The organism is Mesorhizobium sp. XAP4 (genome assembly GCF_029269325.1).
GTDB classification, from domain to species: Bacteria; Pseudomonadota; Alphaproteobacteria; order Rhizobiales; family Rhizobiaceae; genus Mesorhizobium; species Mesorhizobium ciceri.
In genome coordinates this window covers 1-56,050 of record NZ_JARIXW010000001.1, presented here as the reverse complement: position 1 = coordinate 56,050, position 56,050 = coordinate 1, and the positions used below count along the sequence as shown (strand labels likewise).

Genomic DNA, 56,050 nt, shown 5'->3' with positions numbered 1-56,050 from the left:
GACGCCGAAATTGCCAAGACCAAGCAGGTCGTGCAGGACATGCGCTCCAAGATCGAGCAGTCCGGCACCATGCTTGATACGCTCGCCACATCGGACAAGAAGATCGGCGACGCCAATTTCGACCTCGAGAACGCCCGCATCGAGGATGTGCTGAAGCAGCAAAAGGTGATGGAAGGCAACATTGCCGACCTGATCATCGGCCTGGAGGACGCCACCAACGTCTTCGGCTCCGAGTTCGAGAGCATGAAGAACTACACCGGCTGGGAAAAATTCATCGGTATCTTCTCCAGCCAGAGCAAGCAGCGCATGCGCACCGACCGCGTCCGCAACATGTCGCTGGCGGGCAACCTGCAGGAACTGCTGGTCAAATCCGACACCATCGTCGGCATATTGAAGGCGCAGAAAGAGGTCCTCGACCAGCGCTACAAGACCTCGGAAACCAGCCTGTCGCAGGTGATCGAGCGCCGCAAGACCACCATGACCAACCTCGAAGCCGTGCAGAAGCGCATCGAGGAGCTCAACCCGATGCTGCTCGACATCGAAAACAAGATCGCCGCTTCGACCAGCCAGAAGGACCGCACGCAGCTCGAAGGCGAACGCTCCAAGCTGGCGACGGAATACAACGAAAAGCAGGCCAAGGAGCAGGAGCTGCTGGCCGAGAGCCAGACGCTCGAGCGCTACACCTCGATGTTCCAGACCTTCGTCGATTCGCTCAACAACCAGATCGCCGCGCAATCGACGCTGATCAACAAGCTGACCATCGATACCGAGCAGCGCATCGTGCTCTACAAGGCGCTGGAAGATTCGCTGAAGACCGCCGCCCAGCAGGACGTCGCCCACAAGATCAACACGCTGGGCAGCCAGGTCGACAACACCGCCGAGGAAACCATGGCCGGCATCGGTGCTGCTTCGCAAAAACACATCGGCGACCTACTCGAGATGCACGAGAAGAACATGGTCGCCACCGCCGACATCCAGCGCCGCAAGAAGCTGGCCGACGATGCCTTTGCCCGCCGCTTCGACGAGGTGCTGAAGAAGCACAATTCGGCAAACTACGTGCAGTCTTAGGGGTGACAGGACTGCCCGCGAGCGCACAGGCATGACCCCCGAAAACGAAGCGGCGGCACGATATTTCTCCGCCATCACGGCCGCGCTGAGCGGCCTTGAAGTGTTCATGCGCGACGATCGCTCGCCGCTTTACCGGCACGGCATCGTCGCCAAGATCGTCGCCGAATACATCGCCCGGCTCGACAAGTCGTTTTCCTGCTGGCGCAACCGGCTGGGCTTCATGGACACGTTCCGCATTTCGCGGGCCGAAAGCGGATTCCCGGTGTTCCAGAACCTGCTCGAACTGGAAAACGACCGCCGCCAGGCCGACGCGCGGCTTGCCAACATCCCGCTCGCCGGCGAATTGCGCGAGGAAATGGCCGACTTCATCCTGCGCCACAAGGAATTCCCCGAGGCGCTGCAGAAGTCGATGGCCGAGCGGCTCTATCTCGAGGACGTGAAAAGCGAGAACACCTTCGGTCCCTTCACGCTGGCGCAAACCGCCAAGGTCTCGGTCAATCCGAAGACGGGACGGCCCTATTATCTCGTCCATTGGGCGACGTTCGACGGCAGCGCCAACCTGCCTCTGGTCTACATGGTGACGGTGGAGGATTCTTCCGACGCGATGATCCGCCAGCTTGTCGACAGGAACGGCAAACTCAACGAGACGGTCGACATTCCGCTGCCGGTCGACGGCCTGCTCAATCCCGAGCTTGCCCATCGTTTCGACGATTTCACCGAGAAGAACTCCGCCTATACGCTGTCGCCGGCGACCATCGCGGTCAACCTCGACAAGGATTTCGAACCGCTGCACCCCAAGCAGCTGCGCCGCGTCGTGCTCGGCCCGTTCTATTCGGTGGGGATTACCGACAACAATTCGACGGTGACCGAGGTTCTGGCCAAGGTGCGCAAGCCGGAAAATGCCTGGCTTTTGACCTGGACGATCCAGGAGGTCTATTCCAAGAGCGAGAAACCCGGCCGCAAGGGCCTGTTTTCGAGTGAGAAGACAACGCAGGAATTCTTCATCAACACTGATGATCTGGAAGCCGCGCGTCAGGGCGTGTCGAGCTATGAAAACCATGCGCTGATTCCGCACGAGGCCTATCAGGCACTCTACGCCGCCGGCGAAGCACAGAAGATCTTTGCCGGCTACAAGGTTCATATCCTGTCCAACGGACAGGTCATCTCAGACGTCTGACCGTCACACCACGGAGCACCCTTCATGGATACCGGCCTGACCACCATCCCGGAAGCCGCCATCGAGAAGCACCGCGCCACCGCGCAGAGCTTCATCACCCGCATCGTCGTGCTTGAGGACCCGTCACGGGAGTCCGGCACCGCGCTTGCCGGCACCAACCGCCGCTTCGTCTCGACCGTCTCGGTCGGCTCGGTGCGTCGCACGCGCGAGGTCGAGCTGGCCAAGACCGTCGGCGCCGTTCATCCCGACGACCAGCTGCTGACCATCCCGCAGCACACGCTCCTGTTTCGCGCCCGGCGCGGCACGGCGATCGCGCTGGCCATATCGGACGTCTTTGCCGAAGGCTCCGACCTCGAAAGCCTGCAGGCCAGGAATACCCGCGCGCCGCTCGAAGGCGACGAAGCGGCCACCTTCAAGAAGCTTCTGTCGGCCTCGGCTTACATCTCCGCCTTCAGCCTCGCCTCCTACCTGTTCCAGCTGATCGACAGCGACGGCGAGGCACCCAACGACATCCCCGAACCGGACTTCCTGTTCGACACGCCGCAGGATGCGGTGAAGTCGATCCTCGCTGGCCTCGACAAGGCGATCTCGGGATCGTCCGATGATGCCGATTTGATGACAAGGGCACGCGCCTTCGCCCGCGTCGCCATCGACGGGCTTCTGGCCCGCAAGGGCCGCTTCGACGGCATCGGCCCGTTCGAGAACGCCCATATCCGCATCGATGCCGACAATTTCACTCTCGATGGTTTCGACGTCGCGCCGGGCAAGCGCTCAAAACCGCTGGTGATGACCTTCAAGAAGCCGGAAGAGGTCGTCGGCAACCACATCGCCAAATACCAGTCGGTCAAGCTCGCCAAGATGCTGATGGCCTATGATTTCGAGCGCGAACTCAATCCGTTCGTCGAGCTCGGCGGCTTCCTGTTCACCTTCATCGGCGACGGCGCCCCCGGCACCGGCAAGACGACGCTGATCCAGATGATCGCCGGCCTCGTCAACGGCTATTGCCAGGTCGCCGGCTATCCCTTCGCCTACGAGAATTTCGGCGTCGACCAGATCTCGTCCTACCAGGGCAAGTCGGGCCAGAACTGCCGCCAGTTCATCAACAATGTCTTGAACCCGCGCGTCATCGGCTTCGGCACCATCGACGACATCGACCAGGTGGCGGCGCGCCGCTCCGACGACCGCGCCTCGGCCGGCCAGCAGGAAATAACAGGCGTCTTGATGGACGCCTTCGCCGGCGCCGCCACCGTGGTGCGCGGCAACTGCTCATTCGGCATGTTCTCCAACTACCCCGAAAATGTCGACGACGCGCTGCGCCAGCGCGCCGGCGCCCGCTGGCTGGTCGACGGGCCGCAGAGCCGCGACGACTACATCGATATTTTTGTCCTGCTGGCGGGGAAAAACCACAAGATCCCGCTCGGCGACCACGACCTCTACGCCGCGCAGGAAATCCAGCGCGCCGTGACCGAAGCCTATGAGGAGCACGAGAAGCCGCAGGAAGATGGGCTGATGAAGGTCTACGAGCGCTACATGAAGGAGAACGGCGCGCCGAAATCGATGGCCGATATCGGCACCTATCTGCACCTGATCAAGGATGCCGAGCCCCGCTTCACCGGTCGCGCCATCAAGAATGTCACCGACGCCATCAAGATGCGCGCCATGGACATCGAGCTTCCCGACGATTGGTTCGAGAAGCCGGAAGTCTTCATGCACAAGGGCTACGACGAGAAGAAAGCGATGATCGAGGAACTGCGCGGGCCGTTCTCGATGGACATGGTCATGCAGGAGATCAACCGCTACGCCGACTCGGAGTTCCGTTATTCCGACAAGTCCGACGACTCCGCCGTGGAAAAACTGCTGCGCGACGCCCGCCTGCGCGAACGGGCTGCGCGCGAGATGGAGGAGATGAAGAAGAAGGGGCTATGGAATGCGTGAGCTGCGCCGGCCTTCCCTTCACCCCTTGTGGGAGAAGGCAAGATGAGCCCCGCCAAGAAACCCGATCTCCTGCGCGACAATGAGCTGATCTATGGCCGGCTGCTGACGGTCGACGAGCCGCATCTGATCCAGCGCTACAACAAGGCGCTCGCCGCATTCGGCTTGAAGCCGACCAAGCTGAAGACCTTCCAGATCGATCGCACCGGCTTTTCGCCCGAAGTGGCCGAGGAATGCGACGACTACGACTATCTCGATCCCAACGAGGTCAACCGCCGTTTCATCATCCTGACGCCGTCGCAGATCGACCTGCCGGTGGTGCACACCGCCTTCTCCAACACCTCGCAGCTGATGTTCGAGTTCATGTCCAAGAACCAGCGCGCCATCGATGCGCTGACGATCAAGGATGTCATCTACGGCGAGATCGAGGATTCCGTTCCCAAGGTCAACGATATCGAGGACCTGCTGTCGATCAGCCAGGTCGAGTTCAAGGTGCTGTCGGCTGAGGATGTGCTGGGCAAGGCCGCCGAGCTCGGCAAGCTCGTCGACCGGTTGAAGCAGGAGCCCGACGCCTGGCGCGACAGCGCCATGCTGAACCGCATGGTCGAGCTCGCCAAGATCTGCGGCGACATCCGCGAGAACGCGCTGGTGCCCGACCAGGTGATCTTCCGCCACAACGCCTACTGGACCAGCCATTTCGGTGGCCTTTACGTCTTCGTCGACCCGGATGTGACGACGGTGATCAGCGATCCTGCGGCGCCAGGCTTCCGCCGTTCGCGGCCGTGGCAGGTCAGCTATCTCTCCATTAACGACGCCGACAAGGTGTTCAAGTTCCTCGCCACCACCGGCCGCATCGAGTTGCCGCGCGCCTCCTGGGTCGAGGCCTCGGGCTATCTCGAGCACCGCGCCGAGATGGTGGTGCGCGCGCTGATCCGCGATGCCGAGCCGAACCGCAACTTGACCAATGTCGACAAGGTCTGGCTGCAGACCTGGATCCAGAGCCATGCCGACCTGATCACCAGGGACGGCAATTTCCCTTTCCTCAACGCCGCCAAGCGCGAGATCGCCCAGCTCGGCCACCTGAAGATCGAGGATGTCTTCCCGCAGCAGCGCTTCCTGGTGATCCGCGCCAAGCCTGACCATCCTGACGCCTGGCTGACCAACCGGCTGATCTCGGATTTCGTGCCGTCGGACTTCGTCTCGCGCTACATCTTCAACAAGGACGGCTTCTACAAGGACTATGGCGGCTTCAGCGACGCCTGGCGATCGCATGTTGTGGACGTTCTCAAAACCACATATTTGAAGGACAAGGTGGCGTTTCGCACGCGCCTCTACGGCCTGACTGACTAGAACGAAATGAACCGTTATTTCGTTCTAACTTCTTGTTTTGGCGCATAATGTTATCCAAAAAGTCTGCAACTTTTTGGCATCATGCTTGAGGGGGTGACACAGCCATGCTCGATCCGATCGTGAACTTCTTCACCCGCATTTTCCAGTGGATCGGCCGCGGTATCGGGCTTTTGATCGGCGTCATCCTGTGGCCGTTCCTGTGGGCCGGACGCTGGTACACGCAACGCGGCTGGATCCTCAAGGCGGCGGTCGGCCTTGCTCTGCTGGTGCTGATCGGCCTCTATGCCAATTTCTTCTACGCCACCCAGTGGTGGAACAATTTCAACCCGAACTATCCAGACACCTACACGTTCGAGAAGCGCAATGTCTCCGCTGGCGAACAGGTCTCCGCCGGCGCCGGCACCGACACGGCCAAGACCTGCGGCAACTCCGGCATTGCCCAGATCGCCGCCGACCTGACCGACTTCAACGTCAACCAGAATGCCTGGATCTCGTCGATGATCCTCTACAAGCTCGGCCTGTTCGGCGTCGACTGGGACAACACGCCGTGGATGGACAACAAGGCCTCCTTCCAGCGCGGCATCAACCAGGCGGTGCGGCGCACGGCGACCGAACTCGCCGACAATCTCGGCCGCGTCCGCACCACCTCGCAGATCGACAGCGATCTGCAGAATGCCCGCGGCAACCTGCAGTTCGACGAGGAGACCTGGTATTTCGGCCTGAACCCGTTCGGCCCCAAGACACCGACGCCGAGCTACTATCGCGACGCCGTGCGCATGCTGCGTTCCTTCAACGCTCGCCTTGCCACCTGCCAGGCGACATTCGACGCCCGCGCCGACAATCTGAAACAGTATATCGACCGCATCTCGTCCGACATCGGCTCGACCTCGGCGATCCTCAAGGAACGCGCCGAGAACCACAACAATGGCTGGTTCGACTTCCGCGCCGACGACCGCTACTGGTTCGCCTATGGCCAGCTCTATGGCTATTACGGCCTGATGAAGGGCGCCCAGGCCGACTTCGAGGACGTCATCAAGGAAAAGCATCTGCAGAACCTCTGGGACACGATGGACTCGCAGTTCGTTTCGGCACTGAAGATCCAGCCTTTCATCATCGCCAATGGCCGCGAGGATGGCTGGCTGTTGCCGACGCATCTGACGACGATGGGCTTCTATGTGCTCAGGGTGCGCTCCAACATGGTCGAAATCAGCAACGTTCTGACGCAGTAGCGCTGTTCCATTAGGGACCAGGCGATGGTGAATTTGCGCCGTCGCCTCTGTCGCATTCCGTGCATTGTGCGGCTGTTTTGAGACGGCGGAACGACGCGTCCTCTGGCTTCTATACGGCGCGGCAACGGAGCCAGGAAGAACCGACGACAGGTCGGTCGGTCCGCAGAAGAATTTTCTCAAGAGGAAACATAGTTGCATACAAGTTGACGCCGCGGCAGCGACAGGGTTAGAACATGCCCGCGCCCGGTTCCAATCTGCTTGCCAGTAAGACCAAACCCGTCCCCTCCACCGTCCAATCCAGAGGAAAGCCGTCATGGCCGAAGTGAAGTCCGACATCGAGATCGCGCGCGGCGCCAGGAAAAAGCAGATCCAGGAGATCGGCCAGAAGATCGGCATCCCGACCGAACACCTGCTGCCCTACGGCCACGACAAGGCCAAGATATCAGCCGAATTCATCAAATCGGTGAAGGGCAACAAGGACGGCAAGCTGATCCTCGTAACCGCCATCAACCCGACGCCGGCCGGCGAAGGCAAGACCACGACCACGGTTGGTCTCGGCGACGGCCTGAACCGCATCGGCAAGAAGGCGATCGTCTGCATCCGCGAGGCTTCGCTCGGCCCGAACTTCGGCGTCAAGGGCGGTGCCGCCGGCGGCGGCTATGCGCAGGTCGTGCCGATGGAGGACATGAACCTCCACTTCACCGGCGACTTCCACGCCATCACCACCGCGCACAACCTGCTTTCGGCGCTGATCGACAACCACATCTACTGGGGCAATGAGCTCGGCATCGACACCCGCCGGGTCGTCTGGCGCCGCGTCATGGACATGAACGACCGCGCGCTGCGCGAGATCATCTGCTCGCTCGGCGGCGTCGCCAACGGCTTCCCGCGCGAGGGCGGTTTCGACATCACCGTCGCCTCGGAAGTGATGGCGATCCTCTGCCTGTCGACCGACCTGAAGGACCTGGAAAAGCGCCTCGGCGACATCATCGTCGCCTATCGCCGCGACAAGTCAGCCGTCTATGCCCGCGACCTCAAGGCCGACGGCGCCATGGCTGTGCTGCTGAAGGACGCCATGCAGCCGAACCTGGTGCAGACGCTGGAGAACAACCCGGCCTTCGTGCATGGCGGGCCGTTCGCCAACATCGCGCATGGCTGCAACTCGGTCGTCGCCACCACGACGGCGCTCAAGCTCGCCGACTATGTCGTCACCGAAGCCGGCTTCGGCGCCGATTTGGGTGCTGAAAAGTTCTTCGACATCAAGTGCCGCAAGGCGGGCCTGAAGCCGGCAGCGGCGGTCATCGTCGCCACCGTGCGCGCCATGAAGATGAATGGCGGCGTCAAGAAGGAAGACCTCGGCAAGGAAAACGTCGAAGCGGTGAAGAAGGGCTGCGCCAATCTTGGCCGCCACATCGAGAACATCAGGCAGTTCGGCGTGCCGGCGGTGGTTGCCATCAACCATTTCTATTCCGACACCGACGCCGAGATCCAGGCGATGAAGGACTATGTCGCCTCGATGGGCGAAGAAGCGATCCTGTGCAAGCACTGGGCACACGGCTCGGCCGGGATCGAGGATCTCGCCAACAAGGTGGTGGCACTGGCCGAATCCGGCGCCTCGCAGTTCGCGCCGCTCTATCCCGATGCCATGCCGCTGTTCGAGAAGATCAACACCATCGTCCAGCGCATCTATCGCGGCTCGGAAGCGATCGCCGACAAGTCGGTGCGCGACCAGCTCAAGGCGTGGGAAGACGCCGGCTACGGCCATTTGCCGGTGTGCATGGCCAAGACCCAGTATTCCTTCTCGACCGACCCGAACCTGCGCGGCGCGCCGACCGGCCACACCGTGCCGGTGCGCGAGGTCAGGCTTTCGGCCGGTGCCGGCTTCGTCGTCATCATCTGCGGCGAGGTCATGACCATGCCGGGCCTGCCGAGGGCGCCGTCCTCGGAAAAGATCTTCCTCAATGAGGCCGGCAATATCGAAGGCCTGTTCTAAAATCCTTCAATTCAAACAGAAAGGGCGCCGCAGCGATGCGGCGCCCTTTCTGTTTGTTCGGATAGCCCTAAGCAGCGCTGCGCGACAGCGCCCGCTGGTTGGAGCCGAAGATCGTGTCGCGCTCCGGCAGCGCGCCGGTCTGCAGGCACTCCACCCATTCGGCGGTCTTGAGCACGGCGGCGAAGCGCGACTGCAGGATGATCGTGACCACGCGATGGATCTCCTCGGCCGAGGCGTAGCCGGCGCTGTTGGCGTAAGGCACCGAGCCGGTCGCATCCGACAGGAACTCGACGGCAAAGCCCATATGCACGGCGTGGATAATGGTCGACAGGTCACAATTATGCGTCATGTAGCCGACCACCGTAATCGTATCGATGGCATTGGCGCGCAGCCAGTCTTCCAGATCAGTGCCGGTGAAGGCGGAGGGCAGGTTCTTTTCGACATAATGGTCGCGCTTGCGCCTGGCGATTTCGGGATGCAGTTCGCCGCCGTGACTGCCCTTGGCAAAGATCGGCGAGGTCTCGGGCGCCATCTGCTTGACGACCACCACCTTGATACCGGCAGCAGTCGCTGCATCCATGGCGCGTGCCACATTGACGACGCTGTCGCGGAACGGCGGATGCTGGATGGCGAGATTGCCGCCGTCGTAATCGTTCTGCACATCGACGACGATCAGCGCCCGGCGCGGCGTGGTGTTGGCTGGGTCAGACATGGTGTTTCCTTTCCGGCTTGAATTCGATGGATGGAAGATAGGCGGGCTGCCAGACAGCCGAAAGTGACCCGATTGACATCATTCGAAAGAATTGGGACAATCCGCATTCAACCGCTGGAAGCACCCATGAACGACCCGATCATTGCCGTCCTCGCCTTCGACGGCATCAGCCCGTTCCATCTTTCCGTACCGTGCCTGGTCTTCGGCGAGGACAGGACGGCGCTTGGCCTGCCGCGCTTCGACTTCCGCATCTGCGCGGTCAAGGCCGGGCCGATCCATACCGAAGCCGGGCTGACAATTGCCGCGCCGCATGGGCTCGAAGGGCTCGACGGCGCCGATATCGTCATCATCCCGAGCTGGCATCATCTGAGCGAACCGGTATCGCCGCTGCTGATGGAAGCGCTGCGCCATGCGCACCAACGCGGCGCCTTGATTGTCGGCCTGTGCCTCGGCACCTTCGCCATTGCAGCGGCCGGGCTGCTTTCGGGCCGACGTGCCGCGACGCACTGGGCCTATTGCGAACAATTGCAAACACTCCATCCCGACATCGCTGTCGATGCCGCGGTGCTCTACGTCGACAATGGCGATGTCGTGACCTCGGCCGGCGTCGCCGCCGGCCTCGACTGCTGTCTCCACATCGTGCGCGCCCGCTATGGCGCGGAAGCAGCACTGCGGCTTGCTCGCCAGATCGTGCTTTCCCCGCATCGCCAGGGCGGCCAGGCGCAATTCATCGAGCATCCGGTGGCAAGAAGCGCGGACGCCGACCGCTTCACCCAGGCCCTCGACGCGGTTCGCGCGACGCTTGGCGAAGCGCATAGCCTGGACCGCGTGGCCGAGGCCGCCGGCCTGACCCGCCGCACCTTTACCCGTCGCTTTCAGAAATCGATCGGCGCCAGCTTTGGCGATTGGCTGACCAGCCAGCGGATCGAACTGGCGCAGCGTTTGCTGGAAGCGACGGAGAAATCCATGGACATGATCGCCTTCGAAGCCGGCTTCGGCAGCGCCACCTCGCTGCGCCAGCATTTTTCGGCACGGCTCAAGACATCGCCTGCGCAGTATCGGCGCGAGTTCTCCAGGCGGGTCGATCAGGAAGAGCGCATGACGTATGTCCTGTCGTCCTGACCTGTTCAGCCCCGCTTGACCGGCCGCGCCGGATTGCCGATCACCGTGGCGTTCGCCGCCACGTCGCGCGTCACCACCGCACCGGCGCCGACGATGGCGCCTTCACCGATGCTGACGCCGCCAAGGATGACGGCTGAGCCGCCGATCCAGGCATTGGCGCCGATCTCGATCGGTCGGGCGATCTCCAGTCCGGCCTGCCGCCCACTGGCCTCCTTGTGGTGCTCGGCGCAGTAGATCTGCACGTTCGGGCCGAGCAGCGTTGCCTTGCCGATGCGCACGCTCGCCGTGTCGAGGATGGTGCAGCCGGTATTGAGGAAGACGCCGTCGCCGAGAAAGATGTTGAAGCCATAGGCGCAGTGGAACGGCGCCTCGATACGGGCGCCCTCGCCGGCTCTTCCCAGCAGTGCCTTCAGACCCGGCCCGAGATTGCCGCGTTGACGAGGCGGCAGCAAGTTGTGCTCGAACACCGCATCGCGCGCTATCATCCGCAACGACTCCAGTTCGTCATCGATGCAGGTATACCATTCGCCGGCCACCATTTTCACGCGCTCGCTCTCAGCCATGATGCGGTCTCCAGTTCACGTCCTTGCAAAGCACAAGTGCAGCCAAAAGCGCCGATGCCAGTACTGGTCAAATATTGGACCTATGGTAGCCTGTGACTCAAGGCCGTCTTGGCCCGTGATCGAGGGGGATCGACCATGCTCTACATTCTCGCACTTCTGATCGGCGTCATTGCCGGTCTTCGCGCCATGACGGCGCCGGCCGCCATTGCCTGGGGCGCTTATCTCGGCTGGCTGACGGTTGCCGGCACTTGGGCGAGCTTCATGAGCCATTGGGCGGCTGTCGGCATCTTCACCATCCTGGCCATCGTCGAGCTGGTCACCGACCAGTTGCCGTCGACGCCGAGCCGTAAAGTACCCCAGCAATTCGGCGCCCGCATCGTCATGGGCGCCTTCACAGGCGCGGTGATCGGCGCGACAGGCGGCGCCACCATCGGCGGCCTGATCGCGGGGGCCATCGGCGCTGTCATCGGCACGCTGGGCGGCGCCGAAGCTCGGGGCCGGCTCGCGGCCGCCTTCGGCAAGGATCCGCCCGCCGCCTTTATCGAGGACGCGGTGGCGATCATCGGCGGCCTGCTGATCGTAGCGGCGGTGGCATGACGACGAAAATCTTCGACGCCATCATCATCGGTGCCGGACAGGCTGGCCCTCCGCTGGCCGGGCGGCTGACGGCCGCCGGCATGAGCGTCGCGCTGATCGAGCGCAAGCTGGTCGGCGGCACCTGCGTCAACACCGGCTGCATGCCGACCAAGACCATGGTCGCCAGCGCCTATGCCGCGCATCTGGCGCGCCGCGCCGCCGACTATGGCGTGACGCTCTCCGGGCCGGTCGGCGTGGATTACAAGGTGATCAAGGCGCGCAAGGACAAGGTCACAAACGACGCTCGCGGCAATCTCGAGACCTGGATTGCCGGCATGGACAAGTGCACCCTCTATCGCGGCCATGCGCGTTTCGAATCCGCCAACACGGTGCGCGTCGGCGACGATCTGCTGACCGCCGAAAAGATCTTCCTCAACACCGGCGGCCGCGCCTCGGTGCCCGACCTTCCCGGCATCCACGACATCGACTATCTGACCAACTCGTCGATGATGGATCTCGACGTGCTGCCGCGCCATCTCGTCGTCGTCGGCGGCAGCTACATCTCGCTCGAATTCGCTCAGATGTTCCGCCGCTTCGGCGCGGAAGTCACCGTCGTCGAGAAGAGCCCGCGCCTGACCGGCCGCGAGGACGAGGATGTCTCCGCCGCCATCCTGTCGATCCTCGAAAACGAAGGCATCGCGGTCCATGTCGGCGCCGACGACATTGCCTTCGCCAGACAGGGTGACGACATCGCCGTGACCTTCTCCGCCGGCAAGCCACCGGCGGTCGGCTCGCATGTGCTGCTGGCGCTGGGGCGCACGCCCAACACCGACGATCTCGGCCTGGAAAGGGCCGGCGTCGAGGTCGACAAGCGCGGTTTTGTCACCGTCGACGACCAGCTGCGCACCAGCGTGCCCGGCATCTGGGCGATGGGCGACTGCAACGGCAGGGGCGCCTTCACCCACACCTCCTACAACGACTACGAGATCGTCGCCGCCAATTTGCTCGACAACGATCCGCGGAGGGTCAGCGACCGGATCGAAGCCTATGCGCTCTACATCGACCCGCCGCTTGGCCGCTGCGGCATGACCGAGGCCGCAGTGAAGAAATCCGGCCGTCGCGCGCTGGTCGGCCAGCGGCCGATGACCCGCGTCGGCCGCGCTATCGAAAAGGGCGAGACGCAGGGTTTCATGAAAATCCTGGTCGATGCCGACACCAGGGAGATCCTCGGCTGCTCGGTGCTCGGCCCCGGCGGCGACGAGGCTATCCATTGTGTGCTCGACCTGATGTACGCCAAGGCGCCCGTCGACACGCTGGCGCGTGCCGTGCACATCCATCCCAATGTTTCGGAGTTGCTGCCCACCATTGCCCAGGAGCTGAAGCCGCTGGCGTGACAGCCCGTTGAAGACCCATTTTAAAGCTCTTCCTTTTCTGCATCGCTGCAATGCAGCAATGCAGCTTGCGCACGGTGGCGTGCTTCGCGCAGTCTGGAATTGAACCGATTCAGTCTGGACGCACCATGCCCTTGCCGATCCTTGCGCTTGCCATTGCGTCCTTCTGCATCGGCACCACCGAATTCGTCATCATGGGCTTGCTGCCTGAGGTCGCCGCCGACCTCGGCGTGTCGATCCCCGCGGCGGGCCTGCTGGTTACCGGATATGCGCTGGGCGTCGTCTTCGGCGCCCCGATCGTCGCCATGGCCACTGCGCATTTGCCGCGCAAGCCGGTGCTGGTCGGGCTGGCCGTGCTGTTCGTCGTCGGCAATCTGTTTTGCGCCATCTCGCCCAACTACTGGACGCTGATGGCCGCGCGCGTCTTCACCGCTTTCGGCCACGGCGCCTTCTTCGGCATCGGCTCGGTCGTTGCCGCCAGCCTGGTGCCGCGCAACAAGCGCGCCAGCGCTATCGCGCTGATGTTCGCCGGGCTGACGCTGTCCAACATCCTGGGTGTTCCCGCCGGAACCGCACTTGGCGAAGCGTTCGGCTGGCGCTCCACCTTCGTTGCCGTGGTCGGTATCGGCCTGATCTCGGTGGCAGCGATCGCCTGGTTGGTGCCGTCCGATGTCGCCGAGCCAAGCGGTGGCGGCCTGCGCGGCGAGCTGCGCGTGCTGGGCAAGCTGCAGGTCTGGCTGGCCATGCTGATCGCGGCGCTGACCTCCGCAAGCCTGTTCACCGTCTTCACCTACATCAAACCCTACCTCACCGAGGTATCGGGCTTGTCGACCTCGGCAGTCACGTGGGTTCTGCTGCTGTTCGGCGCGGGCATGACCATCGGCAACATCATCGGCGGCAGACTGGCCGACTGGAAACTGATGCCGACAGTGATCGGCACCCTGCTGCTGATGGCCCTGCTTTTCGTTGGATTCAGGCAGTTCGGCGCAATCGCCAGCGTTGCCATCGGCATCGTCTTCCTGTGGGGCCTGCTCATCTTCGTCGTCGTGCCGCCGTTGCAGATCCGGGTCGTCGAGGCGGCCTCCGAGGGACCGAACCTTGCCGCCACGCTGAACCAGGGCGCCTTCAATATCGGCAATGCCAGCGGCGCCTGGATAGGCGGCGTGGCCCTGTCCGCCGGTGTTTCCTATGCCAATTTGCCGCTGGTCGGCGCAGCACTCGCTCTTTTGGCGGTCACCGTCGCTGTGCTGTCGCAGGCGCTGGACCGGCGCGCGCCGGTCATCCCGCTTCCGGCTGAATAGTCTCTTGCGCCCATAGCGCGGCAGGCTGGACCAATCGACATCGGCGCCTTCAAATCGCATGTCTCTCGCTCCTGATGGAGGAAGTCATGCAGAAATCGATCGAACGCATCGCCGGCGAAAGCGAAGGGGTTTCCTACGAATTCCCGCTGTTCCGCTTCACTGGTTCCGACAAGGCTGCTCCTTCGGCCTATCTGCAGGCGGCACTCCATGCCGGCGAGTTGCCGGGTGTCGTCGCCATCGACGCGCTGATGCCGATGCTTGCCAGGGCGGAGGCCGAAGGCCGCATCAAGGGCAACCTCACCATCGTGCCCTGGGCCAACCCGATCGGCCGGGCGCAATATCATTTCGGCGAGCATCAGGGCCGCTTCCATCTCGGCACGCGCACCAATTTCAACCGCGGCTTTCCGCTGCTAACGGCGCCCGACACAGCGCTCTTGCCCGACATTACCCTTGGCAGCGTCGACCAGCGGCTGAAGACGCGGCTGGTGCAGCTGTCGCTCGGCCACGACATCATGCTCGACCTGCACTGCGATGACGAGGGCCTCGCCTATCTCTACGTCCACACCAGCCTGTGGCCTGGTATGGCCGATTGCGCCGCGGCCATGGGCGTCGACGCGGTCGTGCTGTGGAGTGAAGACACTGACGGCACCTTCGAGGGCGCCTCGATCATGCCCTATCAGAACGTCCCCGCCGATGTGGCCAAGCTCGACCGTCGCGTCGCCACCACCGTCGAATATCGCGGCATCCTCGATGTCGACGGTGCCTTGGCCGCCGCCGACGCCGACGGCCTCTACCGGCTGCTGGTGGCGCGCGGCGTGATCGCCGACAGCGCCCTGCCCGCGCCGGGTCCTTTCACCGGCTTCGTGGCGCCATTGGAAAACATCGACATGATGCCGGCGCCACGGGCCGGTGCCGTGCTCTACGACGTGAAGCCCGGCGACCGCGTCGCCAAGGGCGCGCGCCTCGCCACCATCGTCCATGCACCGGGTGAAGCCGATGGCCGCACCGAAGTGTTCGCACCGCAGGACGGCATCATCCTGACCCGCCGCTCGCGCCGCATCATCCGCGCCGGCGAAGATCTTCTGAAGCTGGTCGGCGACAGGAAGAGCACTGATGCCCGGTCGGGAACGCTGGAGGACTGACTTAGCCCGAAATAGCCAGTCGCGCTTTCGCCTCCAGCCATTCGGACATCTGCCGGTAAGGCATCGGGCCGTGACTGATGCGGGCGACACCCAGTTCCGCCAGCCGCTGGCGCGGCGGCACATGCGCCAGCGCAATGATGTTGACCGGCAACGCAATTGCCTTGCAGAGCGTCTCGATCAGGCCTTCGTCGCCAAGGCCCGGCGCAAAGAAGCCGTGCGCGCCGGCTTTTTCGAAGGCCTGTGCGCGCTCGATGGCCTGGTCGAGCAGAACGTCATCATGCGCATCCGGTTTCGCCTTGAGGAAGATGTCGGTTCGAGCGTTGATGAATGCCGGTATGCCGGAAGCCTTGACGGCCGCCGCCGCGGCTTCGATGCGCTTTGCCTGCACGGAAATGTCATGCAGGCCGCTGCCACCGACAATCTGATCCTCGAAATTGAAACCGATAGCGCCGGCCCGCAGCGCCAACGTCACCGTGCGAGCGACGATTTCCGGGTCAACGCCGTAGCCGCCCTCGAGGTCCATGGTCACCGGCAGGCCGACCGACCCGACGATGCGCTTGATGTTGTCGAGCGCCAGTTCCAGCGGGATTTTCTCGCCATCGGCGTAGCCGAACGCGGCCGCGACCGGCCAGCTTCCGGTGGCGATCGCCTTGGCACCCGCTTTCTCGATGATCTTGGCCGAACCCGGATCCCAGGCATTGTAGAGGACGACCGGGTTGCCCTTGACGTGGAGGGAATGAAACGTCCGCGCGCGCTCGATCTGCTCGGTCATGGTTATTTTCCCGTCTTCCTGCTGTTGGATGAGCACTCTAAGCAGCACTGTCGGCTCTGGCGATGTGCCATGAGCCTGAGAAGCGGCGGCCAACGAACAGACTTTCAAACCTGTTGCGCATCCTTCTTTTCGCAGCTATGGATTTCGCCATGAATATGCGTTCGATCAAGACCATTTGGTGGTGGGCCTGCTGACAGCGGCCTGTTCGAACACGTGCGCGTGAATAGAGAGGGTGGCCGCAACGGAAAGTCCGGGCGGCCATTTGTTTTTTCCAAGCCATTCCCGGGTCCGTTGCCCCAAGAAGCTGATGGAGACGGCAATGACGATGAAGGTTCTGGAAAACGGCGCGGAAAGTTTCGTGACCGCGGGTGGCATCACCATCACCCGCGCGCGCCACGACCGGCCGTATGCGGGCGCGATCGACGCTTACGTCGACGGCCTGAATTCGCGCCGCGGCGCGGTGTTTTCCTCCAACTATGAATATCCCGGCCGCTACACGCGCTGGGACACCGCCATCATCGACCCGCCTCTGGTTATCTCCGCGCGCGGCCGCGCCATGCGTATCGAGGCGCTCAACGGCCGTGGCGAGGTGTTGTTGCCGGTCATCGGCAAGGAGCTGGATAGCTTGGCCGATATCACCATCGCCGAGACATCGAAAAGGCTCATCCGTCTCGACGTCGCCAAGCCCGGCCGTGTCTTCACGGAAGAAGAGCGCAGCCGCGTTCCTTCGGTGTTCACGGTGCTGCGCGCCATCACCGCTCTGTTCAAGACCGAGGAAGACGCCAATCTAGGTCTCTACGGCGCTTTCGGCTACGATCTCGCCTTCCAGTTCGACCCGGTAGACTACAAGCTCGAACGCAAGCCAAGCCAGCGCGACCTGGTGCTGTTCCTGCCTGACGAGATCCTGGTCGTCGACCATTATTCGGCCAAGGCATGGACCGACCGCTACGACTATGCCGGCGAGGGTTTTTCGACCGAAGGGCTGCCGCGCGACGAAATCTCCGAGCCGTTCAAGAGCCCCGACCGCATCCCGCCGCGCGGCGACCATGAACCCGGCGAATACGCCGACCTGGTGCGCAAAGCGATGGATTCGTTCAAGCGCGGCGACCTGTTCGAGGTCGTGCCGGGCCAGATGTTCTACGAGCGCTGCGAGACGCAGCCGTCCGAGATTTCGCGCAAGCTGAAGGCCATCAATCCGTCGCCCTATTCCTTCTTCATCAATCTGGGCGAAGGTGAATATCTGATCGGCGCCTCGCCCGAAATGTTCGTGCGCGTCAACGGCCGCCGCGTCGAGACCTGCCCGATCTCGGGCACCATCAAGCGCGGCGACGACGCAATTTCCGACTCAGAGCAGATCCTGAAACTGCTCAACTCGAAGAAAGACGAATCCGAGCTGACCATGTGCTCGGACGTCGACCGCAACGACAAGTCGCGGGTCTGCGAGCCGGGTTCGGTGCGCGTCATCGGCCGGCGCCAGATCGAGATGTATTCGCGCCTGATCCATACGGTCGACCACATCGAAGGCAGGCTGCGCGAAGGCATGGATGCCTTCGATGCCTTCCTGTCGCATGCCTGGGCGGTCACCGTCACCGGCGCGCCGAAGCTATGGGCCATGCGCTTTATCGAGCAGAACGAGAAGAGCCCGCGCGCCTGGTATGGCGGCGCGATCGGCATGGTCAATTTCAACGGCGACATGAACACCGGCCTGACGCTCCGCACCATCCGTATCAAGGACGGCATTGCCGAAGTGCGCGCCGGCGCCACATTGCTGTTCGACAGCATTCCCGAGGAAGAAGAAGCCGAAACCGAACTGAAGGCATCCGCCATGCTCTCCGCCATCCGCGACGCCAAGACAGGCAATTCCGCCAGCACCGAGCGCACCACCGCGCGCGTCGGCGACGGCGTCAACATCCTGCTGGTCGACCACGAGGACAGTTTCGTCCACACGCTGGCCAATTATTTTCGCCAGACCGGCGCCAACGTCTCGACCGTTCGCTCGCCGGTGCCTGAGGAAGTCTTCGACCGGCTGAAACCCGACCTCGTCGTGCTGTCGCCCGGCCCCGGCACGCCGAAGGACTTCGATTGCGCCGCAACCATCAAGAAGGCGCGCGCCCGCGAACTGCCGATCTTCGGCGTCTGCCTTGGCTTGCAGGCATTGGCCGAGGCCTATGGCGGCGAACTGCGGCAGCTGCACATACCGATGCACGGCAAGCCGTCGCGCATCCGCGTCTCCAAGCCCGGCATCATCTTCTCCGGCCTGCCCAAGGAAGTCACCGTCGGCCGCTACCACTCGATCTTTGCCGATCCGGTGCGGCTGCCCGACGATTTCATCGTCACGGCCGAGACCGAGGACGGCGTCATCATGGCCTTCGAGCACCGCAAGGAGCCGATCGCCGCAGTGCAATTCCACCCGGAATCGATCATGACGCTCGGGCACAATGCCGGCATGCGCATCATCGAGAACATCGTCGCCCACCTGCCGCGCAAGGCCAAGGAAAAGGCCGCCTGACGATCATGGCCGAAGCCGAGAACACGATGGCGATCGCGGCCAAGGCGGCCGCGAAGCGCAAGGTCGCGAACCTCGCCTTCTGGTCGATTATCGTCGCCTTTGTCGTGCTCGCGCTGAAAGCTGCCGCCTGGTACGTCACCGGCTCAGTCGCACTCTATTCGGACGCACTGGAATCGATCGTCAACGTCATCGCCTCGGTCGCCGCCTTCTGGGCGATCCAGATCAGCCACAAGCCGGCCGACCAGGATCATCCCTTCGGCCATCACAAGGCCGAGTATTTCTCGGCAGTGCTGGAAGGCGTGTTGATCGTGCTTGCCGCGCTATTGATCCTCAACGAGGTCTGGCGCTCCTGGCAGACTCCGTCACCCTTGGAACAGCCTTGGGAAGGTCTTGCGGTCAACGGCGTTGCCACGATTATCAACGCCTTCTGGGCCTGGACGCTGATCCGCGCCGGCAGGGCGGAGAAATCACCGGCACTGGTCGCCGACGGCAACCACATCATGACCGACGTGGTGACCTCGATCGGGGTCTTCGGCGGCCTGGTCGGGGCGATCCTGACCGGCTGGCAGATCCTCGACCCCGCACTTGCCGTCCTCGTGGCGCTGAACATCTTGTGGCAGGGCTGGCATGTCATCGGCTCGTCGATGAACGGGCTGATGGACCGCGCCGTCGACACCCAGGAGCACATGCGCATCCGCGACGTCATCTCGGCTAACTGCAAGGGCGCGCTTGAAGTGCACGACCTCAAGACGCGCATCGCCGGCCGCGCCACCTTCATCGAGTTTCATCTGGTCGTCGACGCAGACATGTCGGTCGGCGCCAGCCATGTCATCTGCGACCGCATCGAGGACGCGCTGAAGGCCGAAATCCCCTCGGTGCGCGTCACCATCCATGTCGAGCCCGACGACGAGGCCAAGCTGCCCAAGGGCACGACGGCCGTGCCGTTCGCATGAGGCGGTTCACCAGGTCTCGATTGAGAGATCTTTGATCCGCTCGAATTCCCGGACATTACGGGTCATCAGCGTAAGGTTCCGAGCGCGCGCTTGCCCACCGATCAACGCATCGTAGGGACCGATCGGAGTTCCTAACGTCGCAAGCTTTGCCCGAATCTCCCCAGCATGTCTTGCGTCTTCTCGGTCGAATTCGAGCACCGGGAACTGCAGAGCTTCGATGCGCGCCAAATTTTCAGCCCTTCGCTGGCTCTTTTCAGCACCATAGTGCAGTTCGTGCGCGACGATCGCAGAGAGGGCATAGTCCTGCGGCCTGTGCCGTTTTAGCAGCGCCAACAGACCCGCGTCGCCCTTGATGACCGCGATGACGGCATTGGTGTCGAGCAGGTAGATCACTTGAAAACGTCATCCAAGGCAGGTCGATCCTGCCCGTCTTGACGTTCGAGCGCCGCCTCGGCGAAATCGTTATCAAGCGGTCCGATCACTTGGTCTAGCCACGCCCAGTCCTGCGCAAGCGGTTCCAGAATGACGGTTTGCCCGTGACGGCGGATCGAAACCTCATCTGTTTCGAAACGGAACTCCTTGGGCAGACGCACAGCTTGTGACCGGCCCGACCAGAACACTTTCGCCTTGTCCATCATGCTATCCTCAAATGAGATATAGCAAAGATATATCCCTTCATGGCGACGTAGACAAGTCCGAGCTCAGGGCGAGCAGGCCGATTGCGGCATTGGCTTCAGCCGATAGACCTTGTCGTCGGATTTCGTCTTTCCGGCGTCCGCCTTCGAACACAGGTCGACGATTGCAAGCGCGCTGTTTGGGTTGGCCAGCATCATCGTGCCGTTGGCGCCACGCTTGAGGAAAATCTCCTTCTGCGCGATGTCGCAGGAGAAATCGCTCATCTTCGTGCTGGCCGCGCAGCGCCACTGGTCGGCTTCGCCCTGGCAGGAATAGGTCTGCGTCACCTTAGCCGATTTCTGCCGTGTGGTGACGGTAACGGCAATGTCGGCGCCGTCTGGCCAATTGGCAGTGTCACCGCCCGAGGCGAAGGACGCCAGTTCTACCTTGCCGCGGAAAACCCGGATCGACTGGGTGAGTTGATCGGGGTGCGAGCCGAGATGCGCTGCATCGTAGTCGCGCCCGTAGCAGAACGCCTGGTCCGGCTTCAGCCGCTCGCGTAGCGGAGCTCCGAGCGCAGCGGCGACTGGATCGATGCGCGCGAACTCCGCCTGACAGGTCGCTGCCGGCATCGGGTCGAGGCGGAAATTGTCATCCTCCGAGCCGAGCGCCCGCCTGTCATATTCCGCTGCGCCAAGCTCCTCTTCTGATCCGGCATCGAGATAGATGTCGGGCTGCAGATCCGAGAGGAACAGCCGACCCTTGTCATCGACCTTCAGCGACGCAAGCGTCCGGTCGCATTCCATGCCGCAATGGACCGGGCCCGTCTTGCCGTCCTCGGAAGCATGATTGCACCAGCCGCCGGCCCATTCAGGCGACTTGGCGCCGCGCACGGTGGTGGCGATGAAGGCATTGTAGGACGTGTCGGAATTCCCGGTCGGCTCCTCGTTCGGCCGGCTGACCGGATCATGGCCGTAGTAGAAGAAGATCCGCGCCACCTTCTGCTTCGGGTGCGCCTTGAGATGCGCCGCATCATAGACGCGGCCGAAACAGGCATCAGCGCCGTTCGGACTGAGTTCGGTAAGCTTCAGCGCATCGTCGGCGGAGGCCGATCCGGCAAGCGCGCCGAGCAGCACGGCGCAAAACCCGGCGCCGGCAACCGTCTTCCATTCCCCCAACCCAAACGCCCATTCCTTCAACGCCATGTGACCTCTCCTCCGCATCGAAAGGACGCAACGGCAATTTATGCTAGTATTGCGGCTGGAGTCACGCAATTCGCGGTCAGCCGCCAAGCGGAGGAGGATGCCATGCGCCGGCGCGATATGTTCCGCACGGTTCTTGCCGGAACCGGAACGCTTCTCGGTCTGCGGGCAGCACAGGCAGCCGCCACCGAGCCCACAAGGCAAAAAGTCGCCTACCACTTGAGCGACACCGACAAGGTCAATTTCGTGCTCGGCAACATCAAGAACCATTATGAAGGCACCGGCGGCAAGGTCGACATCGTGCTGGTCGTGCATGGTCCCGCGCTCGCGGCCTTCAAGTCGAAAGGCATATCGGCCGCGATTTCCGGGCGCTTCGCCGGCCTGGTGCAGCAGGGATTGGAACCCCACGCCTGCGCCAACACCATGCACGGCATGGACATTACACTCCCCGACCTGCTCGCCGGATTTCATGCCGCCGACAAGGGCGGCGTCGTCAAACTCGCCGAACTGCAAGGCCAGGGTTACGCCTATCTGCGTCCGTAGAGCGGTTTGTTTGACGCAAATCCCCCGGGGAAAGCGCTCACACTTTTCCTTGAATTGCTCCAAGGCTTGAACACCGGGGTGGCAAGGGCCTACGAAGGGCAGGCAGACATCCCGGAGGAAGAACCGTGCCAGCCACCACACTCAGCATACCCGATCTTGCCGGCAAGGCAGTGCTGGTTACCGGTGCATCGACCGGCATCGGGGCGGCGCTCGCGCTGGCCTATGCAGCGCAGAAATGCAAGGTGGCGCTGCATTATAACTCGAGCCGCGACGCCGCCGAGAAGCTCGGCCTGACGATTGCCGACAAGGGCGGCGAGGTGTTTCTCGTCCAGGGCGATTTCTCCGTTGCCGCCGATGTCGAGCGCGTCGTCGAGGACAGTGCGCAATATTTCGGCCGCCTCGACGGGCTGGTCAACAATGCCGGCGGCATGCTCGGCCGCATCCCCTATGCCGAGCAGACCGAGGCGCATTACGATGCGGTGATGGACCTCAACGCCCGTTCGGTGCTGACTGCTTCGCGCAAGGCGATCCCGTGGCTGAAGAAACAGGGCGGCTTCATCGTCAACACCTCGTCGATCGCCGCGCGCAATGGTGCGGGCGGCGGCGCCGGGCTTTACGGCTCGGCCAAGGCCTTCGTCTCCAATGTGACGCGTGGCATGGCCAAGGAGCTGATCGGCTTCGGCATCCGCGTCAACGCGGTGGCGCCCGGCACAATTCTCACCCCGTTCCACGAGCGCTATTCGACCGACGAGCAGATCAAGGGCATGGTCGCCACCATTCCGCAGGGACGCGCCGGCACGGCGCAGGATTGCGTCGGCGCCTATCTGTTCCTCTCTTCCGACCTTCTCAGCGGCTACATCACCGGCCAAGTGATCGAGGTGAATGGCGGCCAGTTGATGCCTTGAACGGCTATCGGCATACTGGCGATCTGCACGCTCTTGTCGAAAACCTCAAAGGGAGACAACGGAATGTACGGACTGATCGGCAAGATGCGGGCGTCGCGCGGCCAGCGCGACGCGGTCATGGACCTCCTGCGCGCCAGCACCGGCGCCCTGCCGGGCTGCCTGAGCTATATCATCGCCCGCGATCCCGCGGACGCCGACGCGATCTGGGTCACCGAAGTGTGGACCGACGCCGAAAGCCACAAGGCCTCGCTGCAGCTTCCCGAAGTCCAGGCAGCGATCGCCAAGGCGCGGCCGTTCATCGCCGGCTTCGAATTCCAGGTCGAGACCCACCCCGTCGGCGGCTTCGGCCTGGCCGACAGCAAGACGGGGTGAGTTCGATGCCAATTTTGAGGAGCAATCTTTGACGCAGACAGTAAACATTCGCGATGCGAAAGCTCATCTGTCGCGCCTTGTGAGACGTGCAGCCCAAGGCGAGTCGTTTGTTATTGCCAAAGCCGGCAAGTCGTTGGCCAGAATCGTGCCGATCGAACAGCCGACGCTGCAGGCGCGACGGGTCGGTTTTATGGCCGGCCAGTTTTCCGTCCCCGACGATTTCGACCGCATGGGTCGCAATGAGATCGAGCAACGGTTCAACGCCGGCTTGTGAGACCTGTTACTCGACACCTGGGCGGGTGAAACAATCATTTTTCTGTGAATCGCGGTTCGCATTTTTCGCCCTGCGGGTCTAAGAGCGAAACATGGATTCCTCGGCCGAGCAGCCCTCCCCGGACCTGCCCACACTCGAGCGCATGGCGCGGATGCGCAAGCTCTGGCAGTGGCTTGCCCTGCTGGTTGTTTCCTTGCTGTTTGCCGGCGCGCTGGAACTCGCCGCCCTGCCGGCGGCGCTGCTGATCGGGCCGATGCTGGCGGCCATCGTCGCCGGCACCAATGGCGCCACGGTACGCGTGCCGCGTCTTCTGTTCGGCGCCGCCCAGGCGATCGTCGGCTGCCTCGTCGCGGCGTCGATCTCGGCCGACATCTTTCCGGTCTTCACCCAGGAATGGCCGCTGTTTCTCGGCGTCGTGGTGGCCACCGTCACGGCCTCCAGCCTGCTCGGCTGGCTGATCAGCCGCTGGCGTATCCTGCCCGGCACCACCGCCGTCTGGGGCTCGTCGCCGGGTGCGGCCACCGCCATGGTGCTGATGGCAGGTGCCTTCGGCGCCGACCAGCGGCTCGTCGCTTTCATGCAATATCTGCGCGTCATCTTCGTCTCGATGACGGCGGCACTCGTTGCCAAGATGTGGGTCGACACGTCTGATGTCGAGATCCCCGCCATCATCTGGTTTCCGCCGATCGATGCCCAAGCCTTCGCCGCCACCATCGGCATCGCGGTCGTAGGCGGCCTGGGGGGAAAGTTGTGCCGACTGCCTTCGCCCTTCTTCCTCGGCACCTTTGTCTTCGGCACCGTCGTCCATCTCGGCTTGGGCGTGGAAATGCAATTGCCGCAATGGCTGCTGGCCGTCAGCTACGCCATGGTCGGCTGGTCGATCGGCCTGAACTTCACAAGGGCGATCCTGCGCCATGCGGCGCGCGCCTTGCCGCAGATCATCGCCTCGATCGTGGCCTTGATCGCCTTTTGCGGCGGCCTTGCCTTCATGATCAGCCATCTCCTGGGCATCGATCCGCTGACCGCCTATCTGGCGACCAGCCCCGGCGGCATGGACAGCATCGCCATCATCGCTGCAGCAGCGCAGAACGTCGACATCTCTTTCGTCATGGCCCTGCAATCAGCACGCTTCCTGATCGTGCTGCTGATCGGCCCGAGCGTGGCGCGGCTGGTGGCGAGAAGCGTCAGGCAATAGGCAGCGGCTAGTCCTCGCCGCCCTCGCCCACGCTGTGCGCGTCCCGGCGCCAGTAGGCCGTAACCAGGTGGCGGTCGCGCGGCAGGCCCCACTGTTTACGCACGATCTTGCGGATCTCCCGGAAGTCACCGAATTCGCAACTGGCCCAGACGTACAGGCCGTCGGCAAGCGCCATCTGATTGCGCTCACGCAAGGCGGTCGACAACAGGCCCGCGGTGCCGGCCTCGCGGCCGTGCCGGTAAAGCCAGGTGATGTCGATATTATCCCCTTGCGCCAGCGCCATCCGGTCGTCCGGCCCATCGATCTCGATCAGCGCCTCAGCGCGTGTTGACGGCGGCAGATCTTCCAGAATCCTGCCTATGGCGGGAAGTGCTGTGTCGTCGCCGAGCAGAAGCAAGGTCTGCGCCACCGGAGCGTCGCCGCCACCGGGTCCGATCATGCCGATGACATCTCCCGCCTGTGCATTTTGCGCGAAGCTGGCGGCGGGCGTCTCCTGGCCGGGGTGCAGCACGAAATCGACATCGAGCCAGCCGCTTGCGGCATCCAGCGCCCGGATCGTGTAGACCCGCACGGCAAGCGCATCGTCGCCCGAAGGCCAGACAATCAAGCCATCGGCACCGATCGACGGCCAGAGCGGCTGGCGGCCAGCCGGCGGCAGCAGCAGCCGTATGTGCAGGCCGCCATGGCTAAACCGACCGAGATCCTTACCGGCGAAGCGCAGACGCTGCATATGCGCCGAGATCCGCGTCGACGACATCACCGTGATCTCGCGGAAGAAGACCGGCATGCCGGCGTCAATGCCGTCGCCTTGCCAATGGATGCCCCTGGTCGTGCCGAGATGTTCGGCGACATGGCCGGCAACCGTCATCTTCATGTAGGACAGGCAGGTTTCGTCGGACGCCGCGACGCGGATCAGTACGCTTTCATCATCGAGCGTGGCGCTCAACGAACCATAATAGAGGCGAAGCTCCCATTGGTCGGCGACGCCGGTGTCGATCTCGAATTCGCTGTGCTCGGCGCGCAGCCGGTCCATCACCGACCTGATCGCCGCGTCGCTGATCCGGGTTTGCGCGCTCAATTGGTCCATCATTCAAGTCCTATGCAACAGTTCGGGGCAAGCGCCGCAGCGCCCCCGCGGTCAGCGGCATGCCACAGCCGCTCAAGCGCTTCCAAAAACATGACTATCACTGTCATATTATGCGATGAACGCCTAGCGCGCCGCAAGGCGATCGGGAAGGAAATCGACGAACACGCGCACCTTCGGCGACAAATGGCGGTTGGAAGGCCACAGCATCCGGAACTGGCCACGGCCGTCGACATGACCGTCGAGAACGGTACGCAGCCTGTCTTCGTGCAGCGCCTCACGCACCAGGAAATCCGGCATGCAGGCGATGCCGAGGCCGGCGATCGTGGCGCCCTTCAATGCTTCCATGTTGTTGCAGGTCAGCATCGAGCGGATCTGCGGTTCAGCGCTTCCGGTTATGAACGGCCACTCCAGCAGCCTGCCGCTGTTGAGGAAGCGGAAGTTTATGCCGAAATGCCTGATGAGATCCGCCGGCTCGCCGGGTGTGCCATGGCGCTCGAGGTAGGAGGGCGCCGCGCACAGCAGCATGCGGAAGGGCGCAACGGGTCTCGACACGAGGCGCGAATCAGGCAGCTCGCCGCTGCGGATCGCGACATCGATGCCCTCGTCGATGACGTCGACGATCCGGTCGTTGAAATCGATATCGAGCTCGATCTCGGGATAGCGGGCCATGAACTCCGACAGCACCGGCAGCAACAGATGATAGGTGACGATCGGGGTGGATATGCGCAGCCGCCCACGCGGTGTTTCCCGTGTCCGCGACAGCATCGCCTCGGCATCGTCGATGTCGTCGAGGATGCGGCGCACCCGCTCGTTGAACAGCTTGCCCTCTTCCGTCAGGCCAATGCGCCGCGTGCTGCGCTGCAGGAGCCGCACGCCGAGTTCCTGCTCGAGCCGGGCGACACTTTTGCCGACAGCGGAAGCCGAGATGCCAAGCGCCCGTCCGGCAGCGACGAAATTGCCGAATTCGGCGGTGCGGGCAAAGGCCAGGAGCCCGTTGAGACGATCCATCGTGTCATTCCATTCGAGCGTTTCAGTCCGATATACCAGGAGATATAACACCATTTTTCCGGAAATGCCGACGACCTATCTTGTCATCACGACCGGCTCCGCAATCGCGCGGCCCACCGGCGAGTGCTGTTTCAGATAGGAAAATCCATGACTTCCAGGACCACAACCGGCTCTGCCGAGAGATGGCTCGTGCTCTTGTCCGTGTGCCTTGCCGCCATGACGATGCCATTGACCTTCACCGGTCCGGCCGTCGCTCTGTCGCGCATCGCGGCCGATCTCGGCGGCAGTCCCATCGAGCTCAACTGGGTGACCAACGCCTTCATGCTGACCTTCGGCGCCACCCTGATGGCGTCGGGCGCCCTGGCCGACAACCACGGCCGCAAGCGCCTCTTCCTCGTCGGCCTCTCCCTCTATATCCTGGCATCACTGGGCGCGATGCTGGCGCCGGACATCATCTGGTTCGACATCTTCCGGGCCGTGCAGGGGATCGGCAGTGCGGCCGCCTTCGCTGGCGGCGCCTCGGCACTCGCCCAGGAATTCGAAGGGCCATTGCGGCTGCGCGCCTTCAGCTTTCTCGGCACCAGTTTCGGCATCGGCCTCGCCTTCGGCCCGATCGCGTCGGGCCTGCTTATCTCCGCATTCGGCTGGCGGTCGATCTTTCTTCTGGTTGCGGCACTCGCGATTGCCGCCGCCATGCTCGGCCTGCGCACCATCAGGGAATCGCGCGACCCGGATGCGACGGGCCTCGACTGGGCGGGAGCCGGCACCTTCACGATCGCGCTGGCGTCGCTGACCTATGGCGTGCTCCAGGCGCCGCAGAGCGGCTGGGCTGATCCCCTCGTCGTCACGCTTCTGGCCGCTTCTATCATCTGTTTTGTCGCCTTCGTCGTTGTCGAGCGGCAAGCACAACGGCCGATGCTCGATCTCACGCTGTTTGCCTACCCCCGCTTCGTCGGCGTCCAGTTCCTGGCTGCGGCACCCGCTTACGCCTTCGTCGTCCTGCTCGTCCTGTTGCCGATCCGTTTCATCGGCATCGAAGGGATGAACGAGATCAAGGCCGGGCAATTGATGATCTGCCTCTCAGGTCCGCTGCTGATCCTGCCGATGCTCGCCGGCCAGCTGGCGCGCTGGATCGCACCGGCCACCATCTGCGGCGTCGGCCTGCTCGTCGCTGCCGCCGGGCTTGTCTGGCTGAGCCTGACACCACCGGTCGATAGTGCGCTGATGGCGCCGCTGATGCTGATCGGCGTCGGCATCGCTCTGCCCTGGGGATTGATGGACGGGCTTGCGGTCAGCGTCGTGCCGAGGGAGCGCGCCGGCATGGCGGTCGGCATCTTCAACACCACCCGCGTCGCCTGCGAGGGTGTGGCGCTGGCGATCGTCATGGCGACGCTTTCCGGCTTTGCCGCCGCGCAGCTCGCCGCACAAGGAATGGCATCTTCGACGGACGCAGCGGCGGCAGCCCAGTTGCTGGTGACCGGCAATCTCGGCGAAGCAGCACAACATCTGCCCCAAGCCGGAGCCATTGTTCTGGTCCAGGCCTACGAGACGGCGTTCGACAGGCTGCTGATCGTGTTGGCGGCGATCACCGTCGTCACCGCCCTTGTCGTCTTCCTTGGCCTGCGTCGCGTATCGGCTTCGGAGCGCGAAACCGCCGCCCTGCCGGCATGCCAGGAAGGGTAGCCGTCAGCGGACGGGCCTCGCTATCAATCCAGCCTGTGCATCAGGTCCTCATCCAGCCAACGGCCGAAGAAATAGACCAGTTGCTTGTGCCACCACGGCCAGTCGTGGCTGACATCGCCGCCCCAGTAATCGACCCAGGCGGGAATGGATTTGTCGCGCAGGATCTGTTCCAACCTGCGCGTCTCGACCAGCATCCGCTCTTCCCACGCGCCCTGCCCGCAGCAGAAGATCAGCCTGAGCGTCTTCAGCCGGGCCAGCAGTTTGGGATCGACGATGCCGGGCAGATAGTCGAGTGGCGAGTTGTAGAAGATGTCGCCCTCGAGCGCTCTGCCGAAAAAATCGCGCGCCGAATAGACGCCCGACAGCGCGATGACGCCGCTGGTGAGTTCGGGAAAGCGGAAGACGAAGTTCGAGGAGTGATAGCCGCCCATCGAACAGCCCGAGAACAGCGGCTTCAGCTTGCGCCCGCCATTGGCCTGCTCGGCCGTGGACAGGAAGTCCGGCAGCGCTTCCTCGCGCACATAGCGGAAATAGGCCTCGTGGCGGGCAATGCGATGGGCCGCGTCGGCATGCTTGTCGAAGAAGGATTCCGAATCGACGCCGTCGACCGTGAACAGCTGGATGCGGCCGGTGTCGATGAATTCGGCCAGTGCGCCCACCCCGCCGGAATCCTCGAACTGGTAGAACCGGCCCTGCGAGGTCGGAAACACCACCACCGGCCGGCCGGCATGGCCGTAGCGCTTGTATTCCATGTCGCGGCCGAGCTGGCTCGAGAAATTCTTGTGATAGGAAATGTCCATCGCCTCACGCCTTTTCCGCGTGGATGTACGCGACTGCTTCGCGCAGCGCTGCTTCGTCTTTCGAGCGCATCTGGTAGGCGTAATTTCCCATGGCGCGGCTGAAAACCTCTTCGATGGCCTGATGGTGGACGATCTTGTCGCGGTGCGCGGCTAGCACGTCCTCATGGCTGTGCAAATAGTGGAGGCGTCGCTTGCGGCTGGCATAGGCGGTGAAATATTTGCCCTCGTAAGGGCCGCCGGCGGCATCCCTGACCACCATGTCGGCCCACGCCGCATAGACATCGATGTCGAACGTATAGTTGATCGCATCGGTCATCCAGGCGCCGGGCGGGCGCATGTTGACCTCCAGCGCGATGACACGGTCGTCCTTGGTCTCGAACAGCTCGATGTGGAAGAAGCGTTCACGCACGTCGAATGCTTTCAGGATCTTTCGACCGGCCTCCTCGACCGCCGGGTTGATCCTGGGAAAGCAGGTATAGCTCATGTGGCGGTCCTTGTTGACCACCTCCATGACGCTCTGGTCGTAGCGGTGGCTGGCCGCCAGCACCACCTCGCCGTCGCGGTTGACCAGCCCGTCATAGGTCACCACCAGCCCCTCGATGAACTGCTCCATGACGAAGGTCACGTCCTCGGGCTTGTCCCGGAAGAACTGGTCGAGCTCCTTGGCGTTGGAGATATTGAAGGTGTTCGATGCGCCGGAACCGCTGTCGGGCTTGACCACCACCGGATAGCCGACGCGCCGGATAAAGGTCATGGCCCCGGCGTGGTCGGAACATTTGCGTTGCGCGATGGTGTCGACGCCGCTCTTGCGGAAGAAGGCACGCATGCGGCTCTTGCGCTTCAGGTTCTTCACGAAATCGAGCTTGGTGCCGTAGATGTTGAAATCGGTGCGGATGTTGGCTTCCAGCTCCAGCCAGTGTTCGTTGAGCGATTCGAAGCGGTCGATGCGGCCCCACTTGTGGATGAAATGCCCCATTGCCCGGAACACCGGATCATAGTCCTCCATGTCGGCGACACGGTAGTACTCGCTGAGCGCCGCCTTCAGCTTTGCGTCGAGCGCGTCATAGGGCGCGTCGCCGATACCGAGCACCCTGGCCCCGGCCTTCTTCAAACGGTCGCAGAAATCCGCGCCATTGGCGGGAAAATGCGGCGAGAAGAACACGAAATTCATGGACGACCCCTCCCGGCGACTGGACATCGCAACCCGTCGCCCAAGTCTGGCCCATTTGCCGCGCCTGGGGAAGAGCACGCGCGTCGGGGTGCCGCCCGTCTCAACCAGCCGGCAGACAAATCGGACAACTCATCTGCTGCCTAATCCGGACGACTGCTTACGACACGGCCTGCCGAACTCAGCTGAACAAAGGCCTGGCGGCGGCAGTCAGTTCGGCGGTGTTGGCAGCTTTTGTGCCGAAAGTTTTTTAATGATAGGAATTTTTTCTTGACTCCCTGCCCTCAGCTAAGGTACATTTTCATCCATGGTGCTGATTTGCGCCAGTGACCCGCCGCACAGGCGGGTTTTTCGTTTGACGCTTCGTCGGCCAACGCGCCGGCAAAGGCTCCGAAGCCCGTTAACCCGGATTCGTTGTCCTGCACGGCCTGCGGCCCGCTTCATCCCCCAGCCTCCATTCGCTGGCGATAAAACCGGACAACTCACGTGCTACCTAATCCGGACAACTCATGTGCTTACGACACGGCCCGCGGCCCACTTGCCTCCCACAAGCCGCTCCTGTAAGAGAACCGCCATGAACACGCGCGCCAGCAACGCTTCCCGTCCGACCGGTTTTTCCGGCGAGACCGTGCGCGCGCTGGCTTCGACCCTGCTTCTTCTCGGCCTTATCGGCGATCGCCGGGTTCGCTGAAGGAGCGCCCGGCGGTCGAACCGCCGCGCAAGCGCATGCTCCTTGGCAATCACATCAAGCGAACGAAATTCTGGTAAAGGCGCCGCTCGCCATCAATCCACCTGAAGGTGGATCCATGAGCCGCCGGGAGAAACGACGATGAACGCACGAGAAGAGATCCGCTCCGATGCCGCGGTAGCCGACACGGATTCGGCCAAAGGCATGCCCGACGCAGCCCGCAAATATCAGCCCTATCCGACCGTCGGTCTCACCGATCGCACCTGGCCCTCGAAGGTTATCGACAAGGCGCCGATCTGGTGCTCGGTCGACCTGCGCGACGGAAACCAGGCGCTGATCGATCCTATGGGCCATGAGCGCAAGGCACGCATGTTCGGCCTGCTGCTCGACATGGGCTTCAAGGAGATCGAGATCGGCTTCCCGTCGGCCTCGCAGACCGATTTCGACTTTGCCCGCTGGTGCATCGAGGAAGGCAACGTACCCGCCGATGTCTCGCTGCAGGTGCTGGTGCAGTGCCGGCCGGAGCTGATCACCCGCACCTTCGAGGCGCTGAAGGGCGCCACCAACCCGATCGTCCATTTCTACAATTCGACCAGCGAATTGCAGCGTCGCGTCGTCTTCGAGAAGGACGTCGGCGGCATCAAGCGGATCGCCACCGACGCCGCCAAGATGATCACCGACATGGCGGCCAAGGCCGGCGGAGGCTTTCGTTTCGAGTATTCGCCGGAAAGCTTTACCGGCACCGAGCTGGAAGTTGCGCTGGAGATCTGCAACGCCGTCACCGAGATCGTCAGGCCGACCGCTGACAACAAGCTGATCATCAACCTGCCCTCGACGGTCGAGATGTCGACACCCAACATCTATGCCGATCGCATCGAGTGGATGTGCCGCAACCTCGACAACCGGGAGAACCTGCTGGTCTCGCTGCATCCGCACAATGACCGCGGCACCGGCATCGCCACCACCGAGCTCGGCCTGATGGCCGGCGCCGACCGTGTCGAAGGCACGCTGTTCGGCAATGGCGAGCGCACCGGCAATGTCGACATCGTCACGCTGGCGCTGAACATGTACACGCAAGGTGTCGATCCGTTGATCGACTGCTCCGACATCAACCGGATGAAGGACGTCTATGAATATTCGAACCAGTTGAAGATCCCCGAGCGCCACCCCTATGTCGGCGAACTCGTCTACACCGCCTTTTCCGGTTCGCACCAGGATGCCATCAACAAGGGCATGAAGGCGCTGAAGAAGGCCAATACGAGCCTGTGGGAAGTGCCCTATCTGCCGATCGACCCGGCCGATGTCGGACGCAGCTACGAAGCCATCATCCGCATCAATTCGCAGTCCGGCAAGGGCGGCATCGCCTATGTGCTGCAGGCCGATTACGGCCTCAATTTGCCGCGCAACCTGCAGATCGAGTTCAGCCAGGAAATCCAGGCGATCACCGATGCCGAGGGCAAGGAAGTGCCGGCCAGGCGCATCTACGAGCGCTTTCTCGAGACCTATGTCGACCAGCCCGGCGCGCGGCTGAAATTCCTCGATCACCACACCTATCCCAGCACCGAGATCAAGGGCCGGCGCGTCGTCGAGGCGGTCATCCTCGACAACGGCAAGGAACTGACGATATCGGGCACAGGCACCGGCCCGATCGACGGCTTCGTCGATGCGCTGTCACGTCATCTCGGTGTCGAGATGTCGGTGCTCGACTATTCCGAACACTCGATGCAGCGCGGCTCGAACGCGTCGGCCATTTCCTATGTCGAGATGGAATATCCCGGCGGCAAGCTGTTCGGCGCAGGCATCAACACCAACATCGTCGCCGCCTCGCTGGAAGCAGTGATGTCCGCCGCCAACCGTATCGTCGGCAAAAAAGCCGGCTGACGCCCGACGGGAACAAAGATCGGAACCGTCCCAATCTGGTGATCGGTTCCGACCTTTCGGGCCGTTAACCACCGCGGAATTATCCGGTGGGTACGTGATCGCATAATGGGGTGTATACTTGTGTGGTGGTGCGGGACCTATATGATCGCGCCTCAACCTGTGCCGACTTCGAGAGGATCGACACTTGCAGCATGCCACGCCTGCCGCCCCCGCAGTGCGCGAGACACTGGAGCGACTGCTTGCCAGCCAAACGTTCGGCCGATCCGAACGCGCGCGCAAGCTGCTACGTTATCTTGTCGAACGTGAACAGGCCGGCGAAGCCGACAGGCTCAAGGGCTTTTCCATTGCCATGGATGTTTTCGGCAAGGACGGCGATTTCGACCCGTCCACCGATGCCGTGGTGCGGGTGCAGGCAGGCAGGCTGCGCGAGCTTCTGCAGCACTATTTCGCCAATGAGGGAATTGCCGAACCGGTCCGCATCGCCATTCCGCGCGGCGGCTATGTTCCTGCCTATGAATCGAATGCGATCCGCCTGCCGGATATTGCCGAGGCTGTTCCCGAACTCAGGCTGGACGGCGCATCCGCCGATCGGTCAAACGAAGCCGGCACGGGCACGCCGGAGGCGATGTCTCTGACTTCCGTACCGACTTCGCCTGCCCCCTCGGTGGCGCGCCATCTCCGCTTTTTCTGGATGGCGATCGCGCTGGTCATCGCCATGCTGGGCGTACTGATTCTTCGCCAGGGCAGCACTGCCTTGCTGGCAGGCGGCGACATCTCGGCAACGCCGGAGACCGCTGGTGCAACCGCAAGCATCACATCGTCGGCAAGGGCTGACGCCCTGCCGCAAGTCTATATCGGACTCAAGGCTGACGGCCCCGACGCCAGCCGTGTCGCCGCATCGCTGCGCGCCGGCCTGAGTGGCTTCGATACGATCGACTTCATCGGTCGCGACACCGTCAACGATCCAGCCGACGACGCTGCGAGCTTCATATTCGACATCCTGCCCGGACCGGACGCGGGCGATATCACGATAGAACTGCAAAGCATGGCGTCCGGACGGGTGCTTCTATCGCGCAATCTCACCCCTGCCGACAGCGCACCTGCGGCGGTCGAAGACCGTATTGCCGACATGCTGAGCTTGGCACTCCCCGCCTCCGGCACCATCTACAACTATATCGAGCAGACCGGCACGCCAAACGGTCTGACGCAGTGCCTGCTGCTCAACGGCAAATATTACCTCGACCAGAACGCCAGGACCCATGAGGCGGCCTATCGTTGCCTCGAGAAGCTGGCCAATGGTGGAACCAAGTCCTCGCTCGTCTATTCGGAACTTGCTTCCCTGCATCTCGAGGCGGTGTCCGATCATTACGCCTATCCGCCCAACGCGACGATTGAAACAGCCGTCGAGTTTGCCCATCGCGGCGTGCAGATGGGTCCGACCAGCCCTTATGCGCATCGCGCCTACGGCTATGTCAGTTCGCGCCTCGGCAATACGGACGAATCAATCCGCTGGATGCGCAAGGCCTATGAACTCAACCCCTACGATCTCGGCATGGCCGCCGCTTACGGCTACGGGCTGATCTTCGCCGGACGATACGCCGAGGGAACGCCGATCCTCGATCATGCGGCGGAGACCTTCAGCGGACACCCGACATGGTGGGACTATGGGCTGTTCGTCGGTGAGCTCATGCTCGGCGACACGAACAAGGCAGTCGCGGCCAGCATGGCACTGAGAACGACGGCAACGAAATCACACTATCTGGCGGCACGGCTGATCGGCGCCAAGGCTGCCGGACAGGACCATCTGGTGAGCACGCTGCTGAAACAGTTGACCACCGAGTTCCCCAAATTTGCCGCCGATCCGCGGGCGACTTTCGTCGAGCGGAAATATCCGGCCGACCTGACCGACCGGCTGGTTCAGGCACTGCGTGTTGCCGGGCTCGGCAGCCCGAGCTGACACCATCGACGTCCGCGCACTGGCTGCGCCATGTCCCGATGGGTTTACTGCGCTCGATCGCCGAATGCCGGTTGATCCCCAAGTTCTGTACACAACCGTACAAATCGCGAAAATTTTACTGGTCATCATGTCGGACTAGGAGCAATTCAGCCACGATTGGTGTCGCGCATTCTGCAATAACAAAAAATCAGCTTTCATGACCGCATCACTTTTTGCCGCCGAAGAGGGTGTTGGCTCGAAGGCCATCGTCCTGCTGCACGGTTTCGGCGGCTGCCACGATGTATGGCGCGAGGTGATTTCCGCTCTGACGCCTTCCACGCATACGCTGGCCTATGATCTGCCTGGGCATGGGATGTCGCTCGACTTTCCCGCCGCCGGTCCGGCCAGGGTGGCGGCCAAGGCCGTGCTGACCGACCTCTCGGAGCGTCGCCTGAAGCGCGTTCATCTCGTGGGCCACTCGATGGGTGGTGCCGTGGCGGCGCTGATGGCGCTGGCCGAGCCCGAAAAGATAGCCTCGCTGACGCTTCTGGCGCCGGGCGGCCTTGGCCCCGAAATCAATGGACCGCTGTTGCGCCGCTATGCCGAAGCCGCGGATCGGTCCGAGATCCGCTCCTGCCTCTCCGTGATGTCGGGACCTTCTGCCCTGCCGCTCGAACATACGGTAGACATCCTTTGGGAAATGCGCAGGCGACCCGGCCAACTCGAAAAGCTGGTCGGGATCGCGGCCGCCATGACCGTGGACGATCGGCAAGGCGTCATCCCGCACGATCGCCTCGATCGGCTGAACATGCCGGTAATGGTGGCATGGGGAACCAGCGATGCGGTGCTGCCCTTTACCCAGGCGGATGACCTGCCGGCGCATTTTCACGTGCACCACGTGCTGGAGGCGGGCCACATGCTGGCCGAGGAAGCACCCGACCTCGTTGCCGAGATCATTCGCCGCAACACCAGCCGCCGCGCCAGGCCGCACCGCCAGAAATTCGCCGCAGCAGCAAGCTGACCTTTTCGCGCACGACGACCCTCCTGAGCATCCCGACGCCGTCGATCTCGCCAGTGCATTTTGCCGGCGGCTGTGTTAACCCAGTGTTAACCAAACCCACGAGGCAGACGCCGATGAAGGAAGCAGGCGAGAAGACCATCGACCAGTCGAAGAAACTGTCCGATGCCATCCGTGATGTCAAAAATGCCTTCGCCGACCGCGACGATGTCGTCGTCGACATGCGCGAGGCGCATCGCATGCGTCTCGATCTGCTTGCCGCCGAGCTGGCGCCGGTTTTTGCCGATGTTCCGGCCGACATGGACAATTTCGACTTTGTCGTCTCGTCGGGCTTGCAGCCGCGCCTGTGGATCGACGCCATCAGCCATGTCGCCATGGGGCGCGACCGCCGCACCTATCGCTTCCTCAAGGACACCCGCATCGGCCGGGTGGTGCTTGCCGAATCCACTGAGATGAAATCGGTTGCCGATTCCGTGACGCGCTATGTCGCCGAGCGCATCGTCGAGCGTCAGAGGATGCTGGAAGGCGGCGTCGAACCCGCCGTCGCCGGCCTGAAACGTGCGTATGTGCCAGAAGCCGAACCGCCGCTGCGCGCGACGGAGCGCGGCAAACGCTGGTCGGCCCTTCTGTCCGGGCTTGGCCTGGTCGCTGCCGGCGCACTGGTCGGCCTTGTGGTGTCGGTCGTCCTGTTCTGGGACCGCATCGTGGCCATGGTTATCAATTGGCGGCCATAGCGGCCTCGGCGCCAAGCTCCACCGTCTGCAGATCGGATGGCGGTATGGACGGCCCGGTCAGGCCGCGCCGTGTCAGCCGGATCCGCCAGTTTCCCTTTTCACCGTCAATGTCGAACAGATTATACTGCGCCGCCGGGTGCTTGCCACCCGGCGCCTGGCCGGCGGCAGCGACACCGACCGCCGGGATCCTGACGCCTCGACCGCCGATGAAGAACAGCGACGGCAGATGCGAATGGCCGTGCAGCACAAGGTCGGCGCCATGGCGGCGAATGATCTTGTTGAAGCGGGCGATGCCGAACAGCCGCTTGTGCTGCGGGACCGCGCCGCGCACCGGCGGATGATGGATCATGATGACGCGGAACAGCCCCTGTCCGGCAGTGTCCTGGAGGATTTTGCCGAGCCTATCCCCCTGGCCTTCCATGAAAAACCCATTGGCCATGAAGGGTGCCGTGGCGCGCGCCGTCGAGACGCCGATCAGCGCGACATTGCCGCGTACACGCAGATAGGGGAAGGCGTTGCGGTCGACCGGCGTGTTGACGCCGTCGCCGCTCATCCACGCCGCCCAGGACCGGCAGACCTTGTCGAAGGCGCCCGGCACATAGGCGTCGTGATTGCCCGGAACGACCGAAACATCATGCGGCGGCCCCAGCGTCTCCAGCCAGTGCCTGGCCATCTCGATCTCGCCGTCGAGCGCCAGATTGACCAGGTCGCCGGTGACGGCGAGGTGATCAGGCGTGTTCGCCTTGATGTCGGCGACGATCGTGTCAATGACCGCATCATGCATATGGCGGCGGCGGTTGCGCTGCCAGTTGACATAGCCGAGCACGCGCTTGGAGGCGAGATCGCGATAGGATACATCGGGGAGCGGCCCCAGATGGACATCGGAAATATGCGCGAGCCTGAACATACAACCTTCATAGGCGACCCGCGCGCGGCTTTCCACCCACGGTTTCGCTATCAATGACGAGCCCTGAAGATGCCTTCCGCCAGACCGGCTGGCCAGGGTTGAGGGCCAGGCTGTTCCATCTCTATTTCGTGCTGCGGAGGCCGATGACGCTTGGCGTGCGCGGCCTGATCCACGACACAGCGTCCAGATCCGTCTTCCTTATTCGCCATACCTATGTACCGGGCTGGCAGCTTCCCGGCGGCGGCGTCGAAGTCGGCGAGACGATGAACGAGGCGCTGGCCCGTGAACTGGCCGAGGAAGGCAACATCGCTCTGACCGCCCCGCCGGTGCTCAAATCGATGCATTTCAACCGCCGCTCCAGCCACCGCGACCATGTCGGCTTTTATCTGCTCGAGCATTTCAGCCAGACGGCGCCGAAGCTGCCGGACCACGAGATCGCCGAAGCCGGCTTCTTCCCGCTCGACCGCTTGCCGCAGGGCACGACGCCGGCGACGCTGCGCCGGATCGCCGAGGTTTTTGACGGCGAGCAGCCCTCGCCCTACTGGTAGATCAGGCCGCCGCTTTCTCGAAGCGCGCCCGGTCGTGCCGTGCGCCATAATCGAGATCCGGTCCGACAGGCACGATCCGCGTGGGATTGATCGTCTGGTGGCTGCCGTAATAATGCGCCTTGATGTGATGCATGTTCACCGTCCCGGCCACGCCAGGGACCTGATAGAGATCGCGCAGATAGTTGGACAGGTTCGGGTAGTCGGCGATGCGGCGCAGATTGCATTTGAAATGGCCGACATAAACCGGATCGAAGCGCACCAGCGTGGTGAACAGCCGCCAGTCGGCCTCGGTGATACGACCACCGACGAGATAGCGCTGTTTTGCCAGCCGCTCCTCCAACGTATCCAGCGCCGAGAACAGCTCGCCGAAAGCCTCTTCATAGGCGCGTTGCGTGGTGGCAAAGCCGGCGCGATAGACGCCGTTATTGATGGCGGGATAGACCAGCGCATTGATGCGGTCGATCTCGCCGCGCAACGCCTTCGGATAGAAATCGAAGCTGGCGTCGCCCCATTCATCGAAGGCTGAATTCAGCATGCGGATGATTTCGGAAGACTCGTTGGAGACGATGGTCTGCTCCTTTTTGTCCCACAGCACCGGCACAGTCACCCTGCCCGAATAGGCGGGATCGGCCTTGGCATAGATCTGGTGCAGGAAGTCGAGGCCGTAGAGCGTGTCGCCCGTGGCGCCGTCCTCAGCTACGAACGTCCAGCCGTTGGCGCCCATGAAATGATGCACCACGGACACCGATATGATGCCCTCCAGCTTCTTCAGCGCGCGAAAGATCAACGTCCGGTGGGCCCACGGACAGGCAAGCGAGACATAGAGGTGATAGCGGCCGGGCTCGGCCTTGAAACCGCGCGTCCGGCCTTCGGCGGGCGCCCCGTCAACGGTGATCCAGTCGCGCCATTGCGACTGCGCCCGCACGAACCTGCCACCATTGTCCGCCGTATCGTACCGCCGGTCCTGCCATCTTCCTTCGACCAGCAATCCCATGCGAATCTCCTTGCGTCCTGTTGGTTGATGTAGGCGCAAGGCTGCCCTGTCGAAGACGTCAGGTGCTGAACAGACCGTCACTTGGCAGAAATGACGGACAGAAACGGCCGATTGCAGCGGCGGGAAATTGATGCTAGCGGACAATCCGCATGTCCGACTTTGCTTTGATCCGGTTTGACCGACGACGAAAGGGCGCCCGCGCTTGATGAAGCGCTGACTGGCGAATGCTGCCGTTTGCAGCAACCTTTCCTCCTTGTACCGGACCGCAAAGACCATGAGCCTTGCCGACGTGAAATACCTGCCGGAAACCCCGGCGCACGACCCCGAGATCGAAGCCATCAACGACGAAGCCTTCGGGCCCGGCCGCTTTGTGCTGGCCGCCTACAAGATTCGTGAGGCCGGAGGGCACGAGCGCTCGCTGTCCTTTGTCGCCGTCAATGACGACATCGTCGTCGCCTCGGTGCGCATGACCCGCATCGCCGCCGGTGCCGGCCGCGCATTGATGCTCGGGCCGCTCGCCGTGCGGCCGGCCTTCAAGAATCTCGGCATCGGCCGCCGGCTGGTGGCGATCGCGCTCGAGGCCGCTGCCCGGGCCGGCGCACCTGCCGTCATGCTGGTCGGTGACGAGCCCTATTACGGGCCGCTCGGTTTCAAGCGGATTCCGCGCGGCCAGATTTCGATGCCGCGCCCCGTCGACCTCGACCGGCTGCTGTCGCACGAGATCGCGCCGGGCGCGGTCGCCAGGCTCTTGGGCGAGGTCTGCCACGCCGATCAGGCCAGGGTGACCGATCCTACCGCGGCGATGGCTTGACCTTTCCCATCGATCTGGCGCCTGATCCGTCCACTGTTCCTGAGATCAAAGGATGACGTCATGAACCCGAACGGCCAGATCGCGATCGTCACCGGCGGCGGCTCCGGCCTTGGCGAGGCAACGGCGCGCGCGCTGGCCACCAAGGGAGCCCGCGTCGCCATCTTCGATGTCGGTATTGACCGCGCGGTCAAGGTCGCGGCCGAGATCGGCGGTATTGCCGTCCAATGCGACGTCAGCAGCGCCGACAGTGGGACTGCTGCCCTCGCCGACGTCGCCGCCAAGCTTGGCGAGCCGCGTATCCTGATCAATTGCGCCGGCATCGCCATCGGCGTGAAGACGATCGGCAAGGATGGTCCCCATCCCCTTGATCAGTACCGCAAGGTGATCGAGGTCAATCTGATCGGCACGTTCAACATGATCCGCCTCGTCGCCGAACGCGCGTCGAAGCTCGAGCCGCTGCCGGGCGGCGAGCGCGGCGTCATTGTCAACACCGCTTCGGTTGCCGCCTATGATGGCCAGATCGGCCAGGCCGCCTATGCGGCGTCCAAGGGCGGCGTCGTCGGCATGACGCTGCCGGTGGCGCGCGACCTTGCCCGTTCCGGCATCCGCGTCTGCACCATCGCTCCCGGCATCTTCAAGACGCCGATGATGGCCGGCATGCCGCAAGAGGTGCAGGATTCACTGGGCGCCGCCGTGCCGTTCCCGTCGCGCCTGGGCGAACCGTCCGAATATGCCGCTCTCGCCCTGCACATCATCGAGAACCAGATGCTGAACGGCGAGACCATTCGCCTCGACGGCGCCATTCGCATGGCGCCGAAATAAACCGGTCATGAGCGCCGGCCTGTCCGCTGCCGCTAAAACCGGTCCGCTGACCGGGCTGAAGGTGATCGAGATGACCGGGCTCGGCGCCGTGCCGCTGGCCGGCCTGATGCTGTCGGAGATGGGCGCGCAACTGTTGCGCATCGAACGGGCGGGGACGAGCCAGCTCCTGCCGCTGCCGGATGAGTATAACATCGACCGCCATGGCCGCGCCGTGCTGCGCCTCGACCTGAAGCGCCGTGAAGGCACCGATCTGTTGCTGCGCCTTGCCGAAAAGGCGGACATGTTGCTCGAAGGCTTTCGCCCGGGCGTCATGGAGCGGCTCGGCCTCGGCCCGGAAACGGTGCTGGCGCGTAACCCGGCGCTGATCTACGGCCGTATGACCGGCTTCGGCCAGGGCGGTCCGCTCGCCGGCCGCGCCGGCCATGACATAACCTACCTCGCCTATAGCGGCGTGCTGCACGCCATCGGCCATGCCGGCGGCCGTCCCGTCCCGCCGCTCAACCTCGTTGCAGACTGTGGCGGTGGCGCCATGATGCTGATTGCCGGCGTGCTGGCCGCCCTTTTCCAACGTTCGCGCACAGGCAAGGGTGAAGTCATCGACGCAGCGATGGTCGATGGCGCCTCGATGCTGGCGGTGCCCCTGCACGCCTTGATGGCGGCCGGCTTGTGGAGCGACAAGCGCGGCGCGAACCTGCTCGATTCCGGCGCCCCGTTCTACGACACCTATGAGACGTCGGACGGACGCCATATCGCCATCGGCTGTCTCGAGCCGCAATTCTTCGCCGAATTCGCCAGGCTGCTGCCGCTCGACGAGCGCTTTGCATCCGGCCAGTACGACAAGGCCCTGTGGCCGCCGATGCGCGCCGCCATTGCCGATCGGATCCGGCAGAAACCACGCGACGACTGGGACCGGTTGTTCGCGCAAACCGATGCCTGCGTTGCACCCGTTCTGTCGCTGCAAGAGGCGAAGCACCACCCGCACAATCGGGCACGCAATGCCTCTGTGACGGCAGGTGCATTTGAACGCCCGGCCCCCGCGCCGCGCTTCTCGAGCTCCCAACCGACATTGGCCACTATGCCAGGCGATGAGGATCTGTTGCCGTCGACAATGCTGGCACGTTTCGGCTTTGCGAAAGCCGAGATCGACGACCTTGTCAAATCCGGCTTGCTGACCGATAACTAGAGAACAAAGATCAACTTACTGCGGTGCTGCCTTGGACGAGCCGAAGAAGGACGTGATCCGTGAGACGGACGCCGAAGCGATCCGGCTGGCGAAGACGCTTCTGCGCAGCGCCCGCTTTGGCGCCCTGGCGGTGATCGAACCGCAAACCGGCTCGCCGCTGGCCAGCAGGGTTGGCGTGGCCACCGACATCGATGGCGCACCGCTGATCCTGGTGTCGATGCTTTCGGCGCACACCGGCGCGCTGCTTGCCGACCCGCGCTGTTCCCTGTTGCTCGGCGAACCAGGCAAGGGCGACCCGCTGGCGCACCCGCGCCTGACACTGGTCTGCCAGGCGGTAAGGATCGAGCGCGGATTGGCCGAACACGCCCGCACCGAGCGCCGTTACCTCAATCACAATGCCAGGGCGAAACTTTACGCCGGTCTCGGTGACTTTTCGATCTTTCGCCTCGATCCGCAACGCGCCAGCCTCAACGGCGGCTTCGGCAAGGCCTATCAGCTCGACCGATCGGATCTGCTCGCCAGCGGACCGGTCGTCGAGGAACTCGCGGCGCGCGAACAATCGGCCATCGACCACATGAACGCCGACCATCTCGACGCGATCGCCGTTTACGCACAGCATTTCGCCAAAGTATCCGGCAACGGCTGGCGTATTGCCGGATTCGATGCCGATGGCATGGATCTGGTGTCGGGCGACGATGCTTGCCGGGTCTTTTACCCGCAACCTCTGGGCGCAGCAGGTGAATTGCGGCACGTTCTGGTCGATATGGCGAGGGCGGGCCGAGCCATTGTCGACGCCGGGACTGAGACTTAATTATGCTGGATCAAAAGCAACACTTGAGATTTAGGTGAAATGCTCTACCTTTTAGTGACGCTGAATCGCCAGCGCCGATCGATAAGTGAATTTATGGAATCAGACGCCATTGCCCCCATGGCGTCGGGATGAACAGGAAGCATGGGGGATCGATGGTCTCGACAAAGCTAATCGTGAACGCCGAATCGGCGGCAGAGTTTCTCATGCTGATGGGCAATGAGAAGCGACTGTTGATCATGAGCTACCTCGCCGAAGGTGAAATGTCGGTGGGAGCCATAGCCGAGAAGGTGATGCTCAGCCAATCCGCCCTGTCCCAGCATCTCGCCAAGTTGCGGGCGCTCGACCTTGTCGACACCCGCCGCGACCGCCAGATGATTTACTACTCCTGCAAATCCGACGCCGTGCGAGAACTGCTTGTCATGCTGGACGGCATTTTCGGCAGCGGCAAGGATGACCTGTCCCAGATGGCGCACCGCTTGCGCCGTGCTGGAACCTGACCACACAGCCGCCGATCTCGCCGGCGATTCAGAGCGACATGCGCCCATTTGGGGCGCAAAAGCTGGCTGATTGTCCCGAAGTGTCGCACCGTGCTTTCCAATCAAGGTGAGCGCCGGGAAGCGGTCCGGATTTTCGGGGCCGATGCGACGGTCGCGAGGAATGCATGGATCCCATTCGCATCGACGACCCGCAAGATCCGCGCGTCGCTGCCTATCTCGACATTCGCGAGCGTGACCTCGCCGGCCGGCAAGGCCGCTTCGTCGCCGAAGGCAAGGTGGTGCTCGACCTGCTGCTCACAACTGGACGCTTTGCCGCCGAATCGGCCCTCGTCCTGGAAAACCGGCTGGCGGGTCTCGACAAGATCCTGAGCAAGGCGCCCGCCGACCTCCCGGTCTATGTGGCCACCAGCGCGGTGATGGACGCAATCGCCGGATTTCACATGCATCGCGGCATCCTGGCCATGGGCCGCAAGGGAGCGCCGCAGCCGGCTGAAGCCCTGCTCGATGGCTTGCCGCCTCGTGCGCTGGTCGTGGTGCTCGTCGGCATCGCCAATCATGACAATGTGGGCTCGATCTTCCGCAACGCCGCCGCCTTTGGCGCTGACGCGGTTTTGCTGGATGCGACGTGCTGCGACCCGCTCTATCGCAAGGCGATCCGCGTTTCGGTCGGCGCCGCGCTCAAGATCCCGTTCGCATCGTTCACCGATACCGCCGGCTTCACAACGACGCTCGCCCGACGTGGCTTCGAACAATTCGCGCTCTCGCCACGCGGGAAGACCGACATCCGCGATGCGCAGCGCAGCGAGCGCCTGGCGCTCTATCTCGGCACCGAGGGCGAAGGCTTGCCGGACGACCTGCTCGCAAGCCTGCACGACGTGCGGATCACCATGGCGGAAGGCTTCGACAGCCTGAATGTCGCCGCGGCTTCAGCCATCGCGCTGCATCATTTTTCGGCTAGAGCAATTCTAGGAAAAGTGTGAAGCGGTTTTCCGTCCAGAATTGCGTCAAAGCAAAGAGTTAGGGCATTTCGCCGTTTCCGTGAAACGGTGAAATGCTCTAAGGAAGCCTGACTTCAGCTTGTCGCGTCAGCCTTCTGCAGCGCGCGCACGCGGTCGGCAAGACTGCGGTCACCGTTGCCGGAGCGTGCGTCCGACGGTACCGCCAATGCCATGGCGATCGGCGAACCAGGCCCCTCGAGCTTGGCCGTCAGATGGACGACCTCCGCCGCCAGCTCGTTCATCTGCTCGCGCAAGGCGGAGCTGCTGTCAGTGGCCTTGGAGGCGGCTAGTGCGGTGAGATCCGCCTTCAGCCGTTTGTTCTCGCGCGCCAGCGCCGTCAGCCTCGCCTCGAGCTGCTCACGGTCGCTATCGAGCTTGGCGATTGCCTTGTCGAAATCATCGCTCCTCGCGACATCGCCGCCCTTGCCGACCAGCCGCAAGGCTGGCGCGCTGTCCTCGGATTTCGATCTTTCGCGCATGCGTGCCAGTTCCTTTTCGCGGCGGTCGAGTTTGTCTTCTCGATCGGCAAGTGTGGCCAGCAGCCGTTCGACCTTCTTGTCGAGCTCGGCGGTCTTTTTCTTCTCGGCTTTCAGGGCGTCCCGCGCGGCCTTGCTTTCGGCCGCGATTTCCTGGCCGCGCCTGTCGGCTTCCTTGCGCTGGCCGCGCAGCATCGCAATGTCGCTGGCGAGTTTCTGCATTTCGGACTCTCGCGCCACGAGCTCGATCTGCCGGCTGCTCGAGGAAAAACTGGCGTCGTCATACATGCGCTCCAGCTTTTCCAGCTCAAGGGCGCGCTTTTCCAGCTTGCGTTCGGTTTCCTTCAGACGCTCCGAAAGCTGCTGCAACTCGCCCTCTCGCTGACGCAGCGCTTCGTTCTTCGCGCCCAGCTCGGTCAGCGCCTGGTTCTTGTCCGTCCGCTCGACCGCCAGGCCCTTCATGGCCTCGCGACCGCGATTGATCTCGACCAGTTGTTCGGCCGCCTTCTCACGCAACGCCTTGACGCTGATTTCCAGGCGGCGCGTCGCCATGGCGTATTCGGCGCGGATGCGATCCTTGTCCGCCTGGATCTCGGTCTGCGTCAGAGGGATCGAGGATTCGATGCGTTTGCGTGTAAGCGCGACCGCACGACGCCATATGGCCGGAGCCACCATGAGCGCCAGAAAGCCAGCGCAGAGAAAGCCGAGGACGAAGAACAGGACCGACTGGACCAAGTGACTACCCGTTGTGGCCGGCAAGCATCAAAAGCGCATAGATCGCTTTGACTGTGCCACGTTGACATGGCGGAAATCCAGCGTTGCGGCAAGGGTTTGCCGCAACGGTACGAGTTTAATGCATGTCGACCCAAAAGCGGTCCCGGTTTTGGACAACGACAGCCAAGGACTTCAGCCTAGAACGGATTCCACGTGGCCCGCTCGGTAAGCTTCAGATAGCCGAGATTGACGCCGAGCCGAGCACCGACGCCGGTGCGGATCGGCACCAGGAGAACATTGTTGTTCTTCAGCACGTTGAAGCCGACGCCCGCCACCACATAGGCTGAACCGGCAACGCCGCCATAGCGGTTGTAGAGGCTGCCCACATCATCGAGATTGTAGACCAGCATCATCACCCGCGACCCCTCGCCGCCGAAATCCCAGCCGAGCGACGGGCCTTGCCAGAACACTTTGTGGTCGCCGGCATTCTTGGTGTAGAGCGTGCCTTCGCCATAGGTCAGGCCACCGATCAGCGCACCAGAACCCTCTTCGCCCAGCAGATAGCCGTTGGGCAGGCCGTAGGAGGCAAAAATCTTCTCGATCACCGTGGCGAGTCCGCCCGATGTGGCGCCAAAAAATTTGTGACCGGAATCGACAATCTCCTGAGCGGTGTATTCCTGGGCCCGCAGGGCTGAAGTCGAGAAGACGAGAACGCCCAGGAGCGTGACCGCCATTGAGAAGACACGGAGAAAGCTCCGGTCGTAGTATCGGGAAAACATGCTTCCAATCTCCGTCAGGGAGCACCTTCGCCGACGCCTCGCACCCCGTACGGCTCTTTTAGCCGGCCGTTAAGGGTAACTGTTAGGGGCAAATTATGCCGTAATCCTTTTTCAACCATTAAGCTCCCACATGAACATGGCGGTTCGAAGGCTGTTTGGGGTCGCTCAATTGGGGTCGGCAGCCTGCGTGAACACGCCATTTGCCACAACCACAATTTGGATTTGTTGCTGCACGCACGGGCGCTGTGTATTCAGAAAGCCTGAGGAGAGAGTGCGTGATTCGTGTGGCAGGCGACGATCGATCGCCCGGCCATGAGTTGTGAGATTTTGCAGGGATTTTTCGCCGATGGCCGATCTGTTCACCCTTTCCGCACCCGATCTGGCAGCGCTTTTGTGCAGCCGGGTCTGCCACGATATCATCTCGCCGGTCGGCGCGATCAACAACGGGCTCGAATTGCTTGATGAAGGCGGCGCCGATGAGGACGCCATGAAGCTGATCCGTCAGAGCGCCCGCAACGCTTCGGCCCGCCTTCAGTTCGCCCGCATCGCCTTCGGTGCCGCCGGTTCGGCCGGTATGTTGATCGATACCGGCGATGCCGAAGCGGTCGCCATCGCCTTCCTCAAGAACGAAAAGCCGGAACTGACCTGGAACGGGCCCCGCGCGTTGCTGCCCAAGAACAAGGTCAAGCTGCTGCTCAACCTGATCCTCGTCGCCAATGCCGCCATTCCGCGCGGCGGCAAGCTTTCCGTGACGCTGGAAAACCTTGAGACCGAACCGCGTTTCGCGCTTGCGTCGGCTGGCCCGATGCTGCGGGTGCCGCCGAAATTCCTCGAACTGCATTCCGGCCACAAGCCGGAGGAGCCGATCGACGCGCATTCCGTGCAGCCCTATTACACGCTGCTTCTGGCGCGCGAGGCCGGCATGACGATATCGATCCACGCGACGCCGGAAGAAATCGTGCTTTCGGCGGCCTGATGCGCAGCCGATAAAGCGAAGTATTTTTTCATTTAAAGCTGTAATTCCAGCTCATCGACTTGAGATGCGTCTGGTCGTTCAGGCGGCGCCAAAGCATTCGTGAATAAAAGTAGGCACCTGCCCATCTTTGTAAAAATTTTACCTAACGCCTTTTCGGCTTCTTTACCAGATTGGCCTATGGTGCGTCCTGGATGCCCCCGACGCTACCGGACTGCCAGAAGGCAAAGAGGACCCGGAAATGAAACGCTGCATGTTCGTCGACGATTCAAGCGTTATCAGGAAGGTTGCAAAACGCATCCTGGGCGGCTCCGAAATGATTGTCATCGAGGCCGCCAGCGGACTTGACGCGCTGGAGATGTGCGCCGCCGACATGCCCGACATCATCGTCGTCGATGGCGCCTTGCCCGACGTACCGGCGGTCGATCTCATCCGTCGCGTCCGCGCCATGGAGAGCCCGATAAGGCCGCAGATCCTGATTTCCCTGGTCGAGCTCGATATTGCTTCGATCATGCGGGCCAAGCGAGCCGGCGCCCAGGGCTATCTCTTGAAGCCGTTCAACCGCCCGCAGTTGCTCGAGCGCTTTCGCACCTTGAAGAGCGCACCTGATTCGGCATCCTTGAGCAACTCCAGAAAAAGTGCGTGACGGTCTTCTGCTCGGAAGCCCAAAAGCAGACCGTTACCAGCCCATCATGCAAAAACCCGGCCGAAGCCGGGTTTTTTATTGAAAAGATTCGAACGATTCGTCGCTCAGGCGCTGACGCGAATGTCTTCCGGTTCGCGCAGCACATAGCCGCGACCCCAGACCGTTTCGATGTAGTTCTGACCGCCCGATGCCGCGTCGAGCTTTTTGCGCAGCTTGCAGATGAAGACGTCGATGATTTTCAGCTCAGGCTCGTCCATGCCGCCATAGAGGTGGTTGAGGAACATTTCCTTGGTCAACGTGGTGCCCTTGCGTAGCGAGAGCAACTCCAGCATCTGGTATTCCTTGCCGGTCAGGTGCACGCGCTGGCCGCCCACTTCGACTGTCTTGGCATCGAGGTTGACCACCAGGTCGCCGGTGGTGATGACCGACTGGGCGTGGCCCTTGGAACGCCGCACGATGGCATGAATGCGGGCAACCAGCTCGTCCTTGTGGAATGGCTTGGTCATGTAGTCGTCTGCGCCGAAGCCGAGGCCGCGCACCTTGTCCTCGATGCCGGCCATGCCGGAGAGGATGAGAATAGGTGTTTTGACCTTGGAAAGGCGAAGCGTTCTCAAGACCTCGTAGCCTGACATGTCAGGCAGGTTGAGGTCGAGAAGAATGATATCGTAGTCGTAGAGCTTGCCTAGATCGACGCCCTCTTCACCGAGATCGGTCGTGTAGACGTTGAAACTTTCTGATTTCAGCATCAGTTCGATGCTTTGTGCGGTTGCACTGTCATCTTCTATCAGCAGAACACGCATTTTATTCCCCTTTTCTGCTGCCGGACCATTTCACGACCCGTCCGGACCCGGAGCAGTGGTTGCCTTGTGCAGAGGCTGCCATTGAATGGTTAACAAATCCTAATTTCCCGTCCATGACGGTACCAGATTTTTTAACCTCTTTCTACACCCTCTTGAATCTAATAACGAATCTCAGAACCAAATTCCTAATGCAACACATTAACAACCTGGACTAAGCGACTCCAGGGACTCATCGACGTCGCTTCCGCATCGGTGGCCGGAATTTTTACCCGGCCTTAAGTCCTGACCCGTATGATTAACAATGCCCGTAAACGAATGGTTACCGCCGGCAAAAAACTTTAGGGTTTTGTTTCCCATAGTTGGGGGAAAGCCGGTGGACACGGGTGCGGCCTGGGCGTTTCCAGGTGGTTTGGACGATAAGTGCGGGTGTGCGTTTCCGGGAGTACCGAATCATGAAGTCACGTGAAAACCTCGTTCGGCTGAAACAGTTTCAGGTGAATGAGAAGCGGCGGCAGCTGCTGCAGCTCGACATGATGATCGCCGAGTTCGAACGCATGGCCGTCGAGCTGGAGCTTCAGATTACCGCCGAGGAAAAGAAGGCCGGCATCACCGACATCAACCATTTCGCCTATCCGACCTTCGCCAAGGCGGCTCGCCTGCGCCGCGACAATCTCAGGAATTCCCAAAGCGACCTCGCCCAGCAGCGAAGCGCCGCCGAATCATTACTCGGCGAAGCTGAAGCGGAGCTTTCCAAAGCGGAAATGCTGGAATCGCGCGACACGAAGATCCGCGAAGCCGAAGTCGGTGGCCGCAGCGCCATGATCGGCTAAAACCCTGCCCTTGGCGACGTCAACGCTCGCCATCGGACTGGCGCATTGTCGCGGCTTGCGGCCCGGCGGGAATACGCCCAGAAGAATGAAAACCGCCCTACGCGGCCCAATCCCCTTCATTCTCGGCAATTGCCTTTGCACGGGCATCCTTGATATCCGGCGCATGCTGCTCCGCCCATGACCTGATCTGGGTAAGCAGTCCCGCCAGGTTCTGACCGAGCTCGGTCAATTCATATTCGACGCGCGGCGGAATGACCGGAAAGATCTCGCGCCGTACCAATCCGTCGCGCTCGAGCACGCGCAGCGTCTGCGTCAGCATCTTCGGCGTGATGCCGTCAAGCTTCCGGGCAAGCTCGCCATTGCGCAGCCGGCCTTTGCGCAGCGCGCAAACCACCAGATAGACCCATTTGCTGGCCAGCATCTCCAGCACTGTGTGCGAAGGACACGTTCGCCGGAACGCGTCATAGCCGAAACCGCAATCATCTTCACTATCCATGAGGTGCGTATGTATCAGGAAGGTACATACTGGACAAGGGGCTATTACTATCCAAATGATAGTGGCATCAACCGAGCAGGAGACATCTCAATGCGTGCCGCTATCCAGAATTCCGTCGGCGGACCCGACGTCCTTGTCATCGCCGATCAGCCCGATCCCACGCCAGAGGCCGGCGAAGTGCTGGTCGGTGTCAAGGCCGCGGGCATCAATCCGGTCGATGGCGCCGTCCGTGCCGGCTACTACCCCTTGCTCGGCGAGCCGCCCTTCATCCTGGGTTGGGATATCTCGGGAACTGTCAAAGCACTCGGCGCCGGCGTCACCGGCTTCAAGATCGGCGACGAGGTGTTCGGGATGCCGCGCTTTCCCAAGCAGGCCGCCGCCTATGCCGAGTTGGTTGCCGTACCTGCCGATCAAATCACACTGAAGCCGAAGGGCGCGGGCCACCTCGAGGCAGGCGCCTTGCCGCTGGCCGGCCTCACCGCCTGGCAAGGGCTTGTTCGCCACGGCGGGCTGAAATCGGGGCAGCGCGTATTGGTGCATGCGGGAGCCGGCGGCGTCGGTCATCTGGCGGTGCAGATCGCCAAGGCGCGCGGCGCCCACGTCGTCGCCACGGCCAGCCCGGGCAAGCTCGATTTCGTCCGCAACCTCGGCGCCGACGAGGTCATCGACTACACCAAGGGCGATTTCACCGAACATGTTCGCGACATCGATCTGGTGCTGGATCCAATGGGCGGCGACCACGCCCAACGCTCGCTGAAGGTGCTCAAGCGTGGCGGCGTGCTGGTGTCACTGCTCGATGTCAGCGACGACACCAGGGCGCAGGCCAGTGCGCGCGATATTCGGGTCGAGCGTATGTCGGTCGTGCCCGACAGGGAGGGCCTGCTGGAACTGGCTCGGTTGATCGATGCCAACAAGATCACCGTCCATGTGGCGAAGAGCTTCCCACTGGACCAGGCGGGGGCCGCTCACGCCTTCCTTGCCACCAAGCCGATCGGCAAGGTTGTGCTGTCGCTCTGAGCGGAACGGTGACCGTGAAAAACAGAAGGGCGCGGAGTTAGCCGCGCCCTTCGTCTAAATTCGCAATGGTCAGTGCCGGTATTGCTGGATGCGTGTCGTGCGCAGCCCGGCAAGGCCGTATTCGTCGATCGACGCCTGCCAGGACAGGAATTCCTCGGTGGTGAGCTTGTAGCGTTGGCATGCCTCGTCCAGGCTCAAAAGCCCGCCGCGCACGGCCGCAACCACTTCCGCCTTACGCCGGATAACCCAGCGACGTGTATTGGTCGGCGGCAGATCGGCAATCGTAAGAGGGCTGCCGTCAGGCCCGATAACATATTTGACTCTCGGTCTAACCAGATCGGTCATCGTACTCTCTACAAAAAACTCAAAGACCCAATCCCCGCCACGTTACCGCCACAGCTTTAAAAATTGCCTAAGCAGACCCTAATGACTAGGTAAGGATCATGAACGCCGCGTTAGTCTTTTCGCCGGCATTTGAAACATCTGCCCGCAAACCCTGATTTGCCGGGGGAAAATGCATCCCTTGGCGAAGATCGGCCACAAACGGTGAATCGCCCTGCACGCTGGCGCGCCGGTAAAGCTTGACCTATATTCTCGACATTGGCATTGAGGCGCCGCGCAGAACGAAAGCATCATGAACAGTCTCGATCTCCCCGGACGTCCCGAAAACACCCGCATCGTCGTCGCCATGTCCGGCGGTGTCGATTCATCGGTCGTCGCCGGCCTGCTGAAACGCGAGGGCTACGACGTCGTCGGCGTCACCTTGCAGCTCTACGACCACGGCGCGGCGACGCACCGGGCCGGCTCATGCTGCGCGGGGCAGGACATCGACGATGCCCGCCGTGTCTCCGAGACGCTCGGCATCCCCCATTATGTGCTCGACTACGAGGAACGCTTCCGCAAGGCGGTCATCGATCCCTTCGCCGAAAGCTACGTCGCCGGCGAGACGCCGATCCCGTGCGTTTCCTGCAACCAGACGGTGAAGTTCGCCGACCTCCTGGCCACCGCCAAGGAGCTCGGCGCCGACGCGCTGGCCACCGGCCACTACATCCGTTCCGGCGCCAATGGCGCCCAGCGCGCGCTCTACCGTCCGGTCGACGCCGACCGTGACCAGAGCTACTTCCTGTTCGCCACCACGCAGGCGCAGATCGATTATCTGCGCTTTCCCCTCGGCGGCCTGTCGAAGCCTCAGGTTCGCGCCATCGCCGAGGAGATGGGGCTGGCGGTTGCCGCCAAGCAGGACAGCCAGGACATCTGCTTCGTGCCGCAGGGCAAGTATTCCGACATCATCGCCAAGCTGAAGCCAACTGCGGCCAATCCGGGCGACATCGTCCACATCGACGGCCGCGTGCTCGGCCGCCATGAGGGCATCCTGCGCTACACGATCGGCCAGCGCCGTGGCATCGGCATCGCTTCGGGCGAACCGCTTTACGTCGTCCATCTCGATGCCGACCGGGCTCGCGTCGTGGTTGGCCCGCGCGAGGCGCTGGAGACGCACAAGATCTATCTGCGCAATATGAACTGGCTGGGCGACGGACCGCTCACAGACGTCCCTGCCGGCGGCCTGGAACTGTTCGCCAAGGTCCGCTCGACGCGGCCGCCGCGCCCGGCCGTGCTGCATCATCGTGCCGGTGCCACATGGGTGGAACTGGTCGACGGCGAGTCCGGCATCGCGCCGGGCCAGGCCTGCGTGCTCTACTCCGATGACGGCAACGAAGCCCGCGTGTTCGGCGGCGGCTTCATCGAGCGATCGGAGCGTGGCGCCGAGGCCGAGGCCATGCTGACCCGGCTTGCCGCCCGGCCGGCCCAGATTCCCGCGGAATAAGATTCCCGCGGAATAAGATTCTTGCCGAATAAGTTTCCTGCCGAATAATCCGCGCTTCAGGAATTCGACTTGGTGTGGGTGACCGTGCCGGCGGTCAGGATGCGCAGCACCCGGATCGCTTCCTCGCCGCTGGTACGCGGTTCGGCACGCGTCTCGATGCACTGGATGAAATGCTCCAGCTCGCGCGTCAGCGGCATGCCCTGGGCAACCGCGACATAGGACGGCTCATTGGTGGTGAAGGCCCATTGGCCGCTGTCCTGCCACACCGCGTGGCGGTAGACGGCCAGCTTGCGTTCCCATGGCTCGACGTCGTCGAACACCGCCATTGCCTTGGTGCCGACCACGGTCAGCCGCCGCTCGCGATAGGGATTGAGACGCGAGGTGAAGAGATGGCTGCGCAGGCCGTTGGGGAAGCGCATGTGCAGATGCGCGAAGTCGCTGAGATTGTCGAGCAGGGCGGCCCCCTCGCCGCGCACCTCGATCGGCTCTGTGCCGGTGATCGCCAGGATCATCGACAGATCGTGCGGCGCCAGGTCCCACAGCGCGTCGTTCTCTGTGTGGAACTTGCCGAGGCCGAGCCGGTGAGAGTGGATGTAGCGGACCTCCCCGAGTTCGCCCTTGTCGATCAGCCCCTTCAGCGTCTCGAAGGCGGGGTGGAACCGCAGGACATGGCCAACCATGAAGACGCGGCCATTGTCCTTGGCCGCCTGCACCGCACGCTCGGCATCCGCCACCGTCAGCGCGATCGGCTTTTCCACCAGCACGTCCTTGCCGCTCTCGACGGCACGTACCGCAAGGTCGGCATGGAATTGCGGCGGCAGCGCCATGACGATGGCGTCGATATCGTCACGGACGAACAGCTGGTCCGGCTCGATCGCCAGGCAGTCCTGCTCGCTGGCAAAGCCTTCCGCGCGGGCCCGGTTGGTATCGGAGACCGCGTGCAGCGCGCCGAGCGCCTTGAGAGTGCGGATGTGGTTGCTGCCCCAGTATCCGCAACCGAGGACTGCTATGCGCGGCTTCATCTGTTTCAAACTCTAAAAACTCGTGGCCGAGACATAGCGACGTGCCCCTTCGAACTCAACCCCGGCGGCGACAACCAAATGTCGCCGCGGCAAAGCTTTTCGATAATGACGATAAGCCGGCAAGCCGGTTGCTTCGAAGCTTGACAGGCTCACCTTCCCAACCTTATATCCGCGCGACCTTGGCGAACGCCCCCGACATGCCTTTCGATTTGAGGCGGATTTCGGGCCTTTCGCCGCCCTGGCGGGGTAGCTCAGTTGGTTAGAGCACGGGAATCATAATCCTGGGGTCGGGGGTTCAAGTCCCTCTCCCGCTACCAAAATCCAGTTAAACCATTGAAATGGCTAAAAATTTATACGCGTTGGTAGCGCTTCCGGTTGAAATTGTTCAACAATTTCAATGCGGCGCCATCGTGTTCCTCGCCCCGGTAGAGACAAGAAAGAGTAACGCGGTCCTCGCTTGGACGAGGATTAATCCGATTGCATCGCTCGGACCTCGACCTATGCAAGCCGTTCCGCATGCCATCTCAAATGGTCGTCCATGAATGTCGAAATGAAGAAATACGAATGGTCGTATCCGTCCTGCATGCGCAACGTCAGCGGAATGCCGGCTTTGGCGCAGACCGCCTCTAATAGCCAGGGTCTCAGCCCGTCATTCAGGAACCCGTCCGATGTTCCCTGATCGATGAGAAATTCCGGGAAGCGGCGCCCGTCTTCAACAAGCGAAGTAGCGTCGTAGGCCCGCCACGAGGCCTCATCCGTGCCGAGATATTTTTCGAAAGCCGGCCTTGACCAGCCGGCAGCGCTTGGCTGCACGATCGGCGCAAATGCCGAGCAACTCCTGAACCGCTGCGGGTTTTTCAAAGCAATCGTCAGCGCGCCGTGTCCGCCCATCGAATGGCCCGTTATGGCTTGGCGCGACATGTCTGCCGGAAAATTAGCGGCGATCAGCGTGGATAGTTCCTCGACGAGGTAGGAATACATCCGGTAGTTCTTCGCATAAGGCTCCTGCGTTGCATCAAGATAAAAGCCGGCGCCGCCGCCAAACTGCCAATTGTCCTTTTCATCAGGGATGTCGGCGCCGCGCGGACTGGTGTCTGGACAGACGACGATCAGGCCAAGTTCGGCGGCCATGCGCCTGTATTCGCCTTTGTCCATGACATTTTGATGGGTGCAGGTCAGTCCCGACAAATACCACACCACGGGGCAAGGCGTTTCCCGGGCCTGTGGAGGCACGAAAACGGCAAACGTCATGTCGCAGCAGCAACTCGTCGACAGGTGCGAATAGATGCCCTGCACTCCGCCATGGGATTTTGCCTGGGAGATGGTCTTCATGGGTTCCGGCATATTCCCTCTCCACGGATTTCAAACACCAATGGGCCGGTGTCTACGGCATCGACATTGATCGCGGCAACCCGGGCGGATCAGGTGGGGTCGAACCGACCGGCGGCGCGGACATCCGGAATGTCAGTCGCGCCGCCGGCCTAACGCCCGATGTCGGGGAGGCACGGTATTTTGGGAACACAGAGCCTTCGACGCGAGCGTGTCGTGTGAGCCGGTCAGTAAACCACGACGCTGCGAATGCTCTCCCCGGCATGCATGAGATCGAAACCCTTGTTGATGTCCTCGAGCTTGAGCGTGTGGGTGATCATAGGGTCGATCTGGATCTTGCCGTCCATGTACCAGTCGACGATCTTCGGCACATCGGTGCGGCCGCGCGCGCCGCCGAAGGCGGTGCCCATCCAGGTGCGGCCGGTGACCAGCTGGAACGGCCGCGTCGAGATCTCCTGGCCGGCGCCGGCCACGCCGATGACCACCGACTTGCCCCAGCCGCGATGCGAGGCTTCGAGCGCCTGACGCATGACCTTGGTGCTGCCGGTGCAGTCGAATGTGTAGTCGGCGCCGCCGATCTGGTCGGCGCCACGCTTGGTCATGTTGACGAGGTAGGGCACGACATCGCCGTCGATCTCCTTCGGATTGACGAAATGCGTCATGCCGAAGCGCT

The 56,050-nt window shown here is 62.6% G+C and carries 55 protein-coding genes and 1 tRNA gene (1 of these 56 cut by a window edge); 36 read left to right on the top strand and 20 right to left on the bottom strand.

Translation table 11 applies throughout. The features are described from left to right. The 6 genes from P3C39_RS00280 to P3C39_RS00255 all read left to right on the top strand — a co-directional run. Nucleotides 1-1,068: the 3' portion of a hypothetical protein gene (locus P3C39_RS00280; RefSeq protein ID WP_024504535.1), read on the top strand. It extends 21 nt beyond the left edge of the window; 1,068 of the gene's 1,089 nt are visible here — the last part of the coding sequence; its start codon lies beyond the left edge, outside the window; the stop codon is at nt 1,066-1,068. A 31-nt stretch (nt 1,069-1,099) separates the two neighbouring features. Next, entirely contained in the window at nt 1,100-2,245 is a 1,146-nt protein-coding gene (locus P3C39_RS00275; protein ID WP_013529952.1) for a hypothetical protein, read from the top strand. A gap of 24 nt (nt 2,246-2,269) precedes the next feature. Then, on the top strand, nt 2,270-4,180 hold the full coding sequence (locus P3C39_RS00270; RefSeq protein ID WP_275952418.1) for an ATP-binding protein: 1,911 nt from the start codon (nt 2,270-2,272) through the stop codon (nt 4,178-4,180). 42 nt (nt 4,181-4,222) lie between these two features. Continuing rightward, nucleotides 4,223-5,527, top strand: coding sequence for a DUF6638 family protein (locus P3C39_RS00265; protein ID WP_224675194.1), 1,305 nt, complete (start codon nt 4,223-4,225; stop codon nt 5,525-5,527). A gap of 104 nt (nt 5,528-5,631) precedes the next feature. Next, nucleotides 5,632-6,756 (top strand): DUF2333 family protein, encoded by a 1,125-nt coding sequence (locus tag P3C39_RS00260; protein WP_275952417.1) that lies wholly within the window; start codon nt 5,632-5,634, stop codon nt 6,754-6,756. A 313-nt stretch (nt 6,757-7,069) separates the two neighbouring features. After that, nucleotides 7,070-8,749: a formate--tetrahydrofolate ligase gene (locus tag P3C39_RS00255; RefSeq protein WP_013529948.1), complete on the top strand. Its 1,680-nt coding sequence runs from the start codon at nt 7,070-7,072 to the stop codon at nt 8,747-8,749. A gap of 67 nt (nt 8,750-8,816) precedes the next feature. Here the strand turns inward: P3C39_RS00255 and P3C39_RS00250 are convergent, their stop codons facing one another. Continuing rightward, on the bottom strand, nt 8,817-9,461 hold the full coding sequence (locus P3C39_RS00250; protein ID WP_013529947.1) for a cysteine hydrolase family protein: 645 nt from the start codon (nt 9,459-9,461) through the stop codon (nt 8,817-8,819). 126 nt (nt 9,462-9,587) lie between these two features. On the opposite strand from P3C39_RS00250, the gene P3C39_RS00245 reads away from it, so the two are divergent. After that, the gene (locus P3C39_RS00245; protein WP_063168858.1) at nt 9,588-10,583 is read left to right on the top strand and encodes a helix-turn-helix domain-containing protein; all 996 of its coding nucleotides are present in this window, start codon (nt 9,588-9,590) and stop codon (nt 10,581-10,583) included. A 5-nt stretch (nt 10,584-10,588) separates the two neighbouring features. Here the strand turns inward: P3C39_RS00245 and P3C39_RS00240 are convergent, their stop codons facing one another. Beyond that, on the bottom strand, nt 10,589-11,146 hold the full coding sequence (locus P3C39_RS00240) for a sugar O-acetyltransferase (RefSeq protein WP_063168859.1): 558 nt from the start codon (nt 11,144-11,146) through the stop codon (nt 10,589-10,591). A gap of 135 nt (nt 11,147-11,281) precedes the next feature. On the opposite strand from P3C39_RS00240, the gene P3C39_RS00235 reads away from it, so the two are divergent. From P3C39_RS00235 to P3C39_RS00220, 4 genes are all read left to right on the top strand, one after another. After that, nucleotides 11,282-11,743: a membrane protein gene (locus P3C39_RS00235; protein ID WP_027162181.1), complete on the top strand. Its 462-nt coding sequence runs from the start codon at nt 11,282-11,284 to the stop codon at nt 11,741-11,743. Beyond that, nucleotides 11,740-13,116 carry an FAD-containing oxidoreductase gene (locus tag P3C39_RS00230; RefSeq protein ID WP_063168860.1) on the top strand — a complete coding sequence of 459 codons (1,377 nt, stop codon included), beginning with the start codon at nt 11,740-11,742 and terminating at the stop codon, nt 13,114-13,116. The genes P3C39_RS00235 and P3C39_RS00230 overlap by 4 nt, the downstream gene beginning before the upstream one ends. A gap of 125 nt (nt 13,117-13,241) precedes the next feature. After that, the gene (locus P3C39_RS00225) at nt 13,242-14,414 is read left to right on the top strand and encodes an MFS transporter (RefSeq protein ID WP_013529942.1); all 1,173 of its coding nucleotides are present in this window, start codon (nt 13,242-13,244) and stop codon (nt 14,412-14,414) included. Nucleotides 14,415-14,500: 86 nt separating this feature from the next. Next, nucleotides 14,501-15,556: a succinylglutamate desuccinylase/aspartoacylase family protein gene (locus P3C39_RS00220; RefSeq protein WP_275952415.1), complete on the top strand. Its 1,056-nt coding sequence runs from the start codon at nt 14,501-14,503 to the stop codon at nt 15,554-15,556. Nucleotide 15,557: 1 nt separating this feature from the next. Here the strand turns inward: P3C39_RS00220 and P3C39_RS00215 are convergent, their stop codons facing one another. Further along, nucleotides 15,558-16,328 (bottom strand): isocitrate lyase/phosphoenolpyruvate mutase family protein, encoded by a 771-nt coding sequence (locus P3C39_RS00215; RefSeq protein ID WP_275952414.1) that lies wholly within the window; start codon nt 16,326-16,328, stop codon nt 15,558-15,560. Nucleotides 16,329-16,647: 319 nt separating this feature from the next. Here P3C39_RS00215 and P3C39_RS00210 point away from each other — a divergent pair, with 319 nt between their 5' ends. Both P3C39_RS00210 and P3C39_RS00205 read left to right on the top strand, forming a co-directional pair. Then, nucleotides 16,648-18,837, top strand: a complete 2,190-nt coding sequence (locus P3C39_RS00210; protein ID WP_275952413.1) for an anthranilate synthase — start codon at nt 16,648-16,650, stop codon at nt 18,835-18,837. A 5-nt stretch (nt 18,838-18,842) separates the two neighbouring features. Further along, nucleotides 18,843-19,790 carry a cation diffusion facilitator family transporter gene (locus P3C39_RS00205; protein ID WP_013529938.1) on the top strand — a complete coding sequence of 316 codons (948 nt, stop codon included), beginning with the start codon at nt 18,843-18,845 and terminating at the stop codon, nt 19,788-19,790. Nucleotides 19,791-19,796: 6 nt separating this feature from the next. Here the strand turns inward: P3C39_RS00205 and P3C39_RS00200 are convergent, their stop codons facing one another. The 3 genes from P3C39_RS00200 to P3C39_RS00190 form a co-directional block, all read right to left on the bottom strand. After that, a complete protein-coding gene (locus P3C39_RS00200; RefSeq protein WP_275952412.1) occupies nt 19,797-20,183 on the bottom strand; it encodes a type II toxin-antitoxin system VapC family toxin in 387 nt (128 codons plus the stop codon). Then, complete coding sequence (gene vapB, locus P3C39_RS00195; protein ID WP_023760667.1) at nt 20,180-20,425, bottom strand: type II toxin-antitoxin system VapB family antitoxin; 246 nt, start codon at nt 20,423-20,425, stop codon at nt 20,180-20,182. Before vapB ends, P3C39_RS00200 begins: the two co-directional genes overlap by 4 nt. Nucleotides 20,426-20,491: 66 nt before the next feature. After that, a complete protein-coding gene (locus tag P3C39_RS00190; RefSeq protein WP_275952411.1) occupies nt 20,492-21,610 on the bottom strand; it encodes a hypothetical protein in 1,119 nt (372 codons plus the stop codon). Nucleotides 21,611-21,712: 102 nt separating this feature from the next. Between P3C39_RS00190 and P3C39_RS00185 the strand changes: the two genes are divergently transcribed. The 5 genes from P3C39_RS00185 to P3C39_RS00165 all read left to right on the top strand — a co-directional run bounded on the left by P3C39_RS00185 (nt 21,713) and on the right by P3C39_RS00165 (nt 24,896). Further along, a complete protein-coding gene (locus tag P3C39_RS00185) occupies nt 21,713-22,150 on the top strand; it encodes a DsrE family protein (protein WP_013529935.1) in 438 nt (145 codons plus the stop codon). A 125-nt stretch (nt 22,151-22,275) separates the two neighbouring features. Next, nucleotides 22,276-23,055: an SDR family oxidoreductase gene (locus tag P3C39_RS00180; protein WP_013529934.1), complete on the top strand. Its 780-nt coding sequence runs from the start codon at nt 22,276-22,278 to the stop codon at nt 23,053-23,055. Between the two features lie 63 nt (nt 23,056-23,118). After that, a complete protein-coding gene (locus P3C39_RS00175) occupies nt 23,119-23,427 on the top strand; it encodes a putative quinol monooxygenase (protein ID WP_013529933.1) in 309 nt (102 codons plus the stop codon). Nucleotides 23,428-23,455: 28 nt separating this feature from the next. Then, the gene (locus P3C39_RS00170; RefSeq protein ID WP_275952410.1) at nt 23,456-23,701 is read left to right on the top strand and encodes a type II toxin-antitoxin system prevent-host-death family antitoxin; all 246 of its coding nucleotides are present in this window, start codon (nt 23,456-23,458) and stop codon (nt 23,699-23,701) included. A gap of 91 nt (nt 23,702-23,792) precedes the next feature. Further along, nucleotides 23,793-24,896: an AbrB family transcriptional regulator gene (locus tag P3C39_RS00165; RefSeq protein ID WP_275952409.1), complete on the top strand. Its 1,104-nt coding sequence runs from the start codon at nt 23,793-23,795 to the stop codon at nt 24,894-24,896. A gap of 7 nt (nt 24,897-24,903) precedes the next feature. Here P3C39_RS00165 and P3C39_RS00160 read toward each other — a convergent pair whose 3' ends face one another. Further along, a complete protein-coding gene (locus P3C39_RS00160; protein ID WP_275952408.1) occupies nt 24,904-25,983 on the bottom strand; it encodes a siderophore-interacting protein in 1,080 nt (359 codons plus the stop codon). 123 nt (nt 25,984-26,106) lie between these two features. Then, nucleotides 26,107-26,991 carry a LysR family transcriptional regulator gene (locus tag P3C39_RS00155; protein ID WP_013529929.1) on the bottom strand — a complete coding sequence of 295 codons (885 nt, stop codon included), beginning with the start codon at nt 26,989-26,991 and terminating at the stop codon, nt 26,107-26,109. A 147-nt stretch (nt 26,992-27,138) separates the two neighbouring features. Between P3C39_RS00155 and P3C39_RS00150 the strand changes: the two genes are divergently transcribed. After that, nucleotides 27,139-28,674: an MFS transporter gene (locus tag P3C39_RS00150; protein WP_064994765.1), complete on the top strand. Its 1,536-nt coding sequence runs from the start codon at nt 27,139-27,141 to the stop codon at nt 28,672-28,674. A gap of 23 nt (nt 28,675-28,697) precedes the next feature. Here P3C39_RS00150 and P3C39_RS00145 read toward each other — a convergent pair whose 3' ends face one another. Both P3C39_RS00145 and P3C39_RS00140 read right to left on the bottom strand, forming a co-directional pair. Then, the gene (locus tag P3C39_RS00145) at nt 28,698-29,474 is read right to left on the bottom strand and encodes an esterase family protein (RefSeq protein WP_275952407.1); all 777 of its coding nucleotides are present in this window, start codon (nt 29,472-29,474) and stop codon (nt 28,698-28,700) included. Nucleotides 29,475-29,478: 4 nt separating this feature from the next. Next, nucleotides 29,479-30,645, bottom strand: a complete 1,167-nt coding sequence (locus tag P3C39_RS00140; RefSeq protein ID WP_275952406.1) for an ATP-grasp domain-containing protein — start codon at nt 30,643-30,645, stop codon at nt 29,479-29,481. A gap of 826 nt (nt 30,646-31,471) precedes the next feature. Between P3C39_RS00140 and leuA the strand changes: the two genes are divergently transcribed. The 4 genes from leuA to P3C39_RS00120 all read left to right on the top strand — a co-directional run bounded on the left by leuA (nt 31,472) and on the right by P3C39_RS00120 (nt 36,899). Then, on the top strand, nt 31,472-33,211 hold the full coding sequence (leuA, locus tag P3C39_RS00135) for a 2-isopropylmalate synthase (protein ID WP_032899463.1): 1,740 nt from the start codon (nt 31,472-31,474) through the stop codon (nt 33,209-33,211). Nucleotides 33,212-33,395: 184 nt separating this feature from the next. Beyond that, nucleotides 33,396-35,168 carry a hypothetical protein gene (locus P3C39_RS00130; protein ID WP_275952405.1) on the top strand — a complete coding sequence of 591 codons (1,773 nt, stop codon included), beginning with the start codon at nt 33,396-33,398 and terminating at the stop codon, nt 35,166-35,168. Between the two features lie 196 nt (nt 35,169-35,364). Then, the gene (locus P3C39_RS00125) at nt 35,365-36,168 is read left to right on the top strand and encodes an alpha/beta fold hydrolase (protein ID WP_027162195.1); all 804 of its coding nucleotides are present in this window, start codon (nt 35,365-35,367) and stop codon (nt 36,166-36,168) included. A 113-nt stretch (nt 36,169-36,281) separates the two neighbouring features. Continuing rightward, the gene (locus P3C39_RS00120; RefSeq protein ID WP_275952404.1) at nt 36,282-36,899 is read left to right on the top strand and encodes a hypothetical protein; all 618 of its coding nucleotides are present in this window, start codon (nt 36,282-36,284) and stop codon (nt 36,897-36,899) included. Here the strand turns inward: P3C39_RS00120 and P3C39_RS00115 are convergent. Continuing rightward, nucleotides 36,883-37,806 carry a metallophosphoesterase gene (locus tag P3C39_RS00115; protein WP_013529920.1) on the bottom strand — a complete coding sequence of 308 codons (924 nt, stop codon included), beginning with the start codon at nt 37,804-37,806 and terminating at the stop codon, nt 36,883-36,885. The two genes, P3C39_RS00120 and P3C39_RS00115, sit on opposite strands and share 17 nt — an antisense overlap. 53 nt (nt 37,807-37,859) lie before the next feature. On the opposite strand from P3C39_RS00115, the gene P3C39_RS00110 reads away from it, so the two are divergent. Then, complete coding sequence (locus tag P3C39_RS00110; protein WP_013529919.1) at nt 37,860-38,354, top strand: NUDIX domain-containing protein; 495 nt, start codon at nt 37,860-37,862, stop codon at nt 38,352-38,354. A gap of 1 nt (nt 38,355) precedes the next feature. Here the strand turns inward: P3C39_RS00110 and P3C39_RS00105 are convergent, their stop codons facing one another. Beyond that, complete coding sequence (locus P3C39_RS00105) at nt 38,356-39,348, bottom strand: glutathione S-transferase family protein (RefSeq protein ID WP_275952403.1); 993 nt, start codon at nt 39,346-39,348, stop codon at nt 38,356-38,358. Between the two features lie 274 nt (nt 39,349-39,622). Between P3C39_RS00105 and P3C39_RS00100 the strand changes: the two genes are divergently transcribed. From P3C39_RS00100 to P3C39_RS00075, 6 genes are all read left to right on the top strand, one after another. Beyond that, nucleotides 39,623-40,159, top strand: a complete 537-nt coding sequence (locus P3C39_RS00100; protein ID WP_275952402.1) for an N-acetyltransferase — start codon at nt 39,623-39,625, stop codon at nt 40,157-40,159. A gap of 60 nt (nt 40,160-40,219) precedes the next feature. Further along, a complete protein-coding gene (locus P3C39_RS00095; protein ID WP_027162200.1) occupies nt 40,220-40,981 on the top strand; it encodes a 3-hydroxyacyl-CoA dehydrogenase in 762 nt (253 codons plus the stop codon). A 7-nt stretch (nt 40,982-40,988) separates the two neighbouring features. Further along, nucleotides 40,989-42,164, top strand: coding sequence for a CaiB/BaiF CoA-transferase family protein (locus P3C39_RS00090; protein WP_275952400.1), 1,176 nt, complete (start codon nt 40,989-40,991; stop codon nt 42,162-42,164). Between the two features lie 31 nt (nt 42,165-42,195). Then, nucleotides 42,196-42,975, top strand: a complete 780-nt coding sequence (locus tag P3C39_RS00085; protein ID WP_275952399.1) for a HugZ family protein — start codon at nt 42,196-42,198, stop codon at nt 42,973-42,975. A gap of 152 nt (nt 42,976-43,127) precedes the next feature. Beyond that, nucleotides 43,128-43,472: a metalloregulator ArsR/SmtB family transcription factor gene (locus tag P3C39_RS00080; RefSeq protein ID WP_013529913.1), complete on the top strand. Its 345-nt coding sequence runs from the start codon at nt 43,128-43,130 to the stop codon at nt 43,470-43,472. A 164-nt stretch (nt 43,473-43,636) separates the two neighbouring features. Next, nucleotides 43,637-44,452, top strand: coding sequence for an RNA methyltransferase (locus tag P3C39_RS00075; RefSeq protein ID WP_027162203.1), 816 nt, complete (start codon nt 43,637-43,639; stop codon nt 44,450-44,452). 92 nt (nt 44,453-44,544) lie between these two features. Here P3C39_RS00075 and P3C39_RS00070 read toward each other — a convergent pair whose 3' ends face one another. Together P3C39_RS00070 and P3C39_RS00065 are read right to left on the bottom strand one after the other, a co-directional pair. Next, a complete protein-coding gene (locus tag P3C39_RS00070; protein WP_275952398.1) occupies nt 44,545-45,681 on the bottom strand; it encodes a hypothetical protein in 1,137 nt (378 codons plus the stop codon). Between the two features lie 176 nt (nt 45,682-45,857). Next, nucleotides 45,858-46,394: an EipA family protein gene (locus P3C39_RS00065; protein WP_224621527.1), complete on the bottom strand. Its 537-nt coding sequence runs from the start codon at nt 46,392-46,394 to the stop codon at nt 45,858-45,860. 391 nt (nt 46,395-46,785) lie between these two features. Between P3C39_RS00065 and P3C39_RS00060 the strand changes: the two genes are divergently transcribed. Together P3C39_RS00060 and P3C39_RS00055 are read left to right on the top strand one after the other, a co-directional pair. Further along, the gene (locus P3C39_RS00060; RefSeq protein WP_024504504.1) at nt 46,786-47,415 is read left to right on the top strand and encodes a histidine phosphotransferase family protein; all 630 of its coding nucleotides are present in this window, start codon (nt 46,786-46,788) and stop codon (nt 47,413-47,415) included. 238 nt (nt 47,416-47,653) lie between these two features. Then, nucleotides 47,654-48,058, top strand: a complete 405-nt coding sequence (locus P3C39_RS00055) for a response regulator (protein ID WP_024504503.1) — start codon at nt 47,654-47,656, stop codon at nt 48,056-48,058. A gap of 104 nt (nt 48,059-48,162) precedes the next feature. Here the strand turns inward: P3C39_RS00055 and ctrA are convergent, their stop codons facing one another. Continuing rightward, the gene (gene ctrA, locus P3C39_RS00050) at nt 48,163-48,858 is read right to left on the bottom strand and encodes a cell cycle two-component system response regulator CtrA (RefSeq protein WP_006203583.1); all 696 of its coding nucleotides are present in this window, start codon (nt 48,856-48,858) and stop codon (nt 48,163-48,165) included. 452 nt (nt 48,859-49,310) lie between these two features. On the opposite strand from ctrA, the gene P3C39_RS00045 reads away from it, so the two are divergent. After that, nucleotides 49,311-49,688, top strand: a complete 378-nt coding sequence (locus P3C39_RS00045; protein ID WP_013529907.1) for a flagellar export protein FliJ — start codon at nt 49,311-49,313, stop codon at nt 49,686-49,688. A 97-nt stretch (nt 49,689-49,785) separates the two neighbouring features. Here the strand turns inward: P3C39_RS00045 and P3C39_RS00040 are convergent, their stop codons facing one another. After that, a complete protein-coding gene (locus tag P3C39_RS00040; RefSeq protein ID WP_127368630.1) occupies nt 49,786-50,184 on the bottom strand; it encodes a helix-turn-helix domain-containing protein in 399 nt (132 codons plus the stop codon). 90 nt (nt 50,185-50,274) lie between these two features. Here P3C39_RS00040 and P3C39_RS00035 point away from each other — a divergent pair, with 90 nt between their 5' ends. Then, nucleotides 50,275-51,201, top strand: coding sequence for an NADP-dependent oxidoreductase (locus P3C39_RS00035; RefSeq protein WP_275952395.1), 927 nt, complete (start codon nt 50,275-50,277; stop codon nt 51,199-51,201). Nucleotides 51,202-51,270: 69 nt separating this feature from the next. Here the strand turns inward: P3C39_RS00035 and P3C39_RS00030 are convergent, their stop codons facing one another. Further along, on the bottom strand, nt 51,271-51,546 hold the full coding sequence (locus tag P3C39_RS00030; RefSeq protein ID WP_013529904.1) for a DUF1153 domain-containing protein: 276 nt from the start codon (nt 51,544-51,546) through the stop codon (nt 51,271-51,273). A 289-nt stretch (nt 51,547-51,835) separates the two neighbouring features. On the opposite strand from P3C39_RS00030, the gene mnmA reads away from it, so the two are divergent. Then, nucleotides 51,836-53,026 carry a tRNA 2-thiouridine(34) synthase MnmA gene (mnmA, locus tag P3C39_RS00025; RefSeq protein ID WP_013529903.1) on the top strand — a complete coding sequence of 397 codons (1,191 nt, stop codon included), beginning with the start codon at nt 51,836-51,838 and terminating at the stop codon, nt 53,024-53,026. Between the two features lie 56 nt (nt 53,027-53,082). Here mnmA and P3C39_RS00020 read toward each other — a convergent pair whose 3' ends face one another. Continuing rightward, nucleotides 53,083-54,048 carry a Gfo/Idh/MocA family oxidoreductase gene (locus P3C39_RS00020; RefSeq protein WP_024504501.1) on the bottom strand — a complete coding sequence of 322 codons (966 nt, stop codon included), beginning with the start codon at nt 54,046-54,048 and terminating at the stop codon, nt 53,083-53,085. A gap of 240 nt (nt 54,049-54,288) precedes the next feature. Between P3C39_RS00020 and P3C39_RS00015 the strand changes: the two genes are divergently transcribed. Then, nucleotides 54,289-54,365: transfer RNA gene (locus tag P3C39_RS00015), tRNA-Met, on the top strand. 181 nt (nt 54,366-54,546) lie between these two features. Here the strand turns inward: P3C39_RS00015 and fghA are convergent. Both fghA and P3C39_RS00005 read right to left on the bottom strand, forming a co-directional pair. Then, a complete protein-coding gene (gene fghA, locus P3C39_RS00010; protein WP_275952393.1) occupies nt 54,547-55,392 on the bottom strand; it encodes an S-formylglutathione hydrolase in 846 nt (281 codons plus the stop codon). A 212-nt stretch (nt 55,393-55,604) separates the two neighbouring features. Further along, nucleotides 55,605-56,050, bottom strand: a 446-nt coding sequence (locus P3C39_RS00005; protein ID WP_275952392.1) for a zinc-binding dehydrogenase, incomplete at its 5' end; no start/stop codon positions are given.

Excerpts from the sequence above, each read along its gene's own strand:
- P3C39_RS00275 (WP_013529952.1), top strand. The coding sequence starts at position 1,100 with ATGACCCCCGAAAACGAAGCGGCGGCACGATATTTCTCCGCCATCACG.
- P3C39_RS00270 (WP_275952418.1), top strand. The coding sequence starts at position 2,270 with ATGGATACCGGCCTGACCACCATCCCGGAAGCCGCCATCGAGAAGCAC.
- P3C39_RS00265 (WP_224675194.1), top strand. The coding sequence starts at position 4,223 with ATGAGCCCCGCCAAGAAACCCGATCTCCTGCGCGACAATGAGCTGATC.
- P3C39_RS00260 (WP_275952417.1), top strand. The coding sequence starts at position 5,632 with ATGCTCGATCCGATCGTGAACTTCTTCACCCGCATTTTCCAGTGGATC.
- P3C39_RS00255 (WP_013529948.1), top strand. The coding sequence starts at position 7,070 with ATGGCCGAAGTGAAGTCCGACATCGAGATCGCGCGCGGCGCCAGGAAA.
- P3C39_RS00250 (WP_013529947.1), bottom strand. The coding sequence starts at position 9,461 with ATGTCTGACCCAGCCAACACCACGCCGCGCCGGGCGCTGATCGTCGTC.
- P3C39_RS00245 (WP_063168858.1), top strand. The coding sequence starts at position 9,588 with ATGAACGACCCGATCATTGCCGTCCTCGCCTTCGACGGCATCAGCCCG.
- P3C39_RS00240 (WP_063168859.1), bottom strand. The coding sequence starts at position 11,146 with ATGGCTGAGAGCGAGCGCGTGAAAATGGTGGCCGGCGAATGGTATACC.
- P3C39_RS00235 (WP_027162181.1), top strand. The coding sequence starts at position 11,282 with ATGCTCTACATTCTCGCACTTCTGATCGGCGTCATTGCCGGTCTTCGC.
- P3C39_RS00230 (WP_063168860.1), top strand. The coding sequence starts at position 11,740 with ATGACGACGAAAATCTTCGACGCCATCATCATCGGTGCCGGACAGGCT.
- P3C39_RS00225 (WP_013529942.1), top strand. The coding sequence starts at position 13,242 with ATGCCCTTGCCGATCCTTGCGCTTGCCATTGCGTCCTTCTGCATCGGC.
- P3C39_RS00220 (WP_275952415.1), top strand. The coding sequence starts at position 14,501 with ATGCAGAAATCGATCGAACGCATCGCCGGCGAAAGCGAAGGGGTTTCC.
- P3C39_RS00215 (WP_275952414.1), bottom strand. The coding sequence starts at position 16,328 with ATGACCGAGCAGATCGAGCGCGCGCGGACGTTTCATTCCCTCCACGTC.
- P3C39_RS00210 (WP_275952413.1), top strand. The coding sequence starts at position 16,648 with ATGACGATGAAGGTTCTGGAAAACGGCGCGGAAAGTTTCGTGACCGCG.
- P3C39_RS00205 (WP_013529938.1), top strand. The coding sequence starts at position 18,843 with ATGGCCGAAGCCGAGAACACGATGGCGATCGCGGCCAAGGCGGCCGCG.
- vapB (WP_023760667.1), bottom strand. The coding sequence starts at position 20,425 with ATGGACAAGGCGAAAGTGTTCTGGTCGGGCCGGTCACAAGCTGTGCGT.
- P3C39_RS00190 (WP_275952411.1), bottom strand. The coding sequence starts at position 21,610 with ATGGCGTTGAAGGAATGGGCGTTTGGGTTGGGGGAATGGAAGACGGTT.
- P3C39_RS00185 (WP_013529935.1), top strand. The coding sequence starts at position 21,713 with ATGCGCCGGCGCGATATGTTCCGCACGGTTCTTGCCGGAACCGGAACG.
- P3C39_RS00175 (WP_013529933.1), top strand. The coding sequence starts at position 23,119 with ATGTACGGACTGATCGGCAAGATGCGGGCGTCGCGCGGCCAGCGCGAC.
- P3C39_RS00165 (WP_275952409.1), top strand. The coding sequence starts at position 23,793 with ATGGATTCCTCGGCCGAGCAGCCCTCCCCGGACCTGCCCACACTCGAG.
- P3C39_RS00160 (WP_275952408.1), bottom strand. The coding sequence starts at position 25,983 with ATGGACCAATTGAGCGCGCAAACCCGGATCAGCGACGCGGCGATCAGG.
- P3C39_RS00155 (WP_013529929.1), bottom strand. The coding sequence starts at position 26,991 with ATGGATCGTCTCAACGGGCTCCTGGCCTTTGCCCGCACCGCCGAATTC.
- P3C39_RS00150 (WP_064994765.1), top strand. The coding sequence starts at position 27,139 with ATGACTTCCAGGACCACAACCGGCTCTGCCGAGAGATGGCTCGTGCTC.
- P3C39_RS00145 (WP_275952407.1), bottom strand. The coding sequence starts at position 29,474 with ATGGACATTTCCTATCACAAGAATTTCTCGAGCCAGCTCGGCCGCGAC.
- P3C39_RS00140 (WP_275952406.1), bottom strand. The coding sequence starts at position 30,645 with ATGAATTTCGTGTTCTTCTCGCCGCATTTTCCCGCCAATGGCGCGGAT.
- leuA (WP_032899463.1), top strand. The coding sequence starts at position 31,472 with ATGAACGCACGAGAAGAGATCCGCTCCGATGCCGCGGTAGCCGACACG.
- P3C39_RS00125 (WP_027162195.1), top strand. The coding sequence starts at position 35,365 with ATGACCGCATCACTTTTTGCCGCCGAAGAGGGTGTTGGCTCGAAGGCC.
- P3C39_RS00120 (WP_275952404.1), top strand. The coding sequence starts at position 36,282 with ATGAAGGAAGCAGGCGAGAAGACCATCGACCAGTCGAAGAAACTGTCC.
- P3C39_RS00115 (WP_013529920.1), bottom strand. The coding sequence starts at position 37,806 with ATGTTCAGGCTCGCGCATATTTCCGATGTCCATCTGGGGCCGCTCCCC.
- P3C39_RS00110 (WP_013529919.1), top strand. The coding sequence starts at position 37,860 with ATGACGAGCCCTGAAGATGCCTTCCGCCAGACCGGCTGGCCAGGGTTG.
- P3C39_RS00105 (WP_275952403.1), bottom strand. The coding sequence starts at position 39,348 with ATGGGATTGCTGGTCGAAGGAAGATGGCAGGACCGGCGGTACGATACG.
- P3C39_RS00100 (WP_275952402.1), top strand. The coding sequence starts at position 39,623 with ATGAGCCTTGCCGACGTGAAATACCTGCCGGAAACCCCGGCGCACGAC.
- P3C39_RS00095 (WP_027162200.1), top strand. The coding sequence starts at position 40,220 with ATGAACCCGAACGGCCAGATCGCGATCGTCACCGGCGGCGGCTCCGGC.
- P3C39_RS00090 (WP_275952400.1), top strand. The coding sequence starts at position 40,989 with ATGAGCGCCGGCCTGTCCGCTGCCGCTAAAACCGGTCCGCTGACCGGG.
- P3C39_RS00080 (WP_013529913.1), top strand. The coding sequence starts at position 43,128 with ATGGTCTCGACAAAGCTAATCGTGAACGCCGAATCGGCGGCAGAGTTT.
- P3C39_RS00075 (WP_027162203.1), top strand. The coding sequence starts at position 43,637 with ATGGATCCCATTCGCATCGACGACCCGCAAGATCCGCGCGTCGCTGCC.
- P3C39_RS00065 (WP_224621527.1), bottom strand. The coding sequence starts at position 46,394 with ATGGCGGTCACGCTCCTGGGCGTTCTCGTCTTCTCGACTTCAGCCCTG.
- P3C39_RS00060 (WP_024504504.1), top strand. The coding sequence starts at position 46,786 with ATGGCCGATCTGTTCACCCTTTCCGCACCCGATCTGGCAGCGCTTTTG.
- P3C39_RS00055 (WP_024504503.1), top strand. The coding sequence starts at position 47,654 with ATGAAACGCTGCATGTTCGTCGACGATTCAAGCGTTATCAGGAAGGTT.
- ctrA (WP_006203583.1), bottom strand. The coding sequence starts at position 48,858 with ATGCGTGTTCTGCTGATAGAAGATGACAGTGCAACCGCACAAAGCATC.
- P3C39_RS00045 (WP_013529907.1), top strand. The coding sequence starts at position 49,311 with ATGAAGTCACGTGAAAACCTCGTTCGGCTGAAACAGTTTCAGGTGAAT.
- P3C39_RS00040 (WP_127368630.1), bottom strand. The coding sequence starts at position 50,184 with ATGGATAGTGAAGATGATTGCGGTTTCGGCTATGACGCGTTCCGGCGA.
- P3C39_RS00035 (WP_275952395.1), top strand. The coding sequence starts at position 50,275 with ATGCGTGCCGCTATCCAGAATTCCGTCGGCGGACCCGACGTCCTTGTC.
- P3C39_RS00030 (WP_013529904.1), bottom strand. The coding sequence starts at position 51,546 with ATGACCGATCTGGTTAGACCGAGAGTCAAATATGTTATCGGGCCTGAC.
- mnmA (WP_013529903.1), top strand. The coding sequence starts at position 51,836 with ATGAACAGTCTCGATCTCCCCGGACGTCCCGAAAACACCCGCATCGTC.
- P3C39_RS00020 (WP_024504501.1), bottom strand. The coding sequence starts at position 54,048 with ATGAAGCCGCGCATAGCAGTCCTCGGTTGCGGATACTGGGGCAGCAAC.
- fghA (WP_275952393.1), bottom strand. The coding sequence starts at position 55,392 with ATGCCGGAACCCATGAAGACCATCTCCCAGGCAAAATCCCATGGCGGA.